Raw genomic sequence first — 57,671 nt, forward strand, 5'->3', positions numbered from 1 at the left:
GTTGTCCTGTTGTTACTGCCAGCCGAACCGGCGGATGTAGAAGCCTTTCACCGCCTGGGTCAGCGCCATGTACGCCAGCAGGATCATCGGCAGGAACACGAAGTACATCGACGGCAGTGCCTGCAATTTGAAGTAGTTGGCCAGCGGCCCCATCGGCAGGAAGATCCCGACCGCCATGATGATCCCGGTCATCACCAGCAACGGCATGGCTGCACGGCTTTGCAGGAACGGAATCTTCGGCGTGCGGATCATGTGCACGATCAGCGTCTGGGTCAGCAGCCCCACCACGAACCAGCCGGACTGGAACAGCGTCTGGTGGTCCGGGGTGTTGGCATCGAACACATACCACATCAAGGCGAACGTCAGGATGTCAAAGATCGAACTGATCGGCCCGAAGAACAGCATGAAGCGCCCGACATCAGCCGGCTGCCAGCGCTGCGGCTTCTTCAGCATCTCCTTGTCGACGTTGTCGAACGGAATCGCGATCTGTGAAATGTCGTAGAGCAGGTTCTGTACCAGCAGGTGCATCGGCAGCATCGGCAGGAACGGAATGAACGCACTGGCCACCAGCACCGAGAACACGTTGCCGAAGTTGGAGCTGGCGGTCATCTTGATGTACTTGAGCATGTTGGCGAAGGTCCGCCGCCCTTCGAGCACGCCCTCCTCCAGCACCATCAGGCTCTTTTCCAGGAGGATGATGTCGGCGGCTTCCTTGGCGATGTCCACCGCACTGTCCACCGAGATCCCGATGTCGGCGGTACGCAGCGCCGGCGCATCGTTGATGCCGTCGCCCATGAAGCCGACCACATGCCCGTTGCCCTTGAGGATGCGCACGATGCGCTCCTTGTGCGACGGCGTCAGCTTGGCGAACACGTTGGTTTTTTCTACCGCCACGGCCAGCTCGGCGTCGCTCATGCGCTCGACATCGTTGCCCATCAGCAAGCCCTGTTGGGCCAGACCGACTTCGCGGCAAATCTTCGCGGTCACCAGTTCGTTGTCACCGGTCAGCACTTTGACCGCCACACCGTGCTCGGCCAAAGCCTTGAGTGCCGGCGCGGTGCTTTCCTTCGGTGGATCGAGGAAGGCCACATAACCGATCAGTGTCAGTTCCTGCTCATCGGCCAGGCTGTAAGTGTCGCGACCTTCCGGCATCGAGCGGGCAGCCACTGCCACCACGCGCAAGCCTTCAGCGTTGAATGCTGCGGTGACCTGACGAATCCGGGTCAGCAATTCATCGCTCAAGGCTTCCTCGACGTCACCGTGCTGCACACGGGTGCACACCGCCAGCACTTCTTCCACCGCACCTTTGCAGATCAGTTGATGTGGCTGGCCACGCCCTTCGACCACCACCGACATGCGCCGGCGATTGAAGTCGAACGGAATCTCATCGACCTTGCGAAATGCCGTGCCGACTTTCAGTTCACGGTGAATTTCCACATGTTCCAGCACCGCCACGTCGAGCAGGTTTTTCAGCCCGGTCTGGTAGTAGCTGTTGAGGTAGGCCATTTCCAGCACGTCATCGGAGTCTTCACCCCAGACGTCGACATTGCGCGCGAGGAAGATCTTGTCCTGGGTCAGGGTGCCGGTCTTGTCGGTGCACAGCACGTCCATCGCGCCGAAGTTCTGGATCGCGTCCAGACGCTTGACGATGACCTTTTTGCGCGACAGGAACACCGCACCTTTGGCCAGGGTCGAGGTGACGATCATCGGCAGCATTTCCGGGGTCAGGCCCACGGCAATCGACAGCGCAAACAGCAGCGCTTCGGTCCAGTCGCCCTTGGTGAAACCGTTGATGAACAGCACCAGCGGCGCCATGACGAACATGAAGCGGATCAGCAGCCAGCTGACTTTGTTCACGCCCAGCTGGAACGAGGTCACCGCGCGGTCAGTCGCGCCGACCCGCTGCGCCAGCGCGCCGAAATAGGTGCTGTTGCCGGTGGTCAGAATCACCGCCACCGCCGTACCGGACACCACGTTGGTGCCCATGAACAGGATGTTCTCCAGCTCCAGCGGATTGCGCGTGTCGCGGTCGGCCTGACGGGCGAATTTTTCCACCGGCATCGATTCACCGGTCATCGCCGCCTGGCTGACGAACAGATCCTTGGCGCTGAGCACCCGGCAGTCGGCAGGAATCATGTCGCCGGCGGACAGCACGATCAGGTCGCCCGGCACCAGTTGCTTGATCGGCAGTTCGATGCGCGGCTCATCCCGGCGCATCACCGTAGCGGTGTTGCTGACCATCGCCTTGAGCGCATCGGCGGCCTGGTTGGATTTGCTTTCCTGCCAGAAGCGCAGCAGCGTCGACAGCACCACCATGGAGAAAATCACCGTGGCGGCTTTCAGGTCTTCGGTCAGCCACGAGATCACCGCCAACAGAGTCAGCAGCAGGTTGAACGGGTTTTTGTAGCAGTGCCACAGGTGGATCCACCATGGCAGCGGCTGCTCGTGCTCGACTTCGTTGAGGCCGTACTGCGCACGCAGGGCGTCGACTTCAAAGTCAGTCAAACCGTCGGTGTGAGTGCCCAGCGACGACAGCAGTTCACCGCTGTCGCGATGGGCCGCATCGACCAGGGTGTTGGCCAGGGTGGGCGGGACTTCACGGCTGACCGTGGTGTCGGTGATCGATTCCAGCAGTGCCAGACGGCGGAAGTGCCGGGCGATGTGGCGTGTGCGCAGGAAGCCTGCGAAAAATTCCTTGAGCGTAAGTTTCATGGCTGTTGCCCCTATGGTCAGCCGGGAAACCGTCGAGCAGGTACGACCGCGCCTCGTACGCCGGAAAATCCGGCACGGCAAGGCTTGGCGCGCCGATCACAAAGGACAGGCGTGTCGATAGGTTTGCGATCGCGACCACACGGTCGAAATCACACACTTTCAGTGTCGATGAGAAGGACGTCGGGACATGGTCTCAACTGACCATGATCGGGATGCCGCTGCTCGCTTTACGGCGAGACAACGGCAGAGAAAGGCTGCGCGTTATCTTGCCGAGAATCTACCGGTTACCGAGACCGGCCGACAACTGTCACTCGAACAAGTACCCACTGTGGGTCTCCGCTATTGATGAAAACGCGCGAAGCTTACGCCTCGATGATGGATGAGTAAACCCGTGAAAGGTGCTGTGTCGGAGAATATCGGGGATATTCAGGAAGGGTTCAGGAATGGGTTTTTGCGGTGGTCTTGGAGGCCCCTTCGCGAGCAAGCCCGCTCCCACATTGGATCTCTGCTGACCACAAAATCTGTGTTCAATGAAGATCTCCTGTGGGAGCGGGCTTGCTCGCGAAAGCGGTGTATCAGGCGCTACAAAATCAGCTGGCAGTCGCCAACAACAGATCCGCTACCGAACGATGCCCACGGTTCTTGCCATGCTCATACAGCGAACCGGCAATCTCGTCGGCACGCACCGGCAACACCGACAGCAATGTATCACTCAGGCCATGGCTGGCCTGGCAGAAGCCCTGCATGTACAGACCGGCCTTGCAGCGTTCGTCGGTGATCAGTTTGTAGTTGCGATCGACCTCGAAATCACCGAGGTATTCTTCCAGCGGTGCCAACAGTTTGCGGTGCATCTGCCGCTCGTAACCGGTGGCCAGGACCACGGCGTCATAGATACGCACGGTGACTTCGCCGGTGGCGTTGTTGCGCACCGCCAGTTCGATGCCGCGTTCGGTGGCGGTGGCGCTCTCGACGGTGGTCAGGGTACGGAACGCATGACGGGCAATGCCCGAGACTTTCTGGCGATAGAAGATGCCGTAGATGCGTTCGATCAGGTCGATGTCGACCACTGAGTAGTTGGTGTTGTGGTACTCGTTGACCAGACGCTCACGCTCGGCGCTGTTTTGCTGGAACACCAGATCGGTGAACTCCGGCGAGAACACTTCGTTGACGAACGGGCTGTCGTCCGCCGGCTTCAATGCCGAGCCGCGCAGGATCATGTCGACCTGCACCGACGGGAACGAATCGTTCAGATCGATAAAGGCTTCCGCCGCGCTCTGCCCACCGCCGATGATCGCGATGCTCATCGGTTGGTTGTTCACACACGGCTGTTTGGCCATCTGCGACAGATACTGCGAGTGGTGGAACACGCGGCTGTCACCCTTCAGCGCCTTGAACGCCTCCGGGATACGCGGTGTGCCACCGGCGCTGACCACCACCGAACGCGCAGTGCGCACCAACTGCTGGCCTTCGCTGTCGCGGGAGATCACGCGCAGCGCTTCAACCTGATGGTTGTGCAGCACCGGTTCGATGGTCAGCACTTCTTCGCCATAGCGGCTCTGCTCGGTGAACTGCCCGGCAACCCAACGCAGGTAGTCGTTGTACTCCATGCGGCACGGGTAGAAGGTGCCGAGGTTGATGAAGTCCACCAGACGGCCGTGAGCCTTCAGGTAATTGACGAACGAGTACGGGCTGGTCGGGTTGCGCAGGGTCACCAGATCCTTGAGGAAGGAAATCTGCAATTCGCTTTGGGTCGACAGGGTGTTGCCGTGCCAGCTGTAGTTGGCCTGCTTGTCGAGGAACAGCACATCCAGCTCGCCGTGGGTCGGGCCGCGCTCTTGCAGAGCGATGGCCAGCGCCAGGTTCGAAGGGCCGAAACCGACGCCGATCAGGTCGTGAACGATGGGCGATGCAATTGCCTGAGTCATTTCCAGTGTCCTCTGGATGAACCCCTCAACAAGGGGAAAGGAGAGCCTAAGTGACCCGACTGGCCTTGAGCAGGACAGCAGGTCGTCTGTTGAGTAGGAACGAGGACAGTGAAATAAAATTTAGCGATGGCGGCTCAATGGGCATCCCATTGCTTGATGCGCAGACGGCAATGCTTCATCGCATTGACGATGTGTTTTTCCACCAGTGCCTTGGAAATTCCCAGCTGTTCGGCAATCTGCGGGTGCGACAGGCCTTCGATCTTGCGCAGCAGAAAACTGTCGCGGCACAGCGGCGACAATTCCGCCAGTGCACGCTGGAGCATCTCCAGACGCTGGCCGTGATCGAGAGTGCCATGGGGCGACGGGGTGAAATAGCGCTCTTCGCTGTCGAGCACTTCCAGTGGCTCGACCTGGCGCAAGGCGTTGCGCCGATGATCGTCGATCACCAGATTCAACGCAGTGCGATAAAGAAAGGCCCGGGGCTGCTCGATGGGCGTGTCGCTGGAGCGTTCCAGAACCCGCACATAAGCGTCATGCACCACATCTTCGGCGACCTGACGGTTGCCGAGCTTGGCGTTCAGGAAACACACCAGCTCGCGATAGTAGTTTTCCAACATGACTCCCGGCCGCTTCGATGCGGATTCGATCCTTGAGCACACTGATCGACGGCCCGCGAACACGGGTAGCAAGATAGTGGCAACTGAGGTGCGTAATTTATAGTAATTCTCATATAGATTTAAAGTGGCGTTTGTCGTTGCCCGCTAAATAGTGCCGTTCCATACCTGTAACATCCTGTGTCTTCGCTTAAATTCCCCCGCGTATTCATCGTTTACAGGACAGCTCCCCGTGTCTGTCGCGCCCTGCGACAGCGTTCAACGGCTGCGCGCTGTGGCGTGCAGCCGGACGACGGGCCGAATTCCACTGGCCGGAACCCTGCATGAAACGTCCCCGCCCCGCTCGACGCGCCCTGCTCGCAGTCCTTTGTCTGATTCCTGTTGTTGCCTACGCCGCGTGGCAAATCATGCCTCCGGGACGCGACCGTTTTGCCACCGTGCAAGTCAGTCGTGGCGACATCGAAAGCAGCGTCACCGCACTGGGCACTCTGCAACCGCGCCGATATGTCGATGTCGGTGCGCAGGCCTCCGGGCAGATCCAGAAAATCCACGTCGAAGTCGGTGACGTAGTCAAGGAAGGTCAACTGCTGGTGGAAATCGATCCGTCCACGCAAAAGGCCAAACTCGACGCCGGGCGCTTCTCCATCGAAAACCTCAAGGCGCAATTGCAGGAGCAGCGCGCCCAGCATGAACTGGCGCGGCAGAAGTATCAGCGGCAGCAGCATCTCGTGGCCGGTGGCGCCACCCGTGAAGAAGACGTGCAGACCGCCCGCGCCGAACTGAAAGCCACTCAGGCCCGCGTCGACATGTTCCAGGCGCAGATCCGCCAGGCTGAAGCGAGCCTGCGCAGCGATCAGGCTGAACTCGGCTACACGCGGATCTACGCGCCGATGGCCGGCACCGTGGTTGCCCTCGACGCCCGCGAAGGCCAGACCCTCAACGCGCAACAGCAGACGCCGCTGATCCTGCGCATCGCCAAGCTGTCACCGATGACCGTGTGGGCCGAGGTTTCCGAGGCTGACATCGGTCACGTCAAACCGGGCATGACCGCCTACTTCACCACCCTCAGCGGCGGCCAGCGGCGCTGGAGCAGCACCGTGCGGCAGATTCTGCCGGTGCCGCCCAAGCCGCTGGACCAGACCAGCCAGGGCGGCGGCAGCCCAGCCAGCAGCAGTAAAAGCGGCAGCGCCCGCGTTGTGCTGTACACGGTTTTGCTCGACGTCGATAACGCCGACAACGCCTTGATGGCCGAGATGACCACCCAGGTGTTTTTCGTCGCCAATCAGGCCAGAGGCGTGCTCACCGCGCCGGTCGCCGCGTTGCAGGGCAGCACCACGGCCAACCTGCAAACCGCTCAGGTGGTCGCGGCCAACGGCGAGATTCAGCAGCGCGAGGTACGCACCGGCATCAGCGACCGGCTCAAGGTGCAGATTGTCGACGGCCTCAACGAAGGCGATCACCTGTTGATCGGCCCGGTCGACGGCAGCGGAGGCTGAATGCAAACGCCTCTGATCGATCTGCAGGACATTCGCAAATCCTACGGCGGCGGTGACGCTCCGCAAGTTCACGTGCTGCGCGGCATCGACCTGTCGATCCACGCCGGTGAATTCGTGGCGATTGTCGGCGCTTCCGGCTCCGGCAAATCGACCCTGATGAACATCCTCGGCTGCCTTGACCGGCCGACCTCCGGCGAGTATCGCTTTGCCGGGGAAAACGTCGCCGGCCTCGACAGCGACGAGCTGGCCTGGTTGCGCCGCGAAGCCTTTGGATTTGTGTTCCAGGGTTATCACCTGATTCCGTCCGGCTCGGCCCAGGAAAACGTCGAGATGCCGGCGATCTATGCCGGCACCCCGGCCGCCGAGCGTCACGCCCGCGCCGCCGCCCTGCTCGACCGCCTCGGTCTGGCCTCGCGCACCGGCAATCGCCCGCATCAATTGTCCGGCGGTCAGCAGCAACGGGTGTCGATTGCCCGGGCGTTGATGAACGGCGGCCACATCATCCTCGCCGACGAACCCACCGGCGCCCTCGACAGCCACAGCGGCAAAGAAGTGATGACGCTGCTCGATGAGCTGGCGAGCCAGGGCCACGTGGTGATCCTCATCACCCACGACCGCGAAGTCGCGGCCCGGGCCAAACGCATCATCGAAATCCGCGACGGCCTGATCATCAGCGACAGCGCCCGCGACAATCCCCACGCCCAGACCAGCGCCAACCCCGGCGCGCTGCAAGCGGTGGATCTGCGCCAGCGTCTGGCCGACGGCGCCGAAGCCACCGGCGCCTGGAAAGGCGAACTGGTCGATGCCCTGCACGCAGCGTGGCGGGTGATGTGGATCAACCGTTTTCGCACCGCGCTGACCCTGCTCGGGATCATCATCGGCGTGGCATCGGTGGTGGTGATGCTGGCGGTCGGTGAAGGCAGCAAACGCCAGGTGATGGCGCAGATGGGCGCCTTCGGTTCAAACATTATTTACCTCAGCGGCTCGGCGCCCAACCCGCGCACGCCGCCGGGGATCATCACCCTCGACGATGTGCACGCGCTGGCCAGCCTGCCGCAAGTGCAGCGGATCATGCCGGTCAACGGCGCCGAGGCCGGCGTACGTTACGGTAATGCCGACCACCTGAGTTACGTCGGTGGCAACGACACCAACTTCCCGGCGATCTTCAACTGGCCGGTGGTGCAAGGCAGTTACTTCACCGAGGCCGATGAGCAGAATGCTGCAGCCGTCGCGGTGATCGGCCACAAAGTCCGCAGCAAACTGCTCAAGGATGTGCCGAACCCGATCGGCCAATTCATCCTGATCGAGAATGTGCCGTTCCAGGTGGTCGGCGTGCTCGCAGAAAAAGGCGCCAGCTCCGGCGACTCCGACAGCGACAATCGCATCGCCATCCCTTATTCGGCGGCCAGCGTCCGGCTGTTCGGCACGCGCAATCCGGAATACGTGGCCATCGCCGCCGCCGACGCGCGCAAGGTCAAGGACACCGAGCAGGCCATCGAGCAACTGATGCTGCGCCTGCACAACGGCAAGAAGGATTTCGAACTGACCAACAACGCCGCGATGATTCAGGCCGAGGCCCGCACTCAGAACACCCTGTCGTTGATGCTCGGCTCGATTGCCGCGATCTCGCTGCTGGTTGGCGGTATCGGCGTGATGAACATCATGCTCATGACCGTGCGCGAGCGGACTCGCGAGATCGGCATTCGCATGGCCACCGGCGCCCGCCAGCGCGACATCCTCCGGCAGTTCCTCACCGAAGCGGTGATGCTCTCGGTGGTCGGCGGCATTGCCGGGATCGCCCTGGCCTTGATTGTCGGCGGCGTGCTGATTCTCAGCGAAGTGGCCGTGGCCTTTTCCTTGATGGCGGTACTCGGCGCGTTCGGCTGCGCCTTGGTCACCGGTGTTGTCTTCGGCTTCATGCCTGCCCGCAAAGCTGCCCGGCTCGACCCGGTCACGGCCCTTACCAGTGAATGATCGATCTATGAAACCGCGCCTCAGCCTGTTGACCGTGTGCCTGATCCTCAGTGCCTGCGGCAGTCCCGTTCAACGCCCGGACAGTGGCGTGCAAACGCCAACTGCCTGGCAGTCGCCCCATGGCGCCAGCGTTGCCCGCAACAACCCGCAGTGGTGGACGCAATTTGGCAGCCCGGAACTGGATCGCCTGATCGAACAGGCTCGCGTCGGCAGTTTCGACCTCGCAGCCGCCGTTGCTCGAGTGCATCAGGCGCAGGCGGGCACCGTCATCGCTGGCGGCTCACAGTTGCCGGAGGTCAAGGCCGGCCTGAATGCCAATCGGCAGAAACTGCTGCGTGGCAATGGCTACAGCCAACTCGATGCCAACAGCAGCAACAAGGCGGTGGACTATTTCGATACCAACCTGAGCGCCACCTACGAAATCGATTTCTGGGGCGGCAAACGCGCCTCGCGCGACAGTGCGCAGTTCGCTCTGCAGGCCAGCGAATTCGACCGGGCGACGGTCGAACTGACATTGCTCAGCGGCGTTGCCAGCACGTATGCGCAAACCTTGTCGCTACGCGAGCAGAGCCGCATCGCCGAACTCAATCTGGCCAACGCGCAAAGCGTGCTGAAACTGGTGCAGACGCGGTTTGATTCAGGCTCAGCCACTGCGTTGGAACTGGCGCAACAGAAGAGCCTGGTCGCCGCCCAGCAATGGCAATTGCCGCGCGTGCAACAGCAAGCCCAGGACGCGCTGATCAGCCTCGCCGCCCTCCTCGGCCGACCGGTGCAGCAACTGTCGGCGACAGAGTCCTTCGAGCACCTGCAATGGCCAGACATCGCCGCCGGCGTGCCCAGCGAGTTGCTCACGCATCGTCCGGACATCGCACGCGCCGAAGCCCAACTGGCCGCCGCCGAAGCTGACGTCAAAGTCGCTCGCGCGGCCATGTTGCCGGCACTGACCCTGACCGCCCAACTCGGCTCGGGCGCCAATCAGTTCGACGATTTGATTCGCAGCCCTTTCTACAACCTGACCGCCGGACTGGTCGCACCGATTTTCAATAACGGTCGCCTCGGCGCTGAACGCGACAAGGCCACGGCGCGCCAGCAAGAGCTGCTGGAAACTTACCGTGGAGCGATCGTCAACGGTTTCGCCGATGTGGAAAAAGCGCTCAATAGCATTCGCCGCCTGGATGAGCAGCGGTTGTGGCAGAACGAAGAACTGAATCAGGCACAGACCGCGTTCGACATCGCACAGAGCCGTTACCAGGCCGGCGCCGAAGACTTGCTGACTGTCCTCGAAACCCAGCGCACCTTGTACGCAGCGCAGGATCAGAACGTGCAACTGCGCCTGGCGCGGATGCAGGCGAGCATTGCGCTGTACAAGGCGCTTGGTGGCGGGTGGCAGACCTTGTAATTGCGGCGACTGACAGATCGCCTTCGCGAGCAAGCTCGCTCCCACATTTGATCGTGTTCCATCAGCAGGAATGCGTTCTCATGCAGGAGTCAGCCAGCTCGCGATGGCGGTGGCTCAGGCAATTGAATGTCGACTGGTCGGGCGCTATCGCGAGCAGGCTCACTCCTACAGGGTGTCCGGGGTCAGTCCGGACATTGTGGGCTGACACCTGAACCTGTGGGAGCGGGCTTGCTCGCGAAGAACGATGACGCAGCCCTCAAGTCGGGCTGGTTTTAGGCTTCAGATTGCGCGCATACCATGGCCGTTGCGGCACGCGGCGGAACAGGCCGGCGAGTTTTTCCTCGTCGGTGATGAAGGTGATGCGCAGCGCCAGTTTCATGGTTTCCGGATCCATCTCCACCGACTTGCCCATCTGCAACCCCGGCGTGGTGCTGCAGCCATGGGTGATCGGCCCGAGCCATGGGTCGTCGACCTCGACCCAGCGCCCCGGGGCAAACCATGGCACGCCATTGACCTGCAGCCGCGTGACTTCACCCGGATGGAAGCGCTCGTGGGCGCGGAACCAGTCCTCGATGCGATCATCGATCCAGCCATGGAAATGCCAGAACGTCGGGTTGACGTGGGAAGAAAACGGATCGCCGAGGAAATCATTTTCGGCGTTGTACCAGCGGGCCGCGAAGTCCGCCGGATCGCGGGCAAACGGCACCGGCTGACCGTTGGACGGATCGCGTGGCACGGAGGCCCAGCGCATGTGCAGCCAGTCATGCAGGCCCAACTCGACTTCGGAGCCGAACTGGCCGAGGGTGAGCCGGGCCAGATACGCCGGATCGCGGTACTGCGACTCCCAGACCTGGAAGTTGCTTTCGTAGGTCTCGGCAGTCTTGATGTCGCTGACCCACTGACTGAATTCGTCATCACCCGCCGCCGTCCAGGTCGGCGGCAAGGCCGTACCGTCGTGGTTGTCGAAATAGCGGGCGAAGCCAACACGGTCGCGGATCAGCTCCGGCTGCGGCAGCGGGAAAAACGCCCAGGATGGCAGATCCTGCATCGAGCGCGCCGTCCCGAGCATGTGCCGGTGCATGAAGAAAAAGTCCACGCCCGAGCCATTGCGATCCTTGCGCGGGCCACGGGCATCGCGCTCCTTGTCACGCGGGCCGGGCTGCCAGCCAATGCCGCGCAAGGCCTCGCGCTTGTCCTCGGGCAGTTTGTGCCACTTGTCCCGGGTCGCATGCCACAACTGGTGAAACAGGCGATGCTCGGGAGAGATCAACCACGCCAGCAACGTCGGGTTGAGCGGCGTGCGCTCGCGCGCTTCGGGAAACAGCCGTTTGACGGCGACGAAGCGGTTGTCCTGCGCCGGCAAGGCCAGCGCTCGATCCAGGCGCATAGCCTTGCCGCTGAGGGTGGCACTGCCAGCATTGCCGAAGTCGGCCCAGACCTCATCGAGGATCATCTCCAGCTCATAGCTGATCTGACCGTCGGCACCGATCAGGCGCCAGCTCAGTTTCGCCGCATCGGCTTTCGCGAGGTCGCCCAGAATTCGGTAACGCGGGGTTTCAGCTGAACGCAGGCGCTCAGGCGTGTCGAGAAAACCGCACACGCCGCGCCCCTTCTGGCCGATGTCGAGAAACACTTGCAGCCCCTTGAGCGGCAAGCCTTCGAGGCCGGCATCGGCACCTTCGAAACGGATATCCCACACCCCGCGCAACGCATTCGCCAGGCGCTGCCCGGCCATGTCGGCGACGTCGAAAGACGCTTCGCCCGGGGTGATCGTCGGGTCCGGCTTCGTCCATTCACGATGCCCGAAATACGCCGCAGGCACGGCAGCGCCGGTCAGCGCCAGGCCCGCCATGAACCATCGTCGAGAAATCTTCATTGCCCTACCTGTGTCAGCCATGAAGCAGGCTTTATCCAAGCTAGAACGTTTGTTGCCCCGGCAAATTTAACGTGCCCGGCGATGATGACCCGTGGCGAGGGGATTCATCCCCGATGAGTTGCGAAGCAACTCCCATCCGACGCTGGCGGCGACACCAGAAGGGACGGCGCTCGCAGGCCTTGCGAGCGCTTCGCCCTCGATCGGGGATAAATCCCCTCGCCACAGTGTCAGGCTTAAATTTTGCCGCCAACCACTCGTTCTTCCCAGATAGCGAAGGCCCCCGCGCCTGCACCTCGATGGCGAACCTGACTGAGATGGCAATGACAAAACCACGTTCGAAAAAGGCTCTATTCATCGGCCTGCCGTTGGCCCTGGCGATCAGCGCCGGCGCAGGCTTTGCCGTGTGGCATCACTGGTTCAAGGACGACCTCGGCTACCCGGCCAAAGTCATGAAGCAGGCCGATGAGCTGCACGAACGCATGCTCTCTTTCGACAGCCATGTCAGCCTGACGCAAAATTTCGGCACCGACGGCCACGAAGCCGACAAGGACGGCGACGGCCAGTTCGACCTCGCCAAGGCCAACCGCGGGCGCCTGTCCGGCGCCGCGCTGACCATCTTCGGCTGGCCGGAAATGTGGAACGGCCCCAACGCCCCGCACAAGCCGACCCCTGGCTTCGTCGACGAGGCGCGCAATCAGCAGGAAATCCGCTTCAAGATCATCTCCGGGATGGTTCGCGACTACCCCAATCAGGTGGCCATCGCCTACACCCCCGACGACTTCCGGCGCCTGCACGGCGAAGGCAAATTCGCGATTTTCATCAGCATGCTCAACGCCTATCCGCTGGGCCACGACCTCAACCTGCTGAACCTGTGGACCGCGCGCGGCATGCGCATGTTCGGCTTCAGCTACATCGGCAACAACGACTGGGCGGATTCGTCGCGGCCGCTGCCATTCCTCAATGATTCGCCGGACGCCCTCGACGGCCTCTCGGATCTGGGCAAGCAGGCGGTCAAGCGCCTCAACGATCTGGGCGTGATCATCGACGTCTCGCAAATGTCGACCAAAGCCCTCGAACAAGTCGCGCAGCTCAGCCGCACGCCGCTGGTAGCCTCGCATTCGGCGCCACGTGCGATGGTCGACATTCCGCGCAACCTCAGCGACAAGGAAATGCAGCTGATCAAAAACAGCGGCGGCGTGGTGCAGATCGTCGCGTTCTCGCAGTACCTGCGTCCGCTCACCCAACAAACCCAGGACAAGCTCAACGAGATGCGCAAGGACTTCGACCTGCCGCCGCTGCCGAACCTGGCGATGGCGTTGATGCCGGGCGACCCGATCATTGCCGCGTGGTCCGAGCAGAAGTTTGGCCAGTACGCCAGCCGCCTGTACGGCATCCTCGAAGAAGAGCCGAAAGCCAGCCTCAAGGATCTGGGCGATGCCATCGATTACGCGGTGCGCAAGATCGGCATCGACCATGTCGGCATCAGCTCCGACTTCAACGAAGGTGGCGGCGTCAAAGGCTTCGAGAACGTCGGCGAAATTCGCAACGTCACCGCCGAGCTGATCTCACGCGGTTACTCCGAAGCGGACATCGCCAAGCTCTGGGGCGGCAACTTCCTGCGGGTCTGGGATCAGGTCGAGAAAGCCGCGAAACCGGCACTGGCCGCCGCGCCCGGAACTGCCCAGCCATGAGCAATCGTCGTGAGTTCTTGAAGCAGGCGGGGATTCTCGCGGCGGCTCTGCCACTGGGCGCGAGCCTGCCGAATGTCGCCGGTGCCGCGAACGCCGCGCCCGCGACCGGCAACAAGTGGGCGCGGTTGCAGCAGCTGTTCGATCAGGATCCGGCGTATCTGCACTTCTCCAATTTCCTGATTACCTCGCACCCGAAACCGGTGCGCGAGGCGATTGAGCGGCACCGCGCTGCCCTCGACAACAATCCCGGCCTGGCCATGGATTGGGACCTCGGCGTGATCGAACAGCGCGAGGAGAACGTGCGGGTCTGGGCCGGACGCTACCTGCAAGCCGACGCCAAACAGATCGCCCTGACCGGCAGCACCACCGAAGGTCTGGCGACGATCTACGGCGGCGTGCACGTGCGCCCCGATCAGGAAATCCTCACCACCGAGCACGAGCACTACGCGACCCACACTATCCTCGCCCTGCGTAGCGAACGCGACGGCACCCGGGTGCGCAAAATTCGTCTGTTCAAGGATTCGTACAGCGCCAGCAAAGCAGAAATCCTTGCCGCGATCGACGGCGCCATCTGCCCCGAAACCCGGGTGCTGGGCATGTGCTGGGTGCATTCGGGCAGCGGCATGAAACTGCCCATCGGTGAAATCGGCGCCATCGTCGACCGGCACAACCGTGGTCGCAGCGACGCCGACCGCATCGTTTACGTGGTCGATGGGGTACATGGCTTCGGCGTGGACAACCTGAACTTCGCGCAGATGAACTGCGACTTCTTCATCGCCGGCACCCACAAGTGGATGTTCGGACCACGTGGCACCGGCATCGTCTGCAGCCGCTTCGCCGAGGTCAGGTACGTCACCCCGATCATTCCGACGTTCTCCGAAGCCATGGCGTTTTCCACCACCATGACGCCCGGCGGCTATCACTCGTTCGAACACCGCTGGGCGCTGGACGAAGCGTTCAAATTGCATCTTGAGCTGGGCAAGGCCGAGGTCGAGGCGCGCATTCACGCGCTCAACAGCTACCTGAAACAACGCCTGCAGCAACGGCCGCAGATCGAACTGGTGACGCCACTGAGCCCTGAGCTGTCCGCCGGTTTCACCTTCTTCCGGGTCAAGGGCAAGGACAGCGACAAGATCGCCGCGCACCTGATGGCCAACCGCGTGGTGGCCGATGCCGTGCACCGTGACGTCGGCCCGGTGATCCGCACCGCACCGGGGCTGCTCAACGACGAAGAGCAAATCGACCGCTTGCTGGCCGTGCTCGACCAGGCCCTTTGACCCGGACGCTCCCTTTTTCCTTTTAGCGAGACTCGCAATGAACAGTGAACTGCGTCGATTTTCCTTGAAGGCGCTGCCGGCGCTGATGCTCACCGCCCTCGCCGCCGGCCTGCTGCCGGGCGCCGCGCAGGCCGCCACTCCGCCTGCGCCGGGCAAGGTGTTCAAGGACTGCAAGGACTGCCCGGAAATGGTCGTGCTGCCCACCGGCACGTTCACCATGGGCACCCCGGAGGATGAGGTCGGCCGCGAGCCGGATGAAGGGCCGCTGCACCCGGTGACGTTTGCCAAACCGCTGGCGATCAGCCGTTTCCAGATTCTGCGCGGCGAGTGGGACGCCTACCTCAAGGACAGCGGCTACAAAATGCCCGACGGCGACACTCGCCCCGGTCGCGCCTGCAAGGCCGGGATCCCGGATTATCAGGGCAGCGACCCGCGCAAGCAGTACACCGACAAGCACCCGGCGGTGTGCATGGATTTCCCGGAGGTCGAAGCTTACGTGGCCTGGCTGTCGAAGAAGACCGGCCAGCAATACCGGCTGGTCAGCGAGTCGCTGCGTGAATACGCCGCCCGCGCCGGCAGCACGGGGCCGTTCCCCTTCCCGTTCGATGAAGGCAAGGAATACAGCATCGCCAAACACGCCAACACCTATGGCGCCGCCGATGGCTACAACTTCACCGCGCCGGCCGGCAGCTTCCCGGCCAATGCCTTCGGCGTCTACGACATGCACGGCAATATTTATGAGTGGACCGCCGATTGCTACAACGAGAACTACGTCGGCGCGCCAAGCGATGGCAGTGCCTGGTTAAGCGGCAAGTGCGACGTGCGGCGCATCCGTGGCAACGACTGGGGCGAGGCACCGGTGTTCTCGCGTTCGGGCAACCGCAACGCCACCTACACCGACACCCGTGGCGACTGGATCGGCTTCCGGGTCGCCCGTGATCTGTAACGCCATCGCCCGGCTAAATTAGCCGTCCTGCCAGTCGTTCTACAGGTGGGCGCGATCCTCCATGGCGCGCCCACCGCCCTCTACGTCATCCAGGCGAACCGCCCGAGCAGTGCCGGTGTTCGCCGCTCCTTCAAGCAGGGAACCTCCATGAGCAAACCAACACGCGGGGTGATCAATGAATTGTTCGCCCTGCTCAAACCCTTTCGACTGATCGTCAGCGTGTCGATCCTGCTCGGCATGGTCGGTGGCCTGAGCGTCACCGCGCTGCTGGCGACCATCAACAACGTGCTGCACGCCGAGGGCGCACTGACCAGCACGATGGTCGCGGTGTTTGCCGGCCTGTGCCTGCTGGCGCTGACCAGCTCGATCTTTTCCGACATCGGCACCAATTTCGTCGGCCAGCACATCATCGCCAAATTGCGCAAAGAGCTGGGCGAGAAAGTCCTCTCGGCGCCGATCGAGCAGATCGAGCGCTATCGCAGCCATCGGCTGATTCCGGTGCTGACCCACGACGTCGACACCATCAGCGACTTCGCTTTCGCTTTTGCGCCGCTGGCGATTTCCCTGACTGTGACCCTCGGTTGCATGGGCTACCTGGCGATGTTGTCGTGGCCGATGTTCCTGATGATGGCCGTGGCGATCCTGATCGGCACGGTCATTCAGTACATTGCGCGCGGGCGTGGCATGCAGGGTTTCCTCAAGGCCCGCGACTACGAAGACGAGTTGCAGAAGCACTATCACGCAGTCGCCGAGGGCGCCAAGGAACTGCGCATCCATCGCCCGCGCCGGCATCGCATGTTCGTCTCGGGCATCGAAGGCACGGCCGACAAAATCTGCGACACGCAGGTGCGTTCGGTGAACATTTTCGTGGTCGCCAAGACCTTGGGTTCGATGCTGTTCTTCGTGGTGATCGGCTTGGCGCTGGGCCTGCAATCGCTGTGGCCGAGCGCCGACAAAGCGGTGATGAGCGGCTTCGTGCTGGTGCTGCTGTACATGAAAGGGCCGCTGGAACACATCATTGGCACCCTGCCGATCGTCAGTCGTGCGCAAATCGCGTTCCGCCGGATCGCCGACCTGTCCGAGCAATTCTCCTCGCCCGAGCCGCACCTGCTGCTCAGTGATCAGGGCCATCAAAAGACCCCGGTGCACAGCCTGGAGCTGACCGATGTCTCGTACAGTTTCCCGACGGTAGAAGGCGCCAAGCCATTCCGGTTGGGGCCGGTGAACCTGAAAATCGAACAAGGCGATATCATTTTCATCGTCGGCGAAAACGGCTGCGGCAAGACCACGCTGATCAAGTTGCTGCTGGGCCTGTACGCGCCACAGCAAGGCGAAATCCGCCTCAATCAGCAGCTCGTCGACGCCAGCAACCGCGACGATTACCGCCAGTTGTTCACCACGATCTTCGCCGACTATTACCTGTTCGACGACGTGGTCCAGGGCGACACGCATATCCCGGAGGACGCCAACCAATATCTGGAGCGCCTGGAAATTGCGCACAAGGTCAGTGTGCGTGACGGCTCATTCACCACCACCGACCTGTCCACCGGCCAGCGCAAGCGTCTGGCCCTGATCAACGCCTGGCTGGAAGAGCGTCCGGTGCTGGTGTTCGATGAGTGGGCCGCCGATCAGGACCCGACCTTCCGGCGAATTTTCTACACCGAGCTGCTGCCGGACCTGAAGCGTCTGGGCAAGACCATCATCGTCATTTCCCACGACGATCGTTACTTCGATGTCGCCGACCAACTGGTGCGCATGAGCGCCGGCAAAGTGGTCACTGAGCTGCAACCCGCCTGACTGTGAAAATTTTGTAAAAAATTTGCGTTGAGCTTTCCGGTTTTCGGAAGGCTCAACGTCTTACTAACAGTTAATAGAAATAGTTCTCAGTCAACACTTTGAAGAGTAGAAGAACAATGCCCGCACCGCACGGACTCCACCCGCTCGCCAAGGCCCTGCTGATCCGCCGCTCCTTCCGTTGCACCTTGCCCGCGTTCTGCGCCATGGCCCTGACTGTGCCGATGATCGGCCAGGCCCAGGCCGCCGCCGTGGCGATCAATATTCCTGCACAGTCGCTGGGGAGCGCATTGCAGGAATTCGGTCGCCAGACCAATCTCCAAGTGCTTTACAGCCCGGATGAAGTCAGCGGCCTGCGCAGCAGCGCGGTCAGTGGCAACCTGGAACCGACCGCCGCCATCGCGCAACTGCTGCAAGGCACCAACATCGCCTACAGCGTCGAAGGCAACAACGTCGCCTTGCGTTCGCGCAGCAGCGGCGGCGCCAGCCTCGATCTGGCCCCGACCAGCATTTCCGCCACCGCCGAATCGGCCTGGGGCCCGGTCGACGGGATCGTCGCCAAGCGCAGCGCCACCGGTTCGAAGACCGATTCGTCGCTCAAGGAAATCCCGCAGACCATCAACGTCGTCACTCAAGACGAAATCAAGATGCGCGGCTCGAAGACCGTCACCGAGGCCCTGCAATACACGCCCGGCATGACCGGCGGCGGTTTCTCGGACCGGGTGAAGATCTTCGACGAACCGACGTCCCGTGGCTTCTCCCCTACTCCGCTGTACCTCGACGGCCTGCACATGCCTTACGGCGGCGGCAGCACCGGCGGTTCGCTGCAGATCGACCCGTACACCCTGGAGCGCGTCGAAGTGCTCAAGGGTCCGGCCTCGGTGCTGTACGGCCAGAACCAGCCGGGCGGTATCGTCAACATGGTCAGCAAGCGTCCGACCGCGACCCCGCTGCACGAAGTGAAGCTCGGTGGCGGCAGCTATGACCGCAAGTACGGTGCCTTCGATCTCGGCGGCCCGATCGACGATCAGGGCGAATTCCTCTATCGCCTGACCGGTGTGGTCAACGACAGCGGCTCGGCCATCGACTACGCCAGCCAGAACCGCATGCTGCTGGCGCCAAGCCTGACCTGGCTGCCTAACGATCAGACCACCATCACCGTGTTCGGTCAGTACCAGAAAGACCACGATGTACCGGAAGCCCAAGGCCTGCCGGCCAACGGCACGGTGCATCGCAGCCAGGCCGGGCGCATCAGCCGCAGCCTGTTCCTCGGCGAGCCGGACGTGAACAAGTACCACCGCGAGCAGTTCGTCGTCGGTTACGAGATCGCCCACGAACTCAACGACGTCTGGACCCTGAAGCAGAACGCGCGTTACGCCGACATCAACGACCAGTACGTGGCGCCGCTGCACGGTTATGCGTTCCCGACCAACCCGGTTACCGGCCTCAACGACGGCAGCTACCAGAGCCGTTATGCGGTGGACTGGTCGCAGCACAACAAGGTCTACGGCATCGATAACATCGCCCAGGCCAAGTTCCACACCGCCGACGTCGAGCACACCGTGCTGCTGGGTGTGGACTACTACCACTACAATTCGAAATTCCTCGGCCTGTACGACCGCACCGCTCCAGGTCTGGATCTGTACAACCCGGTGTATGGCAGCCAGATCAATTTCCGTCAGCCGTACAAATGGGACAACACCATCACCCAGACCGGCCTGTACGCTCAGGATCAACTCCGCTGGAACCAGTGGTTCCTGACCCTCGGCGGTCGTTATGACTTCGCCGAAACCGACAACAAGCAACCGCTGAGCGGCGGCCACAGCAACCAGAAGGACGAGAAGTTCACCGGGCGTGCCGGCCTGGGCTACGAGTTCGACAACGGCATCACGCCGTACGTCAGCTACGCCGAATCGTTCCTGCCGCAAACCGGTACCGACATGAGCGGCGGCGCCTTCGAACCGACCACCGGCAAGCAGTACGAAGTCGGCGTCAAGTACGAGCCGAAGTCGATCGACGGCTTCATCCAGCTGTCGGCGTACCAGATCGACCAGGACAATATGCTCACTACCGACCTCAACAACCCGGGCTTCAGCACCCAGAGCGGCTCCGTGCGTTCGCGCGGTATCGAGCTGGAAGGCAAGGTCAACGTCACCCGCAACCTGCGCGTACTGGCGGCGGTGTCGCGTAACCAGACCAAGTGGGAGAAGGACAACGACGGTCGCGAAGGTCGCACTCTGGCCATGCGTCCACCGCTGACCGCCTCCGCGTGGGTCAATTACGACTTCGACATCTCTACCGCCCTCGCCGGTTTCGGCATGGGCCTGGGCGCCCGTTACGTGCGCAGCAGCTACGGTTCGGATTACGAGTCGGACTCGTTCCAGATTCCGTCCTACACCGTGTATGACGCCATGGTCTCTTACGACCTGGAGAAATCGCCGCTGCATGTCAAAGGCGTGAAGCTGCAAGCCAACCTGCAAAACCTCACCGACGAGAAATATGTGGCCGCGTGCAACGGTACCCTCGATTGCTACTACGGCGAAGGCCGGACCATGACTGCTGACGTGACCTACAACTGGTAATACGTTTAGCGCGCACTGAAACGCCGGCATTTGCTGGCGTTTTTTTTTGGGGACTTGGCGGCCTTTGGGCCGACCAGGCTTTTGGGGGTTTGGGGGGATATCCGTTGCTTCGGGTGCTGCCGCTGGCGGTTTCGCTCTTACAGCGAGTCACCTTTTCCAGACGCCGAAAAGGTAACCCAAAAGGCTTTGCCCCGGCGTACGGCACTTCGCTGAGGCTCAGTGTTCCCTCGCTACGGCGTCCATCCGGGGGCATCGCCTCCGGTTTGCTTCGCTGCACCTCCTCTCGATGTATGCGGCTCCGCCGCATGGCGCTGCGCGCCTAACCCCCGGATGGACACCTACGCTCGGCCTGCCGAAGGGGCAAAAGATCAAAAGCCACATCAAGAGCCAAAGCCAAAGCCAAAGCCAAAGCCAAAGCAGATCAAAAGATCGCAGCCTTCGGCAGCTCCTGCATGGGATTGGGTGTTTACAGTTGGAGTTTGGTCGGCTGTCAGGCCGCCTTCGCGAGCAAGCCCGCTCCCACAGGTGGATTGAGTGCATTCAGTTGGAGTTTGGTCGGCTGTCAGGCCGCCTTCGCTAGCAAGCTCGCTCCCACAGGGGGATGGGGTGTGGTCAGTTAGAGACTGGTCGGCTCGCAGGCCGCCATCGCCAGCGGGCTGGCTCCTACAGTTCAGATTGCGTGCCCCGCATGCGGCGAAGCCGCCCCACTCAACACAATGAGCGTTAGCTCGAGTACCGCTTTTGATCTGAGGGCCCGTCGGCAGGCTGAGTGGAGGGATTTGTCCGGGGGTGGGAGCGCAGCGACCGTTTGGCGCAGCCAAACACAGCGAGAGGAGGTGCAGCGAAGCAAACCGTAGGCGCTGCCCCCCGGATGAATCCCGGAGCGAAGGAACCCGAGCCTAAGCGAGGGCCGAACGTCAGGGCATAGACCTTTTGGTTACTTTTGGGGCGTTTGCCAAAAGTGACCCGCCGTAAGGGCGGAACCCTAGGCGGCCGTTACCGCAGCAACGGATATTCACCCACTCACCCACCCACCCCATCAAGCCAAAGCAAACACCTCTACCAAACGCCCAGCAATCAACCCCAGCGCCTCTTCAGCCTCATCAACAATCGCCCCCATCCGCATAAAGTCATGGGTCATGCCCGAGTACACCTGCAAATCCACAACAACCCCCGCCGCCTGCAAATGCCGGGCATACGCCACCCCCTCATCGTGCAACGGATCACACTCGGCCAACACCATCAGCACCGGCGCGACATCGGCCGGAACTTCGCCGAGCAACGGCGAGAAACGCGGATCAAGACGATCGCTGGCATCACGCTGATAGTGCGCGTAGAACCACTGCAGCGAAGCCTTCTCCAGCAGATAACCTTCGGCGAAACGCTCGATCGAAGGCGTGCTGCGACTGGCATCGGTGACCGGATAAATCAGCACCTGCAAACGCGGCTGCACAGCGCCATCCGTCAGTTGCGCAGCCAGCACCGTGGCCAGGCTGCCACCAACGCTGTCACCGGCAATCGCCAGCCGCGCCGTGTCGATGCCCAGATCAGCCGCACTCGCCACCAGCCAGTCCCAGGCATCCTGCGCATCGTCGACCGCCGTCGGGAAGCGATGTTCCGGTGCCAGTCGATACGCCACCGACAGCACCACACAATCCGCCAGCAAGGCCAGCGCGCGGCACAGCGAATCATGCGAATCGAGGCTGCCGACCACATAGCCGCCGCCATGGAAATACAACAAAGCCGGACGACCGGCACCCGCCTGCAACGCATGGTTACTGTAGATCCGTGCGTTCAACAGTGCACCATCACGCACCGGCAATTGCAGCTCATCGACTACGGCCAGTTCTTCACCGCCGGCGTCCATCAGCAACGATGACTGATCGAATTGTTCACGGGCCTCGCTCGGGCTCAACTCGTGCATGCCGACGCGTTTGCCACTGGCCCGGCCGTTGCCGACCAATTGCAGAAATGCGGCGATATCAGGATTCAATGACATTCAAATCTCCAAAGCGATCGGGCGCCATCAGCGCCCGATCGGTTTTGCTTGGGTTTCACAGCAGGGTTCAGGACATGACTACTGATTCAACGATCTGGCCGAGCATTTCTTCAGCCTCGGACAGGAAAGTTTCATCGCGCGGGATCTGGAAGTGCCCGCAATCCAGCCATTCACCGCCCATGCCCGGCTGGTCGAGTTGCGCCGCCAGCTCCAGTGCCTCGGCTTCGCGACCCAAGGTCCACCAGCACGTCGGGTTGACGGTCAGCGGCGCACAGCGCTCAAGCTTGAGCGACAACTGCTTGAGCCGGCGCGCAACGCTGAACACCTGCGCCAGTTCTTCGGCACCCAGCGCCACATAAGTCGACGCCCCGCGCTCGGCGCTCATGGCACGCTGGAACAGCGCACGCAGGTTGTGCGGCGTTTCTTCACCGTCGATGGACAGGCCCGGTGCGGCGTCCGGCAGCGTCACCTGCAGGAAATCGCGCAGGTCGGCTTGCCAGTCATCGACCGCCCCGGCATCGACCGCCGCCGACGGCACGAAGCTGTCGACCAGCCCGACAAACTTGACCTGTTGCCCGGCCTGCTCCAGTTGCGCGGCGATCAACATCGCCAGCGTACCGCCCAGCGACCAGCCCAGCAGGTGATACGGCCCCTGCGGCTGTTTCTGGCGAATCTGCGCCAGGTAATCACTGGCCATTTCCTGCAGCGAGGTGTCGTTGAACGCCGGATCCAGCAGCATCCGCGACTGAATCGCCAACAGCTGGCGTTGACCACTCAAGCGCCGAGCCAGCGGCTCGTAGTCGAACACCGTGCCGAAGCCGGCGTGGAGGCAGAACAGCGGCGCCACGCCCTTGACCTCGGCGTTCATCGCCAGCAACCCGGAGGCTTTTTCCGCCGTGCCCTGAACACTCGCTACCAGTTCGCCGATGCTCGGTTTCTGCATCAGATCGCGCAGTTTCAGGCTCAGGCCCTGAGCCTTGAGCACGCGGCTGCGGGCCACCACTTGCAGGCTGAGGATCGAGTCGCCACCCAGTTCGAAGAAGTTGTCGGTGAGCCCGACCCGTTCGATTTTCAGCACCTCCTGCCAGATCTTCGCCAGGGCTTTTTCCAGCTCGGTGCGCGGCTCGACGTAGGCCAGACGCTGTTCGGCGTCCGGATTCGGCAGGGCCTTGCGGTCGAGTTTTCCGTTCGGCGTCAGCGGCATGCGCTCAAGCACCATCAGGTGTGCCGGCACCATGTAATCCGGCAGGCTGGCCTTGAGTTGCTCGCGCAGACGTTCGCCCAATCCTTCGGCCGGCGTCTCGGCAGCGGCCAGTACGTAGCCGAGCAGTTGCTTGCCGCTGACGCCCTCGCGGGCCACTACGGCAGCGTCACGCACGCCCGGCTGCTGCTTGAGGCGCGCTTCGATTTCACCCAGCTCGATGCGGAAACCACGGATCTTCACCTGATGGTCGATCCGCCCGAGGTAATCGACGGTGCCGTCGGCACGCTGGCGCACCAGGTCGCCGGTGCGGTACAGGCGACTGCCGTCGGCACTGAACGGGTTGGCAACGAAACGTTCGGCGGTGCCACCGGCACGCCCCAGATAACCGCGCGCCAACGCACCACCCAGGTACAACTCACCGGCAATGCCGGCCGGCAGCGGGTTGAGGTCGCTGTCGAGCACATAACCGCTGCGCTCGCCGACCACGCTGCCGATCGGCGCATAGGCCGCGCCGCACTGATCATCGACCGCGGCCTTCCAGATCAGCGGCGTGACCACCGTTTCGGTCGGGCCATAGCCGTTGATGATGTACTGCGGTTGCAGTGCGCGTTTGGCCAGTTCGAAACTCGCCACCGGCACCGCATCCCCGCCGAAGCAGTAGATCCGTACCGGCGGCGGATTGCCGTGCTGTTCGGCATGCTCGGCCAGTTGTTGCAGGTACACCGGCGGGAACGCGGCCACAGTCACGCCATGCTGATGCAGGGCGTCGTAGGTCTGTTCGGCCGTCCACAGGCTGTCGTCGCGAATCAGCAAACGCGCGCCGTGCGTCAGGGTGGTCAGCCAGCGCTCATGCGCGCCGTCGAAGGCGAACGACATGAAGTGCAACTCGCAATCGGCTGCGCTCATTTCGTAACGCTGACCGATCGCCTGGCAGTGCATCGCCAGCGGCCCGTGCGCCACGCCGACACCTTTCGGCTGACCGGTGGAGCCGGAGGTGTAGATCACGTAGGCCAGGTTGCCCGGCTGCACTGCCACCTGCGGTGCCGACGGCGGCTGAGCGCGCAGGTCCAGTTGATCGAGTTCCAGCACATGCAGGTTGGCCTGGGTCGGCAGCACCTGACGCAGACTCGAATCGCTGAGCAGCAAGGCGATGCCCGAATCGTGCATCAGATAACTCAAGCGCTCGCGCGGATAGGTCGCGTCCAGCGGCACATAGGCGCCACCAGCCTTGAGCACCGCCAACAGCGCGACAATCATGTTTTCGCTGCGTGGCAGGGCCACACCGACCCGCACTTCCGGACCGACACCTTCGGCGATCAGCGCATGCGCCAGACGATTGGCCCGCGCTTCGATCTGGCCATAACTGAAGGCTTGCTCATTGAAGATCACTGCGGTTTGTTCGGCACGCTGCGCGGCCCACCCGGCAACGCGCTGGTGCACCAGCGGGGCCTGCGCTTGCGCGACAACGTCCGGCGCGGGCGCGACTTGCCCGGTCGGCAGACCGATGCGTCCCAGCGCCTGCCCGGCGTCCTGAACCAGTGCCGTGAGCAGGCCTTCCATGTTGCTGCGGATGCCTTCCACGGTCGCCAGATCGAAGTGTTCGCGCAGGAACATGTACTCGATCACCAACCCGTCTTCGAGGGTGACCATCAGGTCCATCGGGAAGTTGGTCAGGCCTGAGTTATTGATTTCGCCAAACTTCAGCGAATCATCGCGCCACTCGCGCAGCGCCTGATCGATCGGGTGGTTCTCGAACACGATGATGCTGTCGAACAGCGACTGCCCGGCACGCCCGCCCCAACGCTGGACGTCGGTCAGCGGGGTGTATTCGCGCTCGCGCATCTCCAGGTTGAAGTCCTGCAACTCGCGCAACCAGGCGCCCACGGCCTGCTCGGCCGGCACGTCCTTGATCACCGGCAAGGTGTTGATGAACAGACCGAGGATCGATTCCGAGGCCGGCAGACTCGCCGGACGCCCCGCCACCGTCGCGCCGAACGCTACGCAACGCTGGCCGCTGTAACGGCTGAGCAGCACCAGCCACGCACCCTGCACCAAGGTGTTGAGGGTGACCTGCTGCGACTGGGCAAAGGCTTTCAACTGCTCGGTGCGGGTTGCGCCCAAACGGCTGTACAGCGCCTGGTGACCGCGACCGCTGCCGGTGCGCGTCACCGCGTCCGCCAGATAGGTCGGCTCGTCGAGCCGGCTCAGGTGCTGACGCCAGAAACCTTCGCTGGCATTCGCGTCCTGCTGCTGCAGCCAGTTGATGTAACCGCGGTACGGCACCGCGTCGGCCAGTGGTCGTCCGGAATACTGGCTCAGCACTTCACCGATCAACTGCGAACTGCTCCAGCCGTCGATCAGGATGTGATGGTAAGTCCAGATCAGCTGATAGCTGTGCTCGCCGACTTGCACCAGCGTCAGCCGTTGCAGCGGTGGCTGGTCAAGGTCGAAGCCCTTGCCCCGCTCGGCATCCGCCAGGCCTTGCAAGGCTTCGGCCGAATGATCCTGCTCACGCCAGTCGAGCAGACTGAACGGCAACTGCGGATCGGCGAGCACGAATTGCAGCGGCTCGGCCATGTCCTGCCAGAGGAACCCGGTGCGCAGAATGTCGTGGCGACGGCTGACGGTTTCCCACGCGGCTTGCAAGCGCAGTGGCTCAAGGCCCTGCACCGGAACGCTCAACTGGTTGACGTACAGGTCCGATTCCGGCGAATTCAGGCCGAGGAAAAGCATGCCCTGCTGCATCGGCGACAAGCGATAGAGCCCGTCCAGTTGCCCGGCCGGCAATGGCAGTTGCGCGACTTGCGCCTCGCTCAAGCCGTGCAGCGGCAGGTCGATCAGCGCCAGCACCGGCGCCACACGCCCCTCGGCAGCCTGCACGCACAGGGCCAGTTGTTGAATGGTCGGTTGCTGGAACAGGTCTTTCGGGCTCAGCTCCAGCCCTTGCTGACGGGCGCGACTGACCACCTGAATCGAGATGATCGAATCGCCGCCCAAGGCAAAGAAACTGTCATGGGTGCTGACCTGCTCAAGGCCGAGCACTTCTTTCCAAATCTCCACCAACATTTGCTCGGTGGCATTCGCCGGTTCGACATGCAACTGCGCGGCGCTGAGCTCCAGTGCTGGCAGGCGCTTGCGGTCGATCTTGCCGTTGGGGGTCAGCGGCAGATGCGCCAGCCACAGGCGGTGGCTCGGCACCATGTAGTCCGGCAGGGTTGCGCTCAGCCAGTTGCCGAGGGTTTGCTGCAGTGCGGCCTGTTGCTCGGCGCTGGCGTCGATGAACGCCGGATCGCTCGGCACCAGATAGGCAATCAGTTGCTGACTGCCCGAGACTTCGCTGGCCACGACCACCGCTTCACGCACGGCGGCATGCGCCAGCAGACGCGCTTCGATTTCGCCCAGTTCGATACGCAAGCCGCGAATTTTCACCTGATGGTCGATCCGGCCCATGTACTCCAGCTCGCCCTCCTCGCGCTCTCGAATCAGGTCGCCGGTGCGGTACATGCGCTCGCCGTTACCGACGAAAGGATTCGGCACGAAGCGCTCGGCGGTCATCGCCGCACGCCCCAGATAACCGCGCGTGATGCCGGCGCCGGACAGGTACAGCTCGGCCGAAACGCCTTGCGGCACCGCGTGCAGATCGGCATCCAGCAAATGGCTGGCACTGTGCTCGAGCGCGCGCCCGATCCGTGCCTGACCGCCAGCGCTGCGGCGGGTCCAGGTCGAATAGGTGGTGTCTTCCGACGGGCCGTACAGGTCGTAGACGTGCTCGACCGTCGACTGCTGGTACAGCGCCTCCACCAGCGCTTGTTTCAGCGGCTCGCCAGCGAGGTTGATAATGCGCACGCTTGGCGGAATCTGCCCCGCGCGGTGCAGTGCGGCAATCGCCGACGGCACGGAGTTAATCAGACGCACCTGATCGCGGGCCGGCAGTTGCGGCAGTTCCAGCGCATTACGGGCGATGATCAGCGAACCACCGTTGGCGAGAGTGACAAACAGCTCCCACACCGACAGGTCGAAGCACACCGAAGTCGAGGCCAGCACGCCTTGAATGTCATCACGGCTGTAGACCTTGGCCGACCAGTCGATCAGCGCCATGACGTTGCGATGGGCAATCGCCACGCCTTTCGGCTTGCCGGTGGAACCAGAGGTGTAAATCACGTAGGCGAGGTTGTCCGGAGCGACCGATGTTTGCGGCGCGCTGCTCGGATAATCGCTCAACGAAAGCTGATCCAGCAGCAGCACTTGGGTTTCGCTTGGCACGCTCAGGGTCGCGGCAACCGCCTGTTCGGTCAGCAACACCCGCGCCCGGCTGTCTTCGAGCATGTAGGCCACGCGATCGGCCGGGTAATCCGGGTCCAGCGGCACATACGCACCACCAGCCTTGAGCACCGCCAGCAAGGCAATCAGCAACTGCTCGGAGCGCGACATCGCCACGCCCACGCGCACTTCCGGGCCGACACCCAGCTCAAGCAGCTTGTGCGCCAGACGATTGGCCTGCGCGTCCAGTTCGGCGTAGGTCAACTTCGTATTGGCGAAGGTCACCGCCAAGGCATCCGGGGTCGCCGCCACTTGATGGGCAATGGCTTGATGGATGCACAGATCGGTGGAGAAGTCGGTACTCACCGACGGGCTGTGTTCGATCAGGTTCAGTTCACTGAGCGAACGCTCCCCTGACTCGCTCATCTGCCCGAGCAAGCGCTGCAGATACCCAGCCAGTTGCACCACGCTGTGCACGGCAAAGCTTTCGCACTGGTAGCTGAAGTGCATCGACAACTCGTCGCTCAAGTGCACCAGCAGCGTCAGCGGGTAGTTGGTCTGCTCATGATTGTGGATTTCACCGAAGCGCAGTTCTTGTGGTGCGCCCTGCGCCAGCGCCTCGGACACCGGGTAGTTCTCGAACACCAGAATGTTGTCGAACAGCGCCTCACCGTTGCGCTCGGCCCAACGCTGAATGTCGAACAGCGGAGTGTGCTCATGTTCGCGCAAGGCCAGGTTCTGCGCCTGCACGCTCTGCAACCATTCGCCAACGCTCGATGGCGACTGCGGGCTGGCGATGACCGGCAAGGTGTTGATGAACAGGCCGATCTGCTGCTCGACCCCTTTGAGCTCGGCCGGACGCCCCGCCACCGTGGCGCCGAACGCCACACACGGCTGGCCGGTCAGGCGCTGCAACAGCAGCAGCCATGCCGCCTGAATCAGCGTGTTGAGGGTGACTTTCTGCTGGCGCGCGAACTCGCCCAGACGCCGCGTCTGCTCAGCGTCGAGCACGCAGAAATGTTCACCATGGCCTTCGCGCGGTGCATCGCCGCGTTGCGCCTGCAACGCTTGCGCGAGCAAGGTCGGCGCTTGCAGGTCAGCCAGTTGCGCGGTCCAGTAACGTTCGCTGGCCTGCACGTCCTGGCGCTGCAGCCATTCGATGTAATCGCGATAACGCCCGGCCAGTGGCGGCTGGGCAACCCCGCTGTAGCGCTGCAGGACTTCGCCGAGCAACTGCGAGTTGCTCCAGCCGTCCATCAGGATGTGGTGGTTGGTGTAGATCAAGTGGCAGCGCTGCTCGTCCAGACGCACCACGACCATGCGCAACAGCGGCCCCTGGCTCAGGTCGAAACCTTGCGCCTGTTCGGCTGCGGCCAGCGCATTCAGATCGCTCTGACAATCGTCGCGATCACGCCAGTCGAGGACGCGGAACGGCATGTCCAGTTGCTTGTGCACCACCTGCACTGGACGCGCCAGTTCACCCTGCCAGACAAAGCTGCTGCGCAGGATGTCGTGGTTGTCCACCGCCGCTTGCCAGGCGTGCTGGAAGCGTTGCGGATCGAGGCCTTCGACATCGAGCCGGACCTGGTTGATGTAATCGCCGGTGGCCTGCTCGTAGAGGCTGTGGAACAACATGCCCTGCTGCATCGCCGACAGCGGATACACATCGGCGACCTGGCGCGGCGCCAGCGGGAACTGATCGAGCTGCGCCTGCGTCAGGCCGGCCAGCGGGAAGTCCGACGGGGTCAGGCCTTCGACGCCCGGGGTCAGGCAATGGCCGATCAACGCTGCGAGTTCTGCGGCGTAATCTGCGGCCAGGGCTTCGATCACCGCGCTGTCGAAGCGCTCACTACTGAACGTCCAGCCCACCCGCAGCTCGCCGCCATACACTTGACCGTTGAGGGTCAACCAGTTGCCCAGCGGCGCCTCCGGGCTCTGATCGAGGCCGGCGTTGTCCGGCGACGGCACGAACAGCGCAGCGTCATCGCCGGCGAAACTGCCGTCGAACTGCCCAAGGTAGTTGAAGGTGATGCGCGGGCTCGGCAAGGCCTGCAGGCTCTGCTGCGCTTGCGCATCACCAAGGTAACGCAAGGCGCCGAAACCGATGCCCTTGTTAGGGATCGAGCGCAGTTGTTCCTTGATCTGCTTGATCGACTCGCCAAGCGTCTCTACCGGTGTCAGGCGCACCGGGAACAGGCTGGTGAACCAGCCCACCGTGCGGGTCAGATCGACGCCGTTGAACAGTTCTTCGCGGCCATGGCCTTCGAGCTGGATCAGCGTCGACGCCTGCCCGCTCCAGCGTCCAATGACCCGCGCCAGCGCCGTCAGCAACAGATCGTTGACCTGGGTGCGGTACGCCGCCGGGGCCTCTTGCAGCAGTTGGCGGGTCAGCTCGGTGCCGAGCCGGGTTTGTACGGTCTGGGCCAGACGATTGTCCTGGCTGGCGTCAACGCGTTTGCACGGCAGATCGGTACTCACATCGCTCAGGCAGGCCTGCCAATAACCGAGTTCGGCCTGCAATGCCGGACTGTTGGCGTAGCGCTGCAAGTGCTCACCCCAGTCCTTGAAGGCGCTGGTCCGGGACGGCAGGCTCAACGGCTGATCATTAAGCAGTTGCTGATAAGCGTTTTGCAGGTCTTCCAGCAGAATCCGCCACGACACGCCGTCCACCGCCAGGTGATGAATCACCAACTGCAAACGCTGCGTGCCATCGGCCAGATTCGCCAGCACCGCACGCAGCAACGGCCCGTGTTGCAGATCGAGGCTGCGCTGGGCGCGATTGCCCAAGGCTTCAAGGGCGGCGGCATCGGCCACGTCCTCCTGCCAGAGCAGGCTCTGCGGCAGCGCTTCGACCGCGCGGTGCTCGGCCTGCCACACGCCATCGCGCTGAGTGAAGCTCAGGCGCAAGGCATCGTGATGAGCGACCAGTGCGCGCAATACCTGCTCGACTTTTTCCGCGTCCAGCGTCTGCCGCGGTTGCAGCAGCACCGACTGGTTCCAGTGATGACGCTGCGGAATTTGGTCGGCGAAGAACTGCTGCTGGATCGGCAGCAGCAACGCCGCACCGCTCGCGGCTTGCTGATCAATCGTCGATTCGTCGCCACCCCACTGCGCGACCAGCGCCAGACGCTGCACGGTCTGGTGCTGGAACAGGTCTTTGGGATTGAGGCGAATGCCGGCCTGACGGGCGCGGCTGACCACCTGAATCGAGATGATCGAGTCGCCGCCCAATTCGAAGAAGTTGTCGTTGATGCCGACTTGCGGCAGCTTCAGTACGTCTTGCCAGATCGCGGCCAGACCCTGCTCCATCGCGCTTTGCGGCGCCTGATAGGCCTGCTGCGCCTGACTGGCGTCCGGTGATGGCAAGGCGTTGCGATTGAGTTTGCCGTTGGCGGTCAACGGCAATTGCGCCAGCAGCAACAGGTGCGCCGGAACCATGTGATCCGGCAGATGGGCCTTGAGTTCGGCACGCACGCTGTCGCGCCACAACGCCTGTTCGGCCGGGCTCGCGTCGAGCAGCGCGGCGTCGCCTGGCACCAGATACGCCACCAGTTGCTGACCACTGAGGCCCGGCTGCGCCAGCACCACGGCCTGACGCACCGCAGCCTGTTCCAGCAGTTGCGCTTCGATCTCGCCAAGCTCGATACGGAAACCGCGAATCTTCACCTGATGGTCGATCCGGCCGATGTATTCGATCACGCCGTCGGCGCGGTAGCGCGCCAGGTCACCGGTACGGTACAGACGCCCGCCATCGGCGGCGAACGGGTCGGGAATGAAGCGCAGGCTGGTCAGATCCGCGCGGTTCAGGTAACCGCGAGCCAGGCCGGCGCGACCGACGTACAGCTCACCGATGCAGCCTTTGGCGACCGGATTCAGATCACCGTCGAGCAAGTACCAGGACAGGTCCGGGATCGGCTCGCCGATCGGGCTGCTGGCGTCACGCTGCAAGTCGGCCAGCGAAATCGGCCGGTAGGTCACGTGCACGGTGGTTTCGGTGATGCCGTACATGTTGATCAGTTGCGGTGCCTGATCGCCGAAACGCTCGAACCATGGACGCAGGCTCTTGACCTCCAGCGCCTCGCCGCCGAACACCACGTAACGCAGCGCCAGTGCTTGCGCCGCGTGTTCGGGGGCGCAGGCCACTTGCATCAATTGCTTGAACGCCGACGGCGTTTGGTTGAGCACGGTGACGCCTTCGCGGCAAAGCAGGGCGAAGAAATCTTCCGGCGAGCGGCTGACCTCGTAAGGCACCACCAGCAGTTTGCCGCCGTACAGCAGCGCCCCGAAAATCTCCCACACCGAGAAGTCGAAAGCGTAAGAATGGAACAGGCTCCAGACATCCGTGGCGCCGAAATCGAACCACGCATCAGTGGCCTCAAAAAGGCGCAGCACGTTGCGATGGGCCAGCAACGTACCCTTCGGCTGACCGGTAGAACCGGAGGTGTAGATCACGTAAGCCAGGTTGTCCGGGCTCATGCGCACCTGCGGATTGCTGTCGCTGTAGCCTTCCAGACCGTCACGTTCCTGATCGAGCATCAGGCTGCGCAGCGAATCCGGCACCGGCAGACGCCCCAGCAGATGACTCTGGGTCAGCAGCAAGGCGATGCCGCTGTCGCCGATCATGTAGCTCAGGCGTTCTTCCGGATACGTCGGGTCCAACGGCACATAGGCGCCGCCGGCCTTGAGGATCGCCAGCAGACCGACCAGCATGTCGAGGCTTCGCTCCACCGCCAGACCGACGCGCACGTCCGGGCCGACACCGCTGGCAATCAGCTTGTGGGCCAACTGGTTGGCGCGACTGTTCAGCTCGCCGTAGCTCAGGGACTGCCCGGCACAGCTCACGGCAATCGCTTGCGGGGCGCGGGCGGCTTGTTGTTCGATCCGTTGATGCAGGCACTGTTCGCTCGGGAAATCGCGGATGGCCGGGTTCCACTGCTGCAAGGTCGCCGCGCGTTCGGCGGCGTCATGCAGTGGCAGTTCGGCGATGCGCTGAGCGCTGTCGGCAACGATGCCTTGCAGCAGATGAGTCCAGTGTTGCGCCAGGCGCTCGATGGTCTCGAGGTCGAACAGGTCGGTGGCGTACGTCAGCTCGGCCCAGACGTTGTCGCTCGATTCAAAGGTGTTCAGGGTCAAGTCGAACTGCGCAGTACTGGACGCCCACGGCAAGCCTTCAATCGCCAGTTTCGGCAAACGCGTGGCGCCCTGCGCCTGGCGCACCTGGCTCTGGTGGTTGTGCATCACCTGGAACAATGGGCTGTGGCTGAGGCTGCGCTCCGGTTGCAGCGCGTCGACCAGTTGCTCGAACGGCAGATCCTGATGCGCCTGGGCGCCGAGCACCGTATTTTTCACTTGCTGCAGCAGGCTGCGGAACGTCTGCTGACTGTCGAACTCGGCCTTGAGTACCTGGGTGTTGACGAAGAAACCGATCAGGCCTTCGGTCTCGACCCGGTTGCGGTTGGCCACCGGCACCCCGACGCGGATATCGGCCTTACCGCTGTAGCGATGCAGCAAGGTCTGGAACGACGCCAGCAACAGCGCAAACAGCGTGACGTTCTCGCGCTGCGCCAGGTGTTTGAGCGCGGTGGCCAGTTCGAGGCTCAGCGGGATCTCGCGACGGGCGCCACGATAGCTCTGCTCGGCTGGACGCGGCCGGTCGGTCGGCAACTCCAGCAGCGGTTGATCGCCATCGCCGAGTTGTGCGGTCCAGTAGCTCAACTGACGTTCGCGTTCACCGGCGTCCATCCACTGTTTCTGCCACACGGCGTAGTCGGCGTATTGCACCGGCAGCGCTGGCAATTGCACGCTTTGGCCCTGGCTGTAGGCGGCATACAACGCCACCAGCTCATCGACCATGACATTCATCGACCAGCCATCGGAGACGATGTGATGCAAGGTGATGACCAGCGCGTGGTCATCGGCGGCCAGACGCAGCAGTTTGACCCGCAGCAACGGGCCTTGCTGCAGATTGAACAGGTGCAGGGTTTCGGCGGCGACCAGCGCTTGCAGCGCCGCCTCGTCGAGATCCGCTGCCACGTCCTGCACCTGCAGATCAAGCGTGCCATGAGCCTGGATCACTTGCAGGGTCTGCCCCTGTTGTTCGACGAAGCAGGTGCGCAGCGATTCGTGGCGTTCGATCAGCGCGTCGAAGCTGCGCTGCAACGCTGGCAAATCCAGCTCACCGCTCAGACGCAATGCCGCCGGCACGTGATAAGCGGTGCTGGTCGGTTCCAGTTGCCAGAGGAACCACTGACGCTCCTGGGCATAGGACAGCGCCAGCGGTTGCTGGCGTGGCAAGGCAACAATCGGCGGCTCCCGATGCGCCTGATCGACACCCAGCGCGGCGACAAAGTCTTCCAGCGTGCTGTGTTCGAACAATGTGCGCAGCGGCACTTGAACGTTCAGTGCCTGACGTACGCGCGAGACCACCTGCGTGACCAGCAACGAGTGGCCACCCAGTTCGAAGAAGTTATCGCTCAGGCCCACGCGATCAAGCTTGAGCACCGCCTGCCAGATTTCGGCAACGCTGTGCTGAGTGGCGGTCTGCGGGGCGATGTAAGTTGATTGCAAGTGGCTGGCGTCAGGTGCCGGCAAGGCTTTGCGGTCGACTTTGCCGTTCGGCGTCAGTGGCAGTTGCGCGAGGAACAGCAGGTGCGCCGGCACCATGTATTCCGGCAGCTCGGCCTTGAGGCTGGCTTTCAATGCGGCGCGCAGTTCGACTTCAGCAATATCGTCGGCGATCGGCACCACATAGCCGACCAGTTGCGGGCCGGTCGGGCCGTCCTGAGCGACTACCACGGTTTCGCGCACGCTATCGAGGGCGAGCAAACGCGCTTCGATCTCGCCGAGTTCAATCCGGAAACCACGGATTTTCACCTGATGGTCGATCCGCCCGATGTACTCGATCACGCCTTCGGCGCGGTAACGGGTCAGGTCGCCGGTGCGGTACAGACGCGCGCCGGTTTTCGAAAAGGGATCAGGGACAAAGCGTTCGGCAGTCAGGCTCGGGCGCTGGAAGTAACCACGAGCGAGGCCGTCGCCGCCGATCAGCAATTCCCCCGGGGCGCCGAGCGGATTGAGCTCAAGGTCGCTGCCGAGGATGTACAACGCGGTGTTGTCGATCGGCGTGCCGAGGAATGGACGGCTGCTGTCCGCACTCAAGGCGTGCTGCGCCGACCAGATAGTGGTTTCGGTCGGGCCGTAGAGGTTCCACACGCTGGGCGTCAGTGCGAGCATGCGTTGCGCCAGCTCCTGCGACAGCGCTTCACCGCCGCAGAGGAACGTGCGGCCCGCCAGGATTGGCGCCTGTTCATTGTCCAGCAGCATGCGCCAGGTCGAGGGCGTGGCTTGCAGCGCCGTCACGGCGTGACGCTCGATCAGTTCGAGCACCGCTTGCGGGTCTTGATGCACATCCTTGCCGGTCAGCACCACACAGGCACCGGCCAGCAATGGGCCGTAGATTTCCAGGCCGAAAATATCGAACGAGAACGTGGTCAGCGACAGCATGCGATCGGCGGCACAGATGCCCGGCTGCTCGATCATGCTCGCGACAAAGTTGCTCAGCGCCGCGTGGCGCACCATCACGCCTTTCGGTTTGCCGGTAGAACCGGAGGTGTAGATCGTGTAGGCCAGATGCTCGCCATTGACTGCCACTTCCGGCGCGGTCTGTGGATAAGCCGCCAGCCACTCGTGTGGTTGATCCAGCAACAGCGCTTGCACGCCCGGCGGGATCGGCAGCTGCGTCTGCAAATGGCTTTGGGTCAGCAGCAATTGCAGGCCGCTGTCCTCGATCATGTAGGCCAGACGATCCTGCGGATACGCCGGGTCCAGCGGCACATAAGCACCGCCAGCCTTGAGGATCGCCAGCAGGCCGACGATCATTTCCACGCTGCGCTCGACGGCGATACCAACCAGTTGATCCGGGCCGACACCGGCCTCGATCAGCTTGTGCGCCAGTTGACTGGAGCGGGCATCCAGCTCGCCGTAGCTCAGCACGTCTTCGCCGATGATCAGGGCCGTGGCCTGCGGCGTTTGCTGGGCACGCCGGGAGAAATCCTGCTGCACGCATTCGGCTTGCGCGCTGCGGTCGGCGCTGCGCAACCAGTCCTGCAACAGCACGCCGTGTTCGGCGCTTTCCAGCAACGGCAATTCGCCGACGCGCTGGCTCGGTGCGGCGACGATACCGCGCAGCAGGTTCTGCCAGTGACGCGCCAGACGTTCGACGGTTTCAGCTTTGAACAGGTCAGTGGCGTAGGTCAGCTCGGCGGCAAAGCCGTCGCTGGACTCGTAGGTATTCAGCGTCAGGTCGAACTGCGCGGTGCGCCCTTCCCACTGCACATCCTCGACACTCAGCTGCGGCAACTGCGCCGCGTTGCGGCCCTGATCACGGCTGGTCTGGTGGTTGAACATCACCTGGAACACCGGGCTGTGGCTCAGGCTGCGCTCCGGTTGCAGGGCTTCGATCAGTTGCTCGAACGGCAGATCCTGATGCGCCTGCGCAGCCATCGCCGCCTGCTTGACCTGAGCCAGCAACTGGTTGAACGGCAGCTGCCCGCTGACCTCGGCACTCAGCACCTGCGTGTTGACGAAGAAGCCGATCAGGCCTTCGGTCTCGACACGGTTGCGGTTGGCGGTCGGCACCCCGACGCGAATCTGCGCCTGACCGCTGTAGCGATGCAGCAACGCCTGGAACGACGCCAGCAACAGCATGAACAGGCTTGCGCCTTCGCGCTGCGCCAGTTGTTTGAGGGCGTCACCGAGGTCTGCCGGCAGGTTCAGCTCCAGCCGCGCACCGCGCAGGCTTTGCACGGCCGGACGCGGGAAATCGATCGGCAGCTCCAGCACCGGCTGCTCGCCGCCCAGGGTCTTGACCCAGTAGGCCAACTGGCGCTCGCGCTCGCCCGCTTCCAGCCAGTGGCGCTGCCAGATCGCGTAGTCGGCGTATTGCACTTCCAGCTCCGGCAGGCTCAGCGGCTGCCCGGCGGTGTCGGCGGCGTAATGCTCGATCAGCTCGTTGACCAGGACTTTGATCGACCAGCCATCGGAGATGATGTGGTGCTGGATCAGCACCAGTACATGGTCGTCTTCCGCCACTTCGAGCAGCGCCACCCGCAGCAGCGGGCCCTGCTGCAAATTGAACGGGCGTGCGGTTTCGCTCTCGACGAAGGCCTTGATCGCCGCGTCTTCCCCGGCGGCGTCGAGGCCCTCCGGCAATGCCGTCAGGCTGATGCTCAGCGGCAGCTGCGGGTGAATCACCTGGCAAAAGCTTTCACCCTGTTCGGCGAAAGTGGTACGCAAGCTTTCGTGACGCGCCGCCACCGCGTTGAAGCTGCGCTCCAGCGCCGCCACATCCAGCCGATCCTTGAGGCGCAAGGCGCTGGGGATGTGATACGCGGTGCTGTGCGGGTCCATTTGCCAGAGGAACAGTTGACGTTCCTGAGCGTACGACAGAGGAATCGCCGCAAACCCGGAACGTGTTTCCGGGATCGGCAGGTTGGCCGGAGAGACGCCCTCTTCGAGCATCTTTTCCAGGTACAGCTTACGTTTGTCCAGCGGCAGAGTGATAAAGCGCTTGGCTACCCTCAAAGCAACACTCTTGTCCATCAGACTTCCTCCATATCGTCAAGCAGGGCTTCCAGCTTGCTCAGTTTCTGTTCGTTGATTGCCCCGCCTCCTGTATCGAGTCGAGCGACAAAATCGCTCAGGACGGGGTGCTGGAATAACAGTTGCGGGGTCAGCGTCAGGCCCAGTTCAAGGGCCATGCGCGACACCACGTTGACCGCCAGCAGCGAGTGCCCGCCGAGTTCGAAGAAGTGATCGTTCAAGCCGATGCGTTGCACTTCGAGCACTTGCTGCCAGATCGCCGCGACCTGCTGCTCAAGCTCACTGTGCGGCGCGACATACGCGGCCTGCATCTGGCTGGCATCGACCGCCGGCAGGGCCTTGCGGTCGAGTTTGCCGTTGGGGGTCAGTGGCAACTGCTCAAGGAACAGCAGGTGCGCGGGAATCATGTAGTCAGGTAACGAAGACTTGAGGCCAGTCTTTAGTCCCTCGCGCAGTTGCCGCTGCGCGTCCCCGTCGTGCATCTCCAGTTGCGGAGCGACCACATACGCCACCAGTTGCGCGCCGGTGTCGCTTTCGACGGCCACCACCGCCGCTTCGTTGACTGCCGGTTGCGCGAGCAATCGCGCCTCGATCTCCCCCAGTTCGATGCGGAATCCACGAATTTTCACCTGATGGTCGATCCGGCCCATGTACTCCAGCTCGCCCTCCTCGCGCTGACGAATCAGGTCGCCGGTGCGGTACATGCGCTCGCCGTTGTCGACGAAAGGATTCGGCACGAAGCGTTCGGCGGTCATCGCCGCACGCCCCAGATAACCGCGCGTGATGCCGGCGCCGGACAGGTACAGCTCGGCCGAAACACCCTGCGGCACTGCGTGCAGATCGGCATCCAGCAGATGGCTGGCGCTGTGCTCAAGCGCGCGCCCGATCCGCGCCTGACCGCCAGCACTGCGGCGGGTCCAGGTCGAATAAGTGGTGTCTTCCGACGGGCCGTACAGGTCGTAGACGTGCTCGACCGTCGACTGCTGATACAACGCCTCCACCAGCGCTTGTTTCAGCGGTTCACCCGCCAGATTGATGATGCGCACGCTCGGCGGAATCTGCCCGGCTCGCTGCAGTGCAGCAATCGCCGACGGCACAGTGTTGATCAGACGCACCTGATCGCGCGCCGGCAGTTGCGGCAGCTCCAAGGCATTACGCGCGATGATCAGCGAGCCGCCGTTGGCCAACGTGACGAAAAGCTCCCACACCGACAGGTCGAAGCACACCGACGTCGAGGCCAGCACGCCTTGAATGTCGTCGCGGCTGTAGACCCTGGCGGACCAGTCGATCAGCGCCATGACGTTGCGATGGGCAATCGCCACGCCTTTTGGTTTGCCGGTGGAACCGGAGGTGTAGATCACGTAGGCGAGGTTATCCGGCTGCACCGCAGTCTGTGGTGCAACAGCCGAATAGCCGCTTAGCGAAACCTGATCCATCAGCAGCACTTGGGTATCGCCCGGCACGCTCAGGGTCGCGGCAACCGCCTGTTCGGAGAGCAACACCCGCGCGCGGCTGTCTTCGAGCATGTAGGCCACGCGATCCGCCGGGTAATCCGGGTCCAGCGGCACATACGCACCGCCAGCCTTGAGCACCGCAAGCAAGGCAATCAGCAATTGCTCCGAACGCGGCATCGCCACGCCCACGCGCACTTCCGGGCCGACACCCAGCTCAAGCAGCTTGTGCGCCAGACGATTGGCCTGCGCATCCAATTCACCGTAGCTCAACTTCGTATTGGCGAAGGTCACCGCCAAGGCATCCGGGGTCGCCGCCACCTGATTGGCGATGGCTTGATGGATGCACTGCTCGGTGGAGAAGTCGGTGCTCACTAGCGGGCGGTGTTCGATCAGGTCCAGCTCGCTGAGCGTGCGCTCACCGGCATCCGCCATCTGGCTCAGCAGACGCTGCAGATGCGCGCCCAACTGCGCCACGCTGGCCGCCGCGAAGCTGTCGCGCTGATAACTGAAATGCACCGACAGTTGCGCGCCCATGTTCACCAGCAGGGTCAGCGGATAGTTGGTCTGCTCCTGATTGGCCACCGCGCCGAAGCGCAGACCCTGCGGCGCACCACGCTCCAGTGCTTCGCCGATCGGGTAGTTCTCGAACACCATCAGGCTGTCGAACAGCGCGTCACCGCCCTGCCCGGCCCAGCGCTGAATGTCCGCCAGCGGCGTGTGCTCGAACTCGCGCGAGGCGAGGTTCTGCGCCTGCACCGCTTGCAGCCAGGCGATCACGCCCTGCTGCGCGGGCGGTGCGGCAATCACCGGCAGCGTGTTGATGAACAGGCCGATCTGCGCTTCGGCCCCCGGCAGCTCCGCCGGACGCCCGGCGACGGTGGCGCCGAACGCCACGCAATCCTTGCCGGTGTAGCGCTGCAACAGCAGCAGCCACGCCGCTTGCACCACGGTGTTGACGGTGACTTTCGCGGCCCGGGCAAACTCGCCCAGGCGCTGGCTCAGCTCAGCATCCAGCACTTGGTAATGATCGCCGTAACCCACGCTCGGCAAACCGGCGTGCGGCCGTGCGATGGCATTGGCCAAACGCGTCGGCTCCTGCAAATTGCCCAGCGTCGTCCGCCAGTAGGCTTGCGCCGCCGCGCCATCCTGACGTTGCAGCCAGGCGATGTAATCGCGGTAGCGACCTGCGCCACGGGCGACCGCTTCGCCGCTGTAGTGCTGCAACACTTCGCCGAGCAACTGCGCGCTGCTCCAGCCGTCCATCAGGATGTGATGGTTGGTGTAGATCAGGTGATAACGCTCGGCTGCAGTGCGCACCAGCACCAGGCGCATCAGCGGCGCACAGCTCAGGTCCAGACCCAGGGCGCGCTCCTCATCGGCGAGGGTTTGCAGCGCTGCCTCCAGATCAGTCCTGCCGTGCCAGTCGAGCACGCTGAACGGCACCTCGACCTGACGTTGCACCACTTGCACCGGTTGCGGCAGATCGCCTTGCCAGAAGAAGCCGCTGCGCAGGATGTCGTGGGCATCCACCGCCGCCTGCCACGCCGCGCGGAAGCGTTGCGGATCGACGCCGTCGACGTCCAGACGCATCTGGTTGATGTAGTCGCCATTGCCGTGTTCGAGCAAGGTGTGGAACAGCATGCCCTGCTGCATCGGCGACAGCGGATAGATGTCGTCGATGCCTTGCGGCTCCAGCACCAGCGCATCCAGTTGCGCTTGCGACAGTTGCGCCAGCGGGAAGTCCGACGGCGTCACGCCACGGTTGGCACTGTCGCAGCAGTGGCCGATCAGCGTGGTCAGTTCCTGCACATAGTCGTCGGCCAGACGCTGGATGGTGGCGGTGTCGAACATCGCGCCGCTGTAGGTCCAGCTCAGGTCCAGCTCACCGCCGAACACCTTGCTGTTGAGCGCCAGCGGATTGCCCAGCGGCCCTTGCAGATTGACCTCTGCGCCGCCGGACTCGCTGGTCGGCACGAACAGGGCATCGCTGGCAGCGTCGAAGCTGCCGTCGAACTGGCCGAGGTAGTTGAAGGTCAGGCGCGGCGCCGGCAAGGCTTGCAGGGTGGCACGCGCCGGTTCATCACCGAGGTGCGCGAGTGCGCCGAAGCCGATGCCCTTGTGGGGAATCGCCCGCAGCTGTTCCTTGATCTGCTTGAGCGAGGCGCCGAGTTCGGCGGCCGGTGCCAGACGCGCCGGGAATACGCTGGTGAACCAGCCCACGGTGCGGGTCAGATCGATGTGTTCGAACAGGTCTTCGCGACCATGGCCCTCAAGCAATACTAAGGCATTGTCGTCACCGGTCCAGCGCACCAGCACCCGCGCCAGCGCGGTCAGCAACAGGTCGTTGACCTGGGTGCGATAGGCCGCCGGAGCTTCCTGCAACAGCTGACGGGTCAGGGTCTGATCGAGTTTGCTGCGCAGGGTCAGCGCCTGATCGTGTTGCTGCCCGCCGTTCGGATGGTCGTAAGGCAAAGCCGCCGAAGCGCCCTGCAACTGCTGCTGCCAGAAGCCCAGTTCGGCCTGCAACGCCGGGGTTTTGGCGTAGTCCTGCAACGCCGCCGCCCAGGCCTTGAGCGCACTGGTCTTGGCCGGCAACTGCACGGCGTGGCCGGCGAGAATCTGCCGGTAGGCACGTTGCAGATCTTCGAACAGAATCCGCCACGACACGCCATCGACCACCAGGTGGTGGACGATCAGCAGCAGGCGCTGACTGCCATCAGCCAGGTTCGCCAGCACCGCGCGGATCAGCGAACCGCCGCTCAGTTGCAGACTGCGCTGGGCCTTGTCGCCCAGTGCCTCAAGAGCCGCGAGATCAGCGACCTCGACTTGCCAGAGAATGGTTTCCCCCGCTTGCGTGGCGACGTCGCGGTAGTGCGCCGACCAGCCAGCGGCCTGCTCGACAAAGTCCAGACGCAAACTGTCGTGCTGCACGACCAACGCATCCAGCGCTTGCTCCAGTACCTGAGCGTCCAGCGCTTGCGTCGGCTTGAGCATCACCGACTGGTTCCAGTGGTGACGGTCAGGAATCGCCTCGGCAAAAAATGCCTGATGAATCGGCAGCAGCGCGGTTTCGCCGGTTTGCGCGCGCTGATCGATGGGCTGCACCGCCTCGCCAGTCTGCGCCACCGTGGCCAGAGCCTGAATGGTCTGGTGCTGGAACAGGTCTTTGGGGCTGAAGCGAATCCCAGCCTGCCGCGCCCGGCTGACCACTTGAATCGAGATGATCGAATCGCCGCCCAGTTCGAAGAAGTTGTCGCTGACACCCACTTGCTCAAGCTTGAGCACGTCCTGCCAGATCGCCGCCAGTTGCTGCTCCAGCGCCGTCTGTGGCGCGAGGTAGGTCTGTTGCAGTTGGCTGACGTCCGGTTTTGGCAGGTTCTTGCGATCGAGCTTGCCGTTCGGCGTCAGCGGCATGCGCTCAAGACGCAGGACATACGCCGGCACCATGTGCGCCGGCAGGCTGGCCTTGAGCTGCGCGCGCAGGTGATCGGTGAACTCGGCACTCGCTGAATCACTGACTACGTAGGCCACCAGCCGCTTGCCACTGCCGGCGCTGCCTTCCTGCGCCACGACCACCGCTTCACGCACGCCGTCGAGGGCTTGCAGCGCCGCTTCGACTTCGCCCAGTTCAATACGGAAACCGCGAATCTTCACCTGATTGTCGATGCGGTCCAGATAGTCGAACGTGCCGTCGACACGCTGGCGCACCAGGTCGCCGGTGCGATAGAGCAAGCCGCCATTTGCGCTGAACGGGTCGGCGACAAAACGCTCAGCAGTCAGCCCCGGACGGTTCAGATAACCCCGCGCCAACCCGGTACCACCGAGGTACAGCTCACCGGCCATGCCTTGTGGCAGCAGGTTCAGATCGGCGTCGAGCACGTAGGCGCTGCGGTCGCCGATCCGGCTGCCGATCGGCGCGTAAGCGGCACCGCATGGCTCTTGACGGCCAGCCTTCCAGATCAATGGCGTGACCACGGTTTCGGTCGGGCCGTAGCCGTTGATGATGTAGTCCGGATCGAGCGCGCGCTTGACCCGTTCGAAACTGGCGTTCGGCACCGCATCGCCGCCGAAGCAATAGATCCGCACCTTCGGCGGGTTGCCGACACGCTCGGCGTGTTCGGCCAGTTGTTGCAGGTACACCGGCGGGAACGCAACCACGCTCACGCGGTGTTCGATCATCGCGTTGTAGGTCTGCTCCGGCGTCCACAGCGTGTCGTCGCGAATCAGCAGCGAAGCCCCGTGGGTCAGGCTGGTCAGCCAGCGTTCGTGGGCGCCGTCGAAGGCGAACGACATGAAGTGGAATTCGCAGTCGCTGTCGCGCATTTCGTAGCGCTGACCGATGGCCTGGCAATGCATCGCCAGTGGGCCATGGGCAACGCTGACGCCTTTCGGATTACCGGTGGAACCGGAGGTGTAGATCACGTACGCGAGGTTGTGCGGATCGACTGGCACCTGTGGCGCCGTGATCGGCAACTGGCGCAGGTCGAGACGATCCAGCTCCAGCAATGGCACCGACTCGCCGACCGGCAACTGCGCCGACACCGACGAATCGCTGATCAGCAGCGCCAGCCCAGAATCTTCAATCAGATAGGCCAGGCGTTCACGCGGGTAACTGGTGTCCAGCGGCACATAGGCACCGCCGGCCTTGAGCACCGCCAGCAGCGCGACGATTACCGCCTCGCTGCGTGGCAGGGCCACGCCGACCCGGATCTCGGCGCCGACACCACGGGCGATCAGCGCGTGAGCCAGTTGATTGGCACGCTGCTCGATCTCGCCATAACTGAAGTGCTGACCGTTGAAGATCACCGCGGTGCGCTGCGGACGCTCGGCCGCCAGCACAGCAATGCGCTGATGCACCGCGATGTCCAGCGGGTACGGCTGCGGCTGGTTTTCGGCTTGCTGGCGGGCATGCTCTTGCGCGCTGGCCAGAGCGATTTCGCCAAGGTTGCGCTCGGCCGACACGGCAAACTGCTCAAGCAATTGCAGCAGATGGGCACTGATGCCTTCGATCACCTCACCGGCAAACTGGCTGCGGTCGAAGCTGTAGTGCAGCGCCAGTTGCTGACCGAGGGTGACCGCCACGCTCAGGGCGTAGTGGGTCTGCTCAAGGTTGCCGACATCACCGAATGTCAGGCCTTGCCCGGCCTGGCTCAGCGCCTGGGCGACCGGGTAGTTTTCGAACACCAGAATGTTGTCGAACAGCGCTTCCCCGCCCTGCCCGGCCCAGCGCTGGATGTCCGCCAGCGGCGTGTGTTCGAAGTCGCGCAGGCTGAGGTTTTGCGCCTGCACCGCTTGCAGCCATTGGCCAACGCTTTGGTCTGGACGCGGCGCGCCGATCACCGGCAGGGTGTTGATGAACAGGCCGACCTGTTGCTCGATGCCCGGCAAATCCGCCGGACGCCCGGCCACGGTCGCACCGAACGCCACCGCTTCGTGACCGGTGTAGCGCTGCAGCAACAGCAGCCACGCGGCTTGCACCAGGGTGTTGACGGTAACTTTCTGCTGGCGGGCAAACGCTTCCAGCGCCTGCGTGCGCGGCACGTCCAGCGTCAGATAATGGTCGCCGTGGCCGCTGTCGCCTTCGCCGCCGATGGCGGCGCGGGCCAGTCGGGTCGGCTCTTGCAGCGCGGCCAACTGAGCGCTCCAGAAGTCCTGACTCAGTTGCGCGTCCTGACGCTGCAGCCAGGCGATGTAATCGCGATACCGTCCGCCGCCATGGGCCGGGGTGCGACCGCTGTAGCGCTGCAACACTTCGCCGAGCAACTGCGAGTTGCTCCAGCCGTCCATCAGGATGTGGTGATGGGTGTAGATCAGGTGCCATTGCTCGGCAGCGGTCTGCACCAGCACCAGACGCAGCAACGGTGCATGGCTCAGATCGAACCCTTGCTGACGCTCGGCATCGGCCAGCGCCGCGAGCGCTGCCGGCTGATCGTCGCGCTCGCGCCAGTCGAGAATGCTGAATGGCAACTGCACCTGTTTTTGCACGATCTGCAGCGTTTGCGCCAGTTCGCCCTGCCAGACGAAACCGCTGCGCAGAATGTCCTGCGCATCGACGGTAGCCTGCCACGCAGCGCGGAAGCGCTCAGGCTCAAGACCTTGCACATCCACGCGCAACTGATTGATGTACTCACCCGCAGCCTGCTCGTAGAGGGTGTGGAACAGCAAACCCTGCTGCATCGGCGACAGCGGATAGACATCATCGAGCTGACCGGCCGGCACCGGCAGCGCATCCAGTTGCGCCTGGGTCACCCGAGCCAGCGGGAAGTCCGACGGCGTCGCTTGCGCGGTTTGCACGCTGCAGCAGTGTTCGATCAGCGCCTGCAATTCGCTGGCGTATTGATCAACCAGGTGCTGCACCGTGGCGCTGTCGAACATCTCGCGGCTGAAGCCCCAGCTCATCGACAATTCGCCGCCATACACCTGACCTTCCACAGTCAGCCAGTTGCCCAGAGGCGCCGACAGATCCTGCGCCACGCCGCTGGTTTCAACAGCCGGCACGAACAGCGCCGCTTCGTCGAACTGGCGGTCGAACTGGCCGAGGTAGTTGAAGGTGATGCGCGGTTGCGGCAGCGCGGCCAGTTCGGCGCGCACCGACGGCGCGGCCAGATGCCGTAGCACGCCGTAACCCAGACCTTTGTCCGGCACCGCGCGCAGTTGCTCCTTGATCGCCTTGATCGAGCCGTCGAGATCAGCGCTGGCGGTCAGGTTGACCGCGAACAGACTGGTGAACCAACCCACGGTGCGGGTCAGGTCGACGTCATCAAACAGGTCTTCGCGGCCGTGGCCTTCCAGTTCGATCAGCGTGCCCGGCTGCTGGCTCCAGCGACTGATGGTGCGCGCCAGGGCGGTGAGCAAGAGATCGTTGACCTGGGTGCGATAGGCGGCGGGCGCCTGTTGCAGCAACTGACGGGTGCGCTCGGCGTCGAGGCGCCATTCGATTTTCTCGCCATGCAGGTTGTGCAGGCTGCCATCCGGGCGTTCGCAAGGCAGATCCCTGGCACCCTGATGCTGGGCTTTCCAATAACCCAATTGCTCATCGAAGCGCGACGCTTCCTGCGCCAGACGCGCAGTCCAGCTCTGGAACGCGCTGGTCTTCGCCGGCAACTGAATGCCGCCACCCGCCGCCAGTTGCTCGTAAGCCTGCTGCAGATCTTCCAGCAGCACCCGCCAGGAAACGCCATCGACCGCGAGGTGATGAATGATCAGCGCCAGTCGTTGCGAGCCGTCGGCCATCGTTACCAGCAACGCGCGCAGCAGCGGGCCGTTTTGCAGGTCGAGGCTGCGCTGAGCTTCGTTGCACAGCGCCTGCAACTGTTCGGCAGATTCGGCATCGCGTTGCCACATCTCAGCGCTGTTCACTAGCGGGCCGTGGCTTTGTTGCCAGCCTTCAGTGCCTTCGACAAAACGCAGGCGCAAGGCGTCGTGGTGATTGATCAGGTGGGTCAGCGCGGCATCGAGCAATTGTGCGTTCAATGCCTCACGCGGGGTCAGCAGCAACGACTGGTTCCAGTGCTCGCGCACCGGCATCGCCCGACTGAAGAAATCCTGCTGGATCGGCCCGAGCACGGCGTCGCCGGTCACCGGCCCCTGATCCACCGAAGACAGATGATCGTGGCTCGCGACCAGCGCCAGACTGCGCACCGTCTGGTACTGGAACAGGTCACGCGGGCTGATGCGGATCCCGGCCTGTCGCGCACGGCTGACCACTTGAATCGAGATGATCGAATCGCCGCCCAGCTCGAAGAAGTTGTCTTCGAGGCCGACGCGGTCGAGGCCGAGCACAGCTTCCCAGATCGCCGCGAGGGCTTTTTGCATGGCGTCCTGTGGCGCCACGAATGCCTGTTGTGGCGCGGCATCCGGTTGTGGCAAGGCCTTGCGGTCGAGCTTGCCGTTGGCGGTGACCGGCAATTTGTCGAGGGTGATCAGGTAGGTCGGCACCATGAACTCCGGCAGACTGCCGAGCAGCCACGCCTTGACGTCTTGCTGCCACTGTTCGTCCACCTGTGGGTTTTCCAGCACAAGGTAAGCCACCAGATGCTTGCCGCCCTGCACCAGCACCACCGCCTCACGCACCAGCGAGTGCTGCATCAGGCGGGTCTCGATTTCGCCCAGCTCAATGCGCAAACCGCGCAACTTCACCTGATGGTCGAGACGCCCGAGGTATTCGATCACCCCGTCGGCACGCTGCCGCACACGGTCGCCGGTGCGGTACAGGCGCGCGCCGTCATGGAACGGGCACGGCACAAAACGTTCGGCCGTCAGCGCCGGGCGCTGGTGATAACTGCGCGCCAGTCCGGCGCCGCCCAGATACAGTTCACCGGCGACACCGCTCGGCACCGGCAGCAATTCGGCATCGAGGACATGGGTGCGCAGGTTGGCGATCGGCCGGCCGATCGGCACGCTGTCCGCGCCTTCATCGACACAGGTCCAGTGAGTGACGTCGATGGCCGCTTCGGTCGGGCCGTACAAGTTGTAGAGGCTCGCGTTCGGCAGTTTGGCAAAGACTTGCAGCTGCGCATCCAGCGGCAACGCTTCACCGCTGCAGACAATCCGCTTGAGTCCGCTGCAGCTCTCCACGCCGGCCTCGTGGATGAACGCCTGCAACATCGACGGCACAAAGTGCAGCGTGCTGATGCCGTGGCGGTTGATGCTATCGATCAGTTGCAGCGGATCACGGTGCGCACCCGGCGCGGCCACCACCAGCCGCGCGCCGGTCAGCAGCGGCCAGAAGAACTCCCACACCGACACGTCGAAACTGAACGGGGTTTTCTGCAGCACCGAATCACGGGCGTCCAGTGCATAGGCCTCCTGCATCCAGCACAAACGGTTGACCAGCGCCGCGTGGCTGTTGCCGGCGCCCTTCGGCTTGCCGGTGGAACCCGAGGTGTAAATCACGTAGGCCAGGTTCAGCGGATCGACGCTGACCTCCGGACGGCTATCGCGGTAACGGTCGAGCAACGCCGGCTGATCCAGGGTGATGACGTTTACGCCGTCAGTCGGCAGCGCTGCCAGCAGCGCCTGTTGCGTCAGCAGCAAGGTGATGCCGCTGTCCTCGATCATGTAGGCCAGACGCTCCTGCGGGTACTCCGGATCCAGCGGCACGTAGGCGCCGCCAGCCTTGAGAATCGCCAGCAGCGCGACGACCATTTCCACCGAACGCAGAGCGCAAACGCCGACCAGACTGTCCGCCTGCACGCCCTGTTCGCGCAGCAGATGCGCCAGGCGATTAGCTCGGGCATCCAGTTCGGCGTAACTCAGGGTCTGTTCGCCGAATACCAGCGCCGGTGCCTGCGGCGTACGCGCGACCTGTGCTTCGATCAACTGATGAATCGGCGTGTCGCTCGGGTACTGCGCGTGGACGTTGTTCCAGTCGTGCACCAGGGTGCGCTGCTCGTCAGCCTCCAGCAGCGGCAACTCACCGATGCGCTGCGACGGATCAGCGACCATCGCCGTCAGCAGGCGCAGCCAGTGCCGCGCCATGCGTTCGATGGTCGGTGCATCGAACAGGTCGCTGGCGTAGGTCAGCGCGGCGTGCAGCTTGCCGCCCTTCTCCCAGGTGTCCAGCGTCAGGTCGAACTGGGTGGTGCGGCTCTGCCAGTCGAGGCTGTCAAGTTGCAGGCCGGATGCGGTGCTGATGGTGGCGATATCGGCGACGTGCGGCTGATGGTTGTACATCACCTGGAACAGTGGCGTGTGGCTGAGGCTGCGTTCCAGCTTCAGCGCTTCGACCAGTTGCTCGAACGGCAGATCCTGATGCGCCTGGGCACCGAGCGCGGTTTCCTTGACCGCCCGCAACAGTTCGTCGACCCGGGTCTGACCGTGCAGTTGCGTGCGCAGCACTTGGGTATTGACGAAGAAGCCGATCAGGCCCTCGATTTCGCCGCGATTGCGGTTGGCGATCGGCACGCCGACCCGCAGGTCGGTCTGCCCGGTGTAACGGTGCAGCAGCGCATTGAAGGCGCCGAGCAGGAACATGAATAAAGTGACTTGATGCTGTTGCGCAGTGCTGCGCAGTTGCTCGGCGAGTTGGCCGTCGACCGCAAACTCGTAACGAGTGCCGCGATAGCTCGGCATCGCCGGGCGCGAATGATCCAGCGGCAATTCCAGCACCGGGTGTTCGTCGCCCAGTTGTGCCTGCCAATAATCGAGTTGGCGCGCCTGCTCACCGGCCTCCAGCCAGCGGCGTTGCCACAGCGCATAGTCGCTGTACTGAATCGGCAATGGCGGCAATTGCGGCGTCTGACCGGCGTCGAACGCGTCGTAGCAACGGATGAATTCGTCGATCAACACGTTCATCGACCAGCCATCGGAGACGATGTGGTGCAGGGTCAGCAGCAGCACGTGTTCCTGCTCGGCAAGCTTGAGCAAGGTCACCCGCAGCAAGGGGCCGACCGCCAGATCAAATGGCAACACCGACTGCTGTTCGGCGGCACGGATCACCGCCTGCTCGCGCTCACCGGCCGGCAGTGCGCTGAAGTCCTCCCGGGTAATCAGCAGCGGCGCGGTGGCTGGCACTTGCAGCAGGCTGTCATCGGCCTGGCGCTGGAACACCGTGCGCAGGGTTTCGTGGCGCTCCACCAGACTGGCGAAAGCTTGCTCCAGCGCCGACTGGTTCAGTCGACCATTGAGTCGCACCGCACCGGGCAGGTTGTAGGCGCCGCTCTGCGGGTCGAGTTGCCACAGGAACCACATGCGGCGCTGCGCGTAAGACAGCGCCTGACGATCCTCGGCTGCGATGCCGGCCGGTATCGGGAACCGCGCGAAATCCACGCCCTCCTTGTGCAGGGCCGCGAGGAACATCTGGCGCTTTTCCAGGGGCAACCCGATAAACCGGCGAGCAAGTTTCAAGGAGTCTTCAGCATTCATTTCTCAGCATCCGGATCAGTAGGCAGGAAGCACAAAGGCACGTCGTCCCTATAAAACGAATGCAGACCGGAAAAATTAGCGAATGAGAACAACTGTCAGGCGGGAGGTAGGGCGGCTTTTTTCATAAACACAAATCAAATGTGGGAGCGGGCTTGCTCGCGAAAGCGGTGTGTCAGTCAACGATGCAATAACTGAAATACCGCTTTCGCGAGCAAGCCCGCTCCCACATTGAGTGATGCGCTGCTCAGGCGATTGCGGCCATGATATGCCGGCGATGATGCCCTTCCAGCTGATCCTTGATCACCTTGAGCACTTTGGCTTCATGCTCATGAATGAAGAAGTGCCCGCCGGCGAGCATGTCCACTGAAAAGCTGCCACGGGTTTCCTTGCTCCAGCCGATCAGTTGTTCGGTGGTCGCGCGATCCGCCTTGCCGCCCAGCACGTGCACCGGGCAGTTGAGCAACGGCCGTTGTAACGGCTCGAATTTGCCGCAGAGCAAGAAGTCCGCGCGCAGGATCGGCAGGGTCAGGCTCATCAGCTCGGCATTGGCCAGCACTTCTTCGCTCGTGCCGTTGAGTGTGCGCAATTGATCGATCAGCTCGGCGTCGGTTTTCGGCTCGGCAAAACCGCGATCGTAATCGGCGCGCATCGTCGGCGCCGCCGTGCCCGAGGCAAACAGCGCCACCGGTTCCGGACAGCCCAATGCGCGCAGCGCGTGAGCGATTTCGCAGGCCAGCAGCGCGCCCAGGCTATGGCCGAACAACGCATAAGGCGCTTTGAGATTCGGCCGCAATTCCTTGGCCAGTTGCATCGCCAGCGCCCGCATATCCGTGTGCAGCGGCTCGTCGAAACGTGCACCGCGCCCCGGCAGTTCCACCGGTTGCAGTTGCAGCCATTGCGGCAGTTTTGGCCGCCAGCGGCTATAGACCATGGCGCTGGCGCCGGAGTACGGCAGGCACAGCAGGGTCAGCTTGTTCACCCGGCTTTCCTCGAAAAATTTGTCTGTAGAGATAAACGGATTACGCCCCCGGCAAATTAGTCGCGCGCCGGTAAATTGCGCCAACAGGCGCTCGTTAACTGTTCAGGCCAAAACCAATAACGAGGATTCACCGTGGACCTGCAGAGCATCCTGGGCAAGTTGTTCGCCAACGCCGGTGCCGTCGGCATCGAAGGCGTTTTCCAATTCGTGTTTGGCCCGCAGCAGGCCTACTGGTCGGAGGTCAAGGCCAGCAGCCGCACCGCGCCCGGACGCCATCCCAGCCCCGACGTGACCATTGAAGTCGCCGAGAGCGATTTTCTCGGGATCATGGGCGGCCGAGTCAATGTCGAAGAACTGTTCGCCAGCGGACGCCTGAAAATCGGCGGCAACATGGGCCTGGCGACGCTGCTGCCGCAGATCATCGAGCATGCGATGCACGGTGGCGCAGTGGCGCAAAAGGTCGACATGAACAAGCGCTACCCGACCCCGCCACGCTTCAGCGAACAACTCACCGCCGGGCTGCCGGTGCAGACCCGCATCGAGCGCCATGCGCGCGATGAATTGTCGGTCAGCGAATTCAAAAGCAGATACTTGCCCAACGGCATCCCGGTGGTGATCAGCAATGCCTTGCAGGACTGGCCGCTGTTCAAGCTCAGTCGCGAGGAATCACTGGTGCATTTCGCCGAACTGCAGGGCATCACCCGCCACGGCGATTACGTGAAGAAAACCTTTTCCACCGAACGTGATTTCCGCTCGACGTCGATGGCCGAGTTCATTGCCTCGCTGGACCAACCGGCAGTCAAACGGGCTGACGGCGAACCACCGGCCTACATGGGCAACAACATCCTGCCGGCGCAATTGCTGCAGCAGATCAAGTACCCGCCCTACTTCGATGCTTCGCTGTTCATCCCGCCACGCATCTGGATCGGCCCCAAAGGCACGCTGACGCCGCTGCACCGCGACGACACCGACAACCTGTTCGCGCAGGTCTGGGGCCAGAAGCAGTTCACCCTCGCCGCCCCGCATCACCGCGAAGCACTGGGCACCTGGTCGACAGCGCCAAAGGGTGGCCTGGACGGCTGCGACTTCAACCCCGACGCACCGGACTATGAGCGCTTTCCCGCAGCACGCGATGTGACGTTCCTGCGCGTGACGCTGGAGGCCGGGGATCTGCTGTTTCTGCCGGAGGGCTGGTTCCATCAGGTGGAGTCGGTGTCGACGTCACTGTCGGTGAATTTCTGGGTGAATTCGGGGCGGGGTTGGTAACCCATCCGCTGTCTGTGTGGATAACTCTGTGGCGAGGGGATTTATCCCCGATCGACTGCGCAGCAGTCGCAAACTCACCCGGCACGCTTCTTCTGAAGGAAAGAGCTGGCTGGATTTGGGGCTGCTTCGCGGCCCATCGGGGATAAATCCCCTCACCACAACAGCCCGCGATGGCCGGGTTATTTCAGGTGCCGATAACTCTGAAACGCCGACGCCAACACCACCGCCCCCGCCATAATCGCCAGCCAGAATCCGCTGCGTGCACCGAAAGCATCCACCAGAGCGCCCGAGCCGGCCGCGCCGATCGCCACGCCGATGCTCAACCCCGTCACCAGCCAGGTCAGGCCTTCAGTCAGTTTGGCCGGCGGCACGATGCGTTCGATCAACGCCATCGCCACAATCAGCGTCGGCGAGAAGAACAATCCCGCGACAAACACCGCCAGCGACAAACCGAAAATATTGCTCGCCAGCAACAGCGGCAGCGTGGTCACCGCCGTCGCCACCCCACCGTAGAGAAACAGCCGCGGCAACGGCAGTTTCGAGCGCATCGCGCCAAACGCGATACCGGCCAGACACGAGCCGATGGCGTACACCGACAACACGATGCTCGCCGCTGCCGGTTGGCCCTGCTGCTGGGCGAACGCGACGCTGACCACATCGACCACACCGACGATGACGCCCATGGCAAGCATCAACGCCAGCAGCCATTGCACGTCGGTCGAGCGAATGATCGAACCCTGATGCTGTGATTCCTGCGGATGCACCGCCGGCTCGGTGCTGCGCTGGGCGACAAACGCCGTCACCCCGATCGCCAGCGCCAACAGCGCGGCCAACGGCCCGGCCTCGGGAAACGCCACCACGCACAAACCCACTGACAGTGGCGGGCCAACGATGAAACAGACCTCATCGAGTACCGATTCCAGCGCATAGGCGGTCTGCAATTGCGGCTGGCCGCGATAGATCTCGGTCCAGCGCGCGCGCACCATCGCCGACATGCTCGGCATGCAGCCGGCCAGCGCGGCGAAGATGAACAGGGTCCAGGTCGGCGCCTGCAAACGCGTGCACAGCAGCAACATCAACAGCGCCCCACCACCGATCAACGCCGATAGCGGCAGCACTTTACCCTGGCCGAAACGATCCACCAGCCGCGACACCTGCGGCGCACAAAAAGCCGTGGCCAGGGCAAAAGTCGCCGCCACCGCACCGGCCAGCGCGTACCCGCCCTTGAGCTGCGAGAGCATGGTGATCACGCCGATGCCGGTCATGGAAATCGGCATGCGCGCGATCATCCCGGCCAGTACAAAAGCCCGGGCGCCGGGGGCGGTGAATAATTCGCGGTAGGGGTTTGCCATGGGTACAGCCTCATCAGGGGCCGCCAAGTTGCCATAAAGGTTGATGAGCGTGGAAGCGGGGAATTGTTGGTGGAATGTGAAGGCGCGAAACTCGACACCTTGCGATTCCAGGCACTCTCCCAGGATCGCTCCCCAAGACCAATGGCATTGCCGCCGACGTCTGGAATCACATAACCAATCGTCGAAAATCGCGCACACCTGTCAGGTTTTACAGGTGCCTTTTCATGCGATTGCAGTTCTCATGAGGCTTTGACTCAATGGCGTACCGCTCCTGAATGAACGGGCAACTGCTCTTGAGCACTATCCCATAGCGCACGCGCCAAGGAGCCTTGCCATGGAAGAACAGCTTATTCTGGTATCGCCCAAGGATCGCCAGACCGGTGTAGCCTCAAAGATGAAAGTGCATCACCAGGGACTGCGCCATCGCGCATTTTCGATTCTGCTCTTTGACTCACAAGGTCGGATGCTGATGCAACAACGCGCGTTGGGCAAATATCATTCCGGCGGATTATGGACCAACACGTGCTGCGGGCATCCTCGCCCCGGCGAACGCACGGCCGCCGCTGCCCTGCGTCGACTGCAGGAGGAAATGGGCACGACGTGCAAACTGCAAAAAGTCGCCTCGATGCTCTATTACGAGCAAATGTCCAATGAACTGATCGAGCATGAATTTGACCACGTGTTTGCCGGCCTCAGCCAGCTCGATCCGGTAGCCAATCCCGAGGAAGTCGAAAGTTGGGAGTGGCTGTCGCTGGAGGAGATCACCGAACGGATCGAACAGGCACCCGAGCAGTTCACGATCTGGTTTCGCCGGATGTTCGAGCAGTTCGGGATAGGGGGTGTAAGGCAATGGTTCGAGGCCGCCCACGATGCGTCAGCGGCACGATCAATGCCTGATGCTTTTGGGAAAAAGGCAAGATCACCCTGGGCCGTCCCGCCGTTGTATTGTCCGGCGCCGTTTCGGGTTGATACGGCGCTGGCCGAGGCCGTCGAAGATCGGCTTATGCCATGGATCAAGGAAGTCGGCATATTTGCGGGACAACTCGAAAAGGTCCGCGCCATGGGGTTCGGTCGCTTCGCCATGCTTTGCCATACCGACACTCACGATCCCGATCGCCTGCTGCTTTCGGCACAGTGCATCGCCGCCCTGTTTGCCGTGGATGATTACTACTGTGATGACGAGCGAACCGGCTCCGAACCGCGCCTGGTAGGGCCCCGACTTTCGCTGGCGCTGGCCGCACTGGAGCCGGCGCACCTGCCCTCTCGCTTTCGTTGCGGTCTTGATCATGCACTGAACAGTGACCCGGTACTGGTTGCGCTTCGCGCCTATATGGACCGCGTTCAGGCATTCGCATCTTCCGTACAAGTGGCCAGGGTACGCCACGAAATCATCGCCATGTTTGTCACCATGACTGCCGAAGCGGCCTGGCGCCTGGAAGGATTGACCCCACCCATCTGGGAATACCTCGCTCAACGCCAGACCAACAGCTTTTTACCCTGCATGTCATTGATCGACGTGATCGGTGGATACGAACTGCCAGCACACATCTACAGCGCCCCTGCCGTGCGGCGCGTGACCACGCTGGCCGCCAGCGCCACAATCGTCGCCAACGATCTGTATTCCGCACACAAGGAAAATCAGGCCGCAATCGGCGATTTCAATCTGCCGCAGTTACTGGCTCGCGAACACAATTGCACGCCCCGACAAGCGATGATCAAGTGCGCGCACGTTCATGACGAAATCGTGCACCTGTATGAAGCGGCGGAACAAGCCGTGCTGCCGGATGCATCGCCGCTGCTGCAGCGTTTTCTGACCGGCATAAAAAGCTGGGTCTCCGGCAGTCTTGAATGGCACCGGCACAGTGGCCGCTATCACGTCTGAACGTGTCGATCTTTTCATGCATGCGGATGAACTCTCGCAGCTCGCCATGGGTCAGCTGACTGAGCCCTTAACCCAGGCATTTCGAGCATGCAGATTTCCCTCGCCCGCCAAGTAGCACTGGTCACCGGCGCCAGCTCCGGCATCGGCCACGCTGCCGCAAAAGCGCTGGCCGCTGCCGGCGCAGCCGTCGTGATCAATTACAACCGTCAGGCCGAACCTGCCGAGGCACTGGCGCAGCAAATCATCGCCGACGGCGGTCAGGCACTGGCCATCGGCGCCGATGTGTCCAAGGAAGACGAGGTCGAACGGTTGTTCGCCGAGACCCTCGAGGCCTTTGGCGCGCTGGACATTCTGGTGGCCAATTCCGGCATGCAAAAGGATGCGCCGGCGGTGGACATGACCCTCGAAGACTGGAACACGGTGATCGGCGTCAACCTCACCGGCCAGTTCCTCTGCGCTCGCGCCGCGCTGCGGATTTTCAATCGCCAGGGCGTGCGTGAAGGCGTGTCCCGCGCGGCCGGCAAGATCATTCACATGAGTTCGGTACATCAACGCATTCCGTGGGCCGGGCACGTCAACTATGCGGCGTCCAAGGGCGGCGTCGATCAGTTGATGCAGACCCTCGCCCAGGAAGTCAGCCAGCAGCGCATCCGTATCAACGGCATTGCGCCGGGGGCGATTCGCACCGCCATCAATCAGGACGCCACCGAAGGCGCTGCCGGTGAGAAGCTGCTGGAGCTGATCCCTTACGGTCGCATCGGCGATGTCGAGGACATCGCCAACGCGGTGGTGTTTCTCGCTTCCGACGCCGCTGACTACATCGTCGGCACCACCCTGTTCATCGACGGCGGCATGAGTCTTTATCCGGAGTTTCGTGGCAATGGCTGAGCATCATCCTGAACGACAAAGCCCGATCGACGCCCACGGCATCATCGGTGATCTGCGCAGTGCGGCACTGGTCAACGACAAGGGCAGCGTGGATTTTTTCTGCTGGCCGGAATTCGACAGCCCGTCGATCTTCTGTTCGCTGCTCGACACGCCCGAGGCAGGGATTTTCCAGCTCGCCCCGGACTTGCCCGATGCCCGGCGCGAGCAGATCTACCTGCCCGACACCAACGTTTTGCAGACGCGCTGGCTCAGCGAACAGGCCGTAGTGGAAATCACCGATCTGCTGCCGATCGGCGACAGTGTCGATGACCTGCCGCTGCTGATGCGCCGGGTGCGGGTGGTCAGCGGTGAAGCGACGTTTCACATGCGCTGCGCGGTGCGGCATGACTACGCACGTGCCAACACCCGGGCGCAGATGGATCAACAATCGGTGATTTTCAGTGCGGAGGGCCAGCCATCACTGCGGCTGGTGGCGGATCAGGCGTTGCACATCGATGGCGAGTCGGCCGTTGCCTCCTTCAGTATGAAGCAGGATCAGCACGCCGAATTTGTCCTCGGTGGCGCCGACGATCCGCGCTTCAAGGATGACGGCGCGAAAATGTGCCTGGAGCGCACGTTGAAGTTCTGGCGCGACTGGATCGGCCAGTCCAACTACCGCGGGCGTTGGCGGGAGATGGTCAATCGTTCGGCCCTCGCGTTGAAGCTGCTGACCTCGCGCAAGCACGGCGCAATCCTCGCCGCCGCCACCTTCGGCCTGCCGGAAACTCCCGGCGGCGAGCGCAACTGGGATTATCGCTACACCTGGATCCGCGACGCCTCGTTCACGGTCTACGCGTTCATGCGCCTGGGTTTTGTCGATGAGGCCAATGCCTACATGGGCTGGCTGCGTGGTCGGGTCAGCGATTGCCAGGGAAATTCGACCAAACTCAACATCCTCTATGCGATCGACGGTCGCCAGGAGCTGCCGGAAACCGAACTCTCCCACCTCTCCGGCCATGGCGGCGCGCAACCGGTGCGCATCGGCAATGGCGCGTACGATCAGATTCAGCTCGATATCTTTGGCGAACTGATGGACGCGGTGTACCTGGTCAACAAGTACGGCGACGCGATTTCCCACCAGGGCTGGAAACACGTGCGCGAAGTGGTCGATCAGGTGTGTGAGACCTGGCAGACAACCGATGTCGGCATTTGGGAAATGCGCGGTGAGCAGCATCACTTCCTGCACTCGCGACTGATGTGCTGGGTGGCCTTGGACCGGGCGATTCGCCTGGCCTCGAAACGCTCGCTGCCGGCGCCGTTCGTCCAGTGGGATCAGACCCGGCAGGCGATCTATGCCGACATCTGGGACAACTTCTGGGATGAGGAGCGCGGGCATTTCGTCCAGTACAAGGGCGGCACCGCGCTCGACGGTTCGATGCTGCTGATGCCGCTGGTGCGCTTCGTCAGCGCCAAGGATCCACGCTGGCTGTCGACCCTTGAAGCGATCGAAAAGACTCTGGTACGCGACGGCATGGTTTATCGCTATCGCAACGATGACGCCAACATCGACGGTTTGACCGGCACCGAAGGCGCCTTTGCCGCCTGCTCATTCTGGTACGTCGAATGCTTGGCCCGCGCCGGTCAGGTGGAAAAGGC

General features: G+C 63.0%; 21 protein-coding genes (1 of these 21 cut by a window edge). 12 read left to right on the plus strand and 9 right to left on the minus strand.

Going from position 1 to position 57,671, the window contains the following annotated elements; translation table 11 throughout:
- Positions 1 to 12 precede the first annotated feature (12 nt).
- The 3 genes from mgtA to J1G18_RS07735 form a co-directional block, all read right to left on the minus strand.
- Entirely contained in the window at positions 13 to 2,712 is a 2,700-nt protein-coding gene (mgtA, locus tag J1G18_RS07725) for a magnesium-translocating P-type ATPase (protein ID WP_223007378.1), read from the minus strand.
- 590 nt (positions 2,713 to 3,302) lie between these two features.
- Entirely contained in the window at positions 3,303 to 4,637 is a 1,335-nt protein-coding gene (locus tag J1G18_RS07730) for a lysine N(6)-hydroxylase/L-ornithine N(5)-oxygenase family protein (protein ID WP_097087697.1), read from the minus strand.
- A 134-nt stretch (positions 4,638 to 4,771) separates the two neighbouring features.
- Entirely contained in the window at positions 4,772 to 5,254 is a 483-nt protein-coding gene (locus J1G18_RS07735) for a sigma-70 family RNA polymerase sigma factor (RefSeq protein WP_027614027.1), read from the minus strand.
- A gap of 320 nt (positions 5,255 to 5,574) precedes the next feature.
- Here J1G18_RS07735 and J1G18_RS07740 point away from each other — a divergent pair, with 320 nt between their 5' ends.
- Genes J1G18_RS07740 through J1G18_RS07750 form a run of 3 tightly spaced genes read left to right on the plus strand, consistent with a single transcriptional unit; the run spans position 5,575 to position 10,120 of the window.
- Positions 5,575 to 6,747 carry an efflux RND transporter periplasmic adaptor subunit gene (locus J1G18_RS07740; protein ID WP_202369710.1) on the plus strand — a complete coding sequence of 391 codons (1,173 nt, stop codon included), beginning with the start codon at positions 5,575 to 5,577 and terminating at the stop codon, positions 6,745 to 6,747.
- Complete coding sequence (locus tag J1G18_RS07745; RefSeq protein WP_223007379.1) at positions 6,748 to 8,721, plus strand: MacB family efflux pump subunit; 1,974 nt, start codon at positions 6,748 to 6,750, stop codon at positions 8,719 to 8,721.
- A 7-nt stretch (positions 8,722 to 8,728) separates the two neighbouring features.
- Positions 8,729 to 10,120, plus strand: a complete 1,392-nt coding sequence (locus J1G18_RS07750) for an efflux transporter outer membrane subunit (protein WP_223007380.1) — start codon at positions 8,729 to 8,731, stop codon at positions 10,118 to 10,120.
- 256 nt (positions 10,121 to 10,376) lie between these two features.
- Here J1G18_RS07750 and J1G18_RS07755 read toward each other — a convergent pair whose 3' ends face one another.
- Positions 10,377 to 11,996 (minus strand): PvdJ/PvdD/PvdP-like protein, encoded by a 1,620-nt coding sequence (locus J1G18_RS07755; RefSeq protein ID WP_223007381.1) that lies wholly within the window; start codon positions 11,994 to 11,996, stop codon positions 10,377 to 10,379.
- 320 nt (positions 11,997 to 12,316) lie between these two features.
- Here J1G18_RS07755 and pvdM point away from each other — a divergent pair, with 320 nt between their 5' ends.
- From pvdM to J1G18_RS07780, 5 genes are all read left to right on the plus strand, one after another.
- On the plus strand, positions 12,317 to 13,687 hold the full coding sequence (gene pvdM, locus J1G18_RS07760; RefSeq protein WP_098968008.1) for a pyoverdine-tailoring dipeptidase-like protein PvdM: 1,371 nt from the start codon (positions 12,317 to 12,319) through the stop codon (positions 13,685 to 13,687).
- The gene (locus J1G18_RS07765; protein ID WP_223007382.1) at positions 13,684 to 14,964 is read left to right on the plus strand and encodes an aminotransferase class V-fold PLP-dependent enzyme; all 1,281 of its coding nucleotides are present in this window, start codon (positions 13,684 to 13,686) and stop codon (positions 14,962 to 14,964) included. Before pvdM ends, J1G18_RS07765 begins: the two co-directional genes overlap by 4 nt.
- Positions 14,965 to 15,001: 37 nt before the next feature.
- Entirely contained in the window at positions 15,002 to 15,910 is a 909-nt protein-coding gene (locus tag J1G18_RS07770) for a formylglycine-generating enzyme family protein (RefSeq protein WP_096797107.1), read from the plus strand.
- A 147-nt stretch (positions 15,911 to 16,057) separates the two neighbouring features.
- Positions 16,058 to 17,707 (plus strand): cyclic peptide export ABC transporter, encoded by a 1,650-nt coding sequence (locus tag J1G18_RS07775; protein WP_223007383.1) that lies wholly within the window; start codon positions 16,058 to 16,060, stop codon positions 17,705 to 17,707.
- A 116-nt stretch (positions 17,708 to 17,823) separates the two neighbouring features.
- Positions 17,824 to 20,286 carry a TonB-dependent siderophore receptor gene (locus J1G18_RS07780; RefSeq protein ID WP_223007384.1) on the plus strand — a complete coding sequence of 821 codons (2,463 nt, stop codon included), beginning with the start codon at positions 17,824 to 17,826 and terminating at the stop codon, positions 20,284 to 20,286.
- Between the two features lie 1,039 nt (positions 20,287 to 21,325).
- Here J1G18_RS07780 and J1G18_RS07785 read toward each other — a convergent pair.
- The 4 genes from J1G18_RS07785 to J1G18_RS07800 form a co-directional block, all read right to left on the minus strand.
- Entirely contained in the window at positions 21,326 to 22,285 is a 960-nt protein-coding gene (locus tag J1G18_RS07785; RefSeq protein WP_223007385.1) for an alpha/beta hydrolase, read from the minus strand.
- Between the two features lie 67 nt (positions 22,286 to 22,352).
- On the minus strand, positions 22,353 to 37,349 hold the full coding sequence (locus J1G18_RS07790; protein ID WP_223007386.1) for a non-ribosomal peptide synthase/polyketide synthase: 14,997 nt from the start codon (positions 37,347 to 37,349) through the stop codon (positions 22,353 to 22,355).
- Positions 37,349 to 49,669 carry a non-ribosomal peptide synthetase gene (locus tag J1G18_RS07795; protein ID WP_223007387.1) on the minus strand — a complete coding sequence of 4,107 codons (12,321 nt, stop codon included), beginning with the start codon at positions 49,667 to 49,669 and terminating at the stop codon, positions 37,349 to 37,351. Before J1G18_RS07795 ends, J1G18_RS07790 begins: the two co-directional genes overlap by 1 nt.
- Before the next feature lie 244 nt (positions 49,670 to 49,913).
- Positions 49,914 to 50,648: a thioesterase II family protein gene (locus J1G18_RS07800; protein ID WP_223007388.1), complete on the minus strand. Its 735-nt coding sequence runs from the start codon at positions 50,646 to 50,648 to the stop codon at positions 49,914 to 49,916.
- 132 nt (positions 50,649 to 50,780) lie between these two features.
- On the opposite strand from J1G18_RS07800, the gene J1G18_RS07805 reads away from it, so the two are divergent.
- Positions 50,781 to 51,914 (plus strand): cupin-like domain-containing protein, encoded by a 1,134-nt coding sequence (locus tag J1G18_RS07805; protein ID WP_108182192.1) that lies wholly within the window; start codon positions 50,781 to 50,783, stop codon positions 51,912 to 51,914.
- 179 nt (positions 51,915 to 52,093) lie between these two features.
- On the opposite strand, the gene J1G18_RS07810 is transcribed toward J1G18_RS07805, so the two are convergent.
- Positions 52,094 to 53,266 (minus strand): MFS transporter, encoded by a 1,173-nt coding sequence (locus tag J1G18_RS07810; RefSeq protein ID WP_097087672.1) that lies wholly within the window; start codon positions 53,264 to 53,266, stop codon positions 52,094 to 52,096.
- Between the two features lie 334 nt (positions 53,267 to 53,600).
- On the opposite strand from J1G18_RS07810, the gene J1G18_RS07815 reads away from it, so the two are divergent.
- The 3 genes from J1G18_RS07815 to J1G18_RS07825 all read left to right on the plus strand — a co-directional run.
- Entirely contained in the window at positions 53,601 to 55,148 is a 1,548-nt protein-coding gene (locus J1G18_RS07815) for a family 2 encapsulin nanocompartment cargo protein terpene cyclase (RefSeq protein ID WP_098967998.1), read from the plus strand.
- Between the two features lie 87 nt (positions 55,149 to 55,235).
- A complete protein-coding gene (locus tag J1G18_RS07820; protein ID WP_098967997.1) occupies positions 55,236 to 56,036 on the plus strand; it encodes a glucose 1-dehydrogenase in 801 nt (266 codons plus the stop codon).
- Positions 56,029 to 57,671 carry the 5' portion of a glycoside hydrolase family 15 protein gene (locus J1G18_RS07825; protein WP_098967996.1) on the plus strand. It continues 184 nt past the right edge of the window, so 1,643 of the gene's 1,827 nt are visible here — the first part of the coding sequence; the start codon lies at positions 56,029 to 56,031; the stop codon falls past the right edge of the window. The genes J1G18_RS07820 and J1G18_RS07825 overlap by 8 nt, the downstream gene beginning before the upstream one ends.

The sequence above is a fragment of the Pseudomonas sp. MIS38 genome (assembly GCF_019891575.1).
Taxonomy (GTDB): domain Bacteria; phylum Pseudomonadota; class Gammaproteobacteria; order Pseudomonadales; family Pseudomonadaceae; genus Aquipseudomonas; species Aquipseudomonas putida_A.

Bases quoted from the DNA above. Each gene is read 5' to 3' on its own strand.
- mgtA (WP_223007378.1), bottom strand. From the start codon at position 2,712: ATGAAACTTACGCTCAAGGAATTTTTCGCAGGCTTCCTGCGCACACGC.
- J1G18_RS07730 (WP_097087697.1), bottom strand. From the start codon at position 4,637: ATGACTCAGGCAATTGCATCGCCCATCGTTCACGACCTGATCGGCGTC.
- J1G18_RS07735 (WP_027614027.1), bottom strand. From the start codon at position 5,254: ATGTTGGAAAACTACTATCGCGAGCTGGTGTGTTTCCTGAACGCCAAG.
- J1G18_RS07740 (WP_202369710.1), top strand. From the start codon at position 5,575: ATGAAACGTCCCCGCCCCGCTCGACGCGCCCTGCTCGCAGTCCTTTGT.
- J1G18_RS07745 (WP_223007379.1), top strand. From the start codon at position 6,748: ATGCAAACGCCTCTGATCGATCTGCAGGACATTCGCAAATCCTACGGC.
- J1G18_RS07750 (WP_223007380.1), top strand. From the start codon at position 8,729: ATGAAACCGCGCCTCAGCCTGTTGACCGTGTGCCTGATCCTCAGTGCC.
- J1G18_RS07755 (WP_223007381.1), bottom strand. From the start codon at position 11,996: ATGAAGATTTCTCGACGATGGTTCATGGCGGGCCTGGCGCTGACCGGC.
- pvdM (WP_098968008.1), top strand. From the start codon at position 12,317: ATGACAAAACCACGTTCGAAAAAGGCTCTATTCATCGGCCTGCCGTTG.
- J1G18_RS07765 (WP_223007382.1), top strand. From the start codon at position 13,684: ATGAGCAATCGTCGTGAGTTCTTGAAGCAGGCGGGGATTCTCGCGGCG.
- J1G18_RS07770 (WP_096797107.1), top strand. From the start codon at position 15,002: ATGAACAGTGAACTGCGTCGATTTTCCTTGAAGGCGCTGCCGGCGCTG.
- J1G18_RS07775 (WP_223007383.1), top strand. From the start codon at position 16,058: ATGAGCAAACCAACACGCGGGGTGATCAATGAATTGTTCGCCCTGCTC.
- J1G18_RS07780 (WP_223007384.1), top strand. From the start codon at position 17,824: ATGCCCGCACCGCACGGACTCCACCCGCTCGCCAAGGCCCTGCTGATC.
- J1G18_RS07785 (WP_223007385.1), bottom strand. From the start codon at position 22,285: ATGTCATTGAATCCTGATATCGCCGCATTTCTGCAATTGGTCGGCAAC.
- J1G18_RS07790 (WP_223007386.1), bottom strand. From the start codon at position 37,349: ATGGACAAGAGTGTTGCTTTGAGGGTAGCCAAGCGCTTTATCACTCTG.
- J1G18_RS07795 (WP_223007387.1), bottom strand. From the start codon at position 49,669: ATGAATGCTGAAGACTCCTTGAAACTTGCTCGCCGGTTTATCGGGTTG.
- J1G18_RS07810 (WP_097087672.1), bottom strand. From the start codon at position 53,266: ATGGCAAACCCCTACCGCGAATTATTCACCGCCCCCGGCGCCCGGGCT.
- J1G18_RS07815 (WP_098967998.1), top strand. From the start codon at position 53,601: ATGGAAGAACAGCTTATTCTGGTATCGCCCAAGGATCGCCAGACCGGT.
- J1G18_RS07820 (WP_098967997.1), top strand. From the start codon at position 55,236: ATGCAGATTTCCCTCGCCCGCCAAGTAGCACTGGTCACCGGCGCCAGC.